Raw genomic sequence first — 54,991 nt, forward strand, 5'->3', positions numbered from 1 at the left:
GTAACCCGGCGGCGGCAACGGTGCGCGCGCTCATCGTGACCGCGGTGGCGGCGGAGGCAGACTCCGTCGCCGCCGGTCTGACCCCTCATCCGGACCCCGTCACCCCGGAGCCGCGCACCCTGCCCGGCGGCTACCGGATCTCCCGCCGCGACCTGCCCGGCCTCGCCGCCGACGTGCTCGTCGGCGGTGTCGGACCGGCCGCCGCCGCGGCCGCCACGGCCACCGCGCTCGCGCTGGCCGACTATTCCCTCGTCATCTCCGCCGGCATCGGCGGCGGGTTCGCCCCCGCCGCCCCGCCCGGCTCGCTCGTCGTCGCCGACGCCGTCGTCGCCGCCGACCTGGGGGCGGAGGGACCCGACGGGTTCCTCCCCGTCGACGCGCTCGGCTTCGGACGCAGCGTGCACCTGCCCCCCGCCGAACTCGCCGCCCGCGCCGCCGAGGCGACCGGCGGTCTGCTGGCACCCGTACTCACCGTCTCCACCGTCACCGGCACCGCCGCCCGCGCCGCCGAGCTCGCCGGCCGCCACCCGCTCGCCGGGGCCGAGGCCATGGAGGGCTTCGGGGTGGCCGAGGCCGCCGCCGCGCACGGCCTGCCCGTGCTGGAGATCCGCGCCGTGTCCAACGCCGTCGGCCCGCGCGACCGCGACGCCTGGCGGATCGGGGACGCGCTGGCCGCCCTGACCGGCGGATTCCGCGCCCTGGGACCCGTACTCGTCCACTGGGGAGGACAGCATGAGCAGCAACAGCACCACGGGTGAGCCGCTCCGCATCGCCTATTCGCCGTGCCCGAACGACACCTTCGTCTTCGACGCGTGGGCGCACGGCCGGATCCCCGGCGCGCCCGCCCTCGACGTCACCTTCGCCGACATCGACGTCACCAACGGCATGGCCGAGCGCGGCGAGCTCGACGTCCTGAAGGTGTCCTACGCCGTGCTGCCCTGGGTGTTGGAGGAGTACGCGCTGCTCCCCTGCGGCGGCGCGCTCGGCCGCGGCTGCGGACCCCTCGTGCTGACGCGCGAGCCCGGGCTCGACCTCACCGGCAAGACCGTCGCCGTGCCCAGCGAACGCTCCACCGCCTACCTGCTGTTCCGGCTCTGGGCGGCGGACGTGCTGCCCGACGGCGTCGGCAAGGTCGTCGTGCTGCCGTTCCACGAGATCATGCCGGCGGTGCGCGACGGCCGCGTCGACGCCGGACTCGTCATCCACGAGGCCCGGTTCACGTACCAGGACTACGGACTGCACTGCCTGGCCGACATGGGCGAGCACTGGGAGTCCACCACCGGCCTGCCGATCCCGCTCGGTGCGATCATCGCCAAGCGCTCGCTGGGCGCCGAGACCCTGCGCGCGCTGGCCGAGACGGCCCGTACCTCGGTCCGGATGGCCTGGGACGACCCCGAGGCTTCACGCCCGTACGTCCGCGCGCACGCGCAGGAGCTGGACCCGGCCGTCGCCGACCAGCACATCGGGCTCTACGTCAACGAGTTCACCGCCGGGCTCGGCGACGCCGGGTACGCGGCCGTCCGCGGGCTGCTGACCCGTGCCGCCGCCGAGGGGCTGGTTCCGGCCATCGCGCCGGACGCGCTGGCCTTCCCGTAGGCCCGTACGGCGCGCGTACGACGGTGCCCCGGCCCTCCGGAGAGGGACGGGGCACGGTCGTACGGGGGTGCGGGCGGCTCAGACGTCCAGCTGGTCGGCAACCGCGCGGAGCATGCCGGCGATCTTCGTGCCGTGCGCCTTGTCGGGGTAACGGCCCCGCTCCAGCTGCTGCGTGACGTTCTCCAGCAGGGTCGTGAGGTCCTGCACGATCGAGGCGAGTTCGTCCGGCTTGCGGCGCTGCGCGGCCGCGACGGAGGGCGCCGGGTCCAGGACCGTCACCGAAAGTGCCTGGTCACCGCGCTGACCGGCGACCACACCGAACTCGACGCGCTGGCCGGGCTTGAGCGCGTCCACCCCGTCGGGGAGCACCGACGAGTGGACGAAGACGTCGCCGCCGTCGTCGCGGGAGAGGAAGCCGAAGCCCTTCTCGCTGTTGAACCACTTGACCTTGCCGGTAGGCACGTCCGTCCTCTGTCCTTGTGCTCGTTGGGTCCGGTTCGCCGTCGGAACGGCTCCGGATAGCAGTACAGCGGGTCACCGACCCGCCACCTCCAGGCTAATGGTCCAGGGACGGGTGACAAGACGTTCCCCGGTCCTTCACGGTCGACCGCTTCGGCCAGGGAACTACCCTGGTGGGGTGACTGTTACTCCTCAGACCGACGAAGCACGGCACGACGAGGCGCGGCCCGGCGACGGGCTGGTCCGGGCCGGCGGCATCGTGTTCATCGTCGGCGCCGTGGCCACCCTGGTGACGATGGCCCCGCTGTTCCTCGACATCGACCCGTTCCCGTCGTACGCGTGGGCCGTGTGCATGCTCATGGGCGTCGGCTTCGCCATCTCGGCGGCGGGCGTGCTGCGCTCCGCCTCGGCGCAGCGCAGGGCGGCCAAGGCGACGCAGGGGGCGTAGCAGGGCGCGGGGGTGCCTGGAAGCGCGCGGTACCGAGCGGCGCGCGGTACCCAGCGGCGCGGGCTCTCAGCGGCGCGCGGGCTCTCGGACTTCCCGCGTGCGGACGTACTCCGCGAGCCACGCCGGCAGCTCCGTAAGGTCCGCCAGCACCACGTCCGCGCCCGCCGCCAGCAGCTCCGGCTCCGGACACGGCCCCGTCGGGACGGTCACCGACACCGCGCCGGCCGCCCGCGCCCCGCGCACGTCGCCCACGTGGTCGCCGACGTAGACCTGCGCCCCGTACTCGCGCAGCGCGCCCGCCTTGGCCTCCGCCCACAGCCAGCCGATGACGGCGTCCGGCTCGATGCCGAGGTGCTTGAGGTGCAGGCGGGCGTTGGGCTCGTGCTTGGCGGTGACCACGATCGCGCGGCCGCCGAGCGCCTGGACCGCCTCGATCGCCTCGCGGGCGCCGGGCATCGCCGGGGTCGGGTCGATGGCGTACGTCGGGTACATCTCCCGGTAGCGGTCGGCCATCGCCGGGATCTCCGCCTCCGGGAACCAGTACGCGAGCTCCTCGTCCAGCGGCGGGCCGAGCCGCGTGATCGCCTGCTCGGCGTCGATGAACGTACCGGTTTCGGCCGACAGGGCCTCGTAGGCGGCCTTGATGCCCGGGCGCGAGTCGATGAGGGTCATGTCGAGGTCGAAGCCGACCGTCAGCAACGGGGCGGCGGATCCGGTCGGCGCGACGGACTCGGCGGAGGTCTCGGGGCTCAGGCTCTGGCTCATACGTGCCATTGTGCCCAGCCGGGCCGGCGGACCGGGAACGCGGACTGAGCCCCGCCTTACCGGAGAGTGAAATCCGGTGACATGTCAGCCCACGCGCCGGCGGGGGCAGCGGTGCGTCAGCGGCGGCGGGCGCGCCAGGTCAGGTACAGGGCCGACGCCAGGCCGGCGGCGCGGGCCAGCCAGGGCCACATGCCCGGGAGGGTGTCCGAGAGGGCGTCGTCGGCCAGCGGCGTGCCCCAGCGGCCGCGCTGGCGGCCCCACAGCCAGACCACCGCGCCCGCGAACACCGCGCCCGGCAGGCCGAAGACGACCACCTTGCGCTCCGTCGGCCCCAGCACCCGCGACGCGTACGCCGCCGCGAAGCCCACCACGAGCAGCAGCCAGTACCCGCTCACCGCGCCCGCCGCCAGGATCGCCGCCGCCAGGAGGAGGAACGCGTGCGGTTTCGGGCGGGGCTCGGCGGCCGGGGCCGAGGGGTCGGCGGCCGGCTTCTTCGCGCGCAGGCGTCCCTTCGCGAAGCGGAGCAGCGCGCGGCCGCGCGGAGAGGCGGGAGGGTCCGGCTCCGGCGCGGGGGCGTCCTCCTCCTCCGGCTCCTTGAAGAGGTCCGGGATCTCGATGCCCCCGGCGAAGCCCTCCACCTGCGGCCCGCCCCGCCCGAACGGCCCCGGCGTGACGCGCCACCAGTCCGGCTCGGCCCCGTCCGACGGGCCGAGCTCGTCCAGCCCCGCCAGGTGCGGCGGCACGTTCACCGCCGCGCGGGGGGTGTCGGGACCCCGCTGGGCGGGGACCGCCGCGACCGGGGCAGCGGCCGCGGCGTCCGGCCCCGACAGCGTGCCCAGCGTGTCCAGCACCTCCTCCGGCGTGCCGATCCGCTCCAGGATCTTCCGTACCGACGCCTGGGTCTCCGGTTCGTACTTGGCGCGCCGACGGTCGATCTCGTCCCGCAGCCCCGCCACCAGGCGCATCCGGTCACCCGACGGCAGCTGCCGCCGCTGCGCCAAGTCCCCTACCCGGCTCAGATATTCGTAGACCAGCTGGTCGCTCTCGATCCCCATGCCCCGCCTCCTCCCGTACCGCCCTCCCGAAAGGTAGCGCGTGCGGACGTGGAGCTGTCCCGGGCGCAGCGGATACCGTTGACCGGATGGGGACCGGCCGACTGACCGGCCGAAGCGACCAGGAGGCGACTGTGCCTGAGCCAAGCACCGGTACCACGGCAGGCGCCGCCCCGCGCTCCCTCGCCGAGGCCCTGCGCGCCCGCGACGACGACTCGCTCGCCGCGCTGCTGCACGCGCGCCCGGACCTGCTGAACCCGGTGCCCGGCGACATCACCCAGCTCGCCACCCGCGCCGGCACCCGCGCCTCGGTCGTACGGGCCCTGGACCGGCTCGACCGGTTCGCCCTCCAGAGCGCCGAGGCCCTCGCGGTGGCCCCGGACCCCTGCCCGTACCCGGTGCTGGAGTCGCTGCTGACCGGCGAGCACGGCACCACCGGCGACGCCGACAACGGCGCCCGCGCCGCGCTCCCCCGCGCCCTCGGGACGCTGCGCGAGCAGGCCCTCGTCTGGGGCGACGACGACCGGCTGCGCCTGGTCCGCACCGCCCGCGAGCTGCTCGCGCCGTCCCCGACGCGCCCCTCCCCGACCGGGCTCGGCCCGACCGTCGCCGAGGCGACCGCCGGGATGTCGCCGACCCGCGTCCAGGAGATCGTGGCGGCCGCCGGGCTGCCCGCCACCCACGACCCGGTGTCCGCCGTGACCGCGCTGACCGGCCTGTTCACCGACCCGGAGCGGATGGCCGCGCTGCTCGACGAGGCCCCGGCGGAGGCCCACCAGGTGCTGGGCCGGCTGGTGTGGGGCCCTCCGTACGGGGAGGTCACCCCCGATCCGACGCCGCCGGTGCGCTGGCTGCGCGACCGGGGCCTGCTGCTCCCCACCACGGCGCGGACCGTCGTACTGCCCCGCGAGGTGGCCCTGCACCTGCGCGGCGGGCTCGCGCACCGCACCCCGGAGCCGGTGGCCCCGGAGGTGCCCGCGCACCGCGAGCACCGTCCACAGCTTGTGGACGCGAACGCGGCCGGGCAGGCGCTGGCCGCGCTGGCGACCGTCGAGGAGCTGGTGAAGTCCTGGGAGCACGCGGGCCCGGCGGTGCTGCGGGCCGGCGGGCTCGCCGTACGGGACCTCAAGCGGACCGCGGCCGCCCTGGACGCCACCGAGGGCGCGGCCGCGTTCTGGATCGAACTCGCCTACGCGGCGGGCCTGCTGGCCAGCGACGGCGAGGCCGACGAGCGGTACGCGCCCACCCCCGCCTTCGACGACTGGTGCGAACTCCCGCCCGCCGAGCGCTGGTCGGCCCTGGCCGCGGCCTGGCTGCCCGCCACCCGCACCGCCGGCCTGGCCGGCGAACAGGACGCCAAGGGCCGTACGTTGTCGGTGCTGGGCCCGGACCTGGACCGCTCCGCCGCCCCCGAGGTGCGCCGCCGTGTCCTCGACCTGCTCGCCGCGCTCCCCGAGGGCGGCTCCCCCGACCCGCGGGCCCTCCTCGAACGGCTCGCCTGGGAACGCCCGGTGCGCACCGCGAGCGACCTGCGCGCCCGCCTCGCGCACTGGACGCTGACCGAGGCCGAGGTCCTCGGCGTCACCGGCCGGGGAGCGCTCTCCGCGCCCGGCCGCGCCCTGTTGGAACACCGCGACCCGGCGCCGCTGCTCGCGCCGCTGCTCCCCGAACCGGTGGACCACGTACTGCTGCAGGCCGACCTGACGGCGGTGGCGCCGGGGCCGCTGCGCCGGCCGCTCGGCGACACCCTGGCGGTGCTCGCGGACGTCGAGTCGAAGGGCGGGGCGACGGTGTACCGCTTCACGCCCGGCTCGGTGCGCCGGGCCCTGGACGCCGGGCACACCGCCTCCGACCTGCACGCCTTCCTCGCCGAGCACAGCCGCACGCCGGTGCCGCAACCGCTGACGTACCTGATCGACGACGTTGCCCGGCGGCACGGGCACCTGCGGGTGGGCGCGGCCTCCTCGTACGTGCGCTGCGACGACGACGGCATGCTGAACGAGATCCTGGCCGACAAGCGGTCCGCGGGGCTCGGGCTGCGCCGCCTCGCCCCGACGGTGCTGGCCGCGCAGGCCGAACCCACCGCGCTGCTCGACGGGTTGCGGGCGATGGGGTACGCGCCGGCCGCGGAGTCCCGCACCGGCGACGTGCTGGTGTCCCGGGCGGACGCCCGCCGGACCCCGCAGCGCTCGGCGCCCGAGCCGGTGCCGGACGGTCCGCGGGTGCCGGACAGCACGCTGCTGGGGGCCGCGGTACGGGCCATCCGCGCGGGCGACCGGGCGGCGACGGCGGTGCGCAAGGAGCCGGCCGGGCAGGCGTCGTCCGCGGCGGCGGAAACGGGCTGGGGTTCGGGCTCGGGATCGGGCTCGGGCTCGGGCGAACTCCCGCGGACCAGCGCGGCGGAGACCCTGGCGACGGTGCAGGCGGCCGCGCTGACCGGGTCGGCGGTGTGGATCGGGTACGTCAACGCGGACGGGGCGGCGAGCCAGCGGGTCATCGCGCCGGTACGGGTGGAGGGCGGCTTCGTCACCGGGTACGACCACACGGCGGACGAGGTACGGACGTACGCGCTGCACCGCATCACGGGCGTGGCGGAACTGGCGGAGGACCAGGTCTAGGTCCTGTCGTCGAAGTGGCGCCGGCCTTGCCGGGGGCGCGGTAAATCCGCTGGCCGGGCCCGGCCCCGGCCCGGCACCCTGACGGCATGTCCGAAACACCGGTCCCCGTACCCCACCGCGCCGTCCGCGCCGCCCACACCGACACGACGGTCACCGTCTACCAGGCGTACGCCCCGCGCCTGGGAGTTCCGGCGGCGCGCGACGGCCGGTTCCCGCCCGCCTGGAAGCGGGAGCGGATGACGTGGATCAAGCCGTCGTTCCTGTGGATGATGTACCGCTGCGGCTGGGCCACCAAGGCCGACCAGGAGACCGTGCTGGCGATCGAGATCACCCGCGAGGGCTTCGACCACGCGCTGCGCCACGCCTGCCTGTCGCACTTCGAGCAGGGCACGCACGCCGACCGCGCCTCCTGGCAGGCCGCGCTGCGCGAGGCTCCGGCGCGGGTGCAGTGGGACCCGGAGCGCGACCTGCACCTGAACCCGCTCCCGTACCGCTCGCTCCAGCTGGGCCTGTCGGGGCCGGCCTCCCGGGCGTACGCGGACGAGTGGACGGTCTCCATCCGCGATGTCACTCCGCTGGCCCGGCAGATCCACGGCCTGCTGCGGGCCGGTGACACGGACGCGGCGCGCGGACTGCTGCCGGCCGAGACCCCGTACCCGTCGGGGCCGTTGCCCCACCTGGGCGCGTAGCCGCCCGGTCGCACCGGTCGCCGGGGAGCCCAGGGCCCGCCCGGCCCCCAGGGCCCCAGGGCACGGGGGCCCAGGGCACGAGGGCCCCAGGGCACGGGGGCACGGGGGCACGGCCCCGCGGGGACGGCCCCGGTCAGAATCACCCCACCCGCGGAGCGATACGGCAGACTGGAGGTTTGGCCGCCCGCGTCCGGGCGGTCACCCCACGCGGAAAGGGACGTGTGTGAACGGGCCCCTCATCGTCCAGAGCGACAAAACCCTCCTGCTGGAGGTCGACCACGAGCTCGCCGGAGCCGCGCGGCGCGCCATCGCGCCCTTCGCCGAGCTGGAGCGGGCGCCCGAGCACATCCACACCTACCGGATCACCCCGCTCGGCCTGTGGAACGCCCGCGCCGCCGGGCACGACGCCGAGCAGGTCGTCGACGCGCTCGTGGAGTTCTCCCGCTACCCGGTCCCGCACGCGCTGCTCGTCGACGTCGCCGAGACCATGGCCCGCTACGGCCGCCTCACCCTCTCCAAGCACCCCGTCCACGGCCTGGTCCTGACCAGCACCGACCGGCCGGTGCTGGAGGAGATCCTGCGCTCCAAGCGCATCGCCCCGCTCGTCGGCGCCCGCCTCGACCCCGACACCGTCGCCGTGCACCCCTCCGAGCGCGGGCAGATCAAGCAGACCCTGCTCAAGCTGGGCTGGCCGGCCGAGGACCTCGCCGGGTACGTGGACGGCGAGGCGCACGCCATCGACCTCGTCGAGGACGGCTGGGCGCTGCGCCCGTACCAGCAGCAGGCCGTCGAGGGCTTCTGGCACGGCGGTTCGGGCGTGGTCGTACTGCCCTGCGGCGCCGGGAAGACCCTGGTCGGCGCGGGCGCGATGGCGAAGGCCAAGGCCACGACGCTGATCCTGGTCACGAACACCGTCTCGGCCCGCCAGTGGAAGCACGAACTGGTCAAGCGGACCTCGCTGACGGAGGAGGAGATCGGCGAGTACTCCGGCACCCGCAAGGAGATCCGGCCCGTCACGATCGCCACGTACCAGGTCCTGACGACGAAGCGGAAGGGCGTCTACCCGCACCTTGAGCTCTTCGACTCCCGCGACTGGGGCCTGATCCTCTACGACGAGGTGCACCTGCTGCCGGCGCCCGTCTTCAAGTTCACCGCCGACCTCCAGGCCCGGCGCCGGCTCGGTCTGACCGCGACGCTGGTCCGCGAGGACGGCCGGGAGTCCGACGTGTTCTCCCTCATCGGCCCGAAGCGGTTCGACGCGCCGTGGAAGGAGATCGAGGCGCAGGGCTACATCGCCCCGGCCGACTGCGTCGAGGTCCGCGTGAACCTCACCGAGAGCGAGCGGCTCGCGTACGCGACCGCCGAGACCGAGGAGAAGTACCGCTTCTGCGCGACCACCGCCACCAAGCGGAAGGTCACCGAGGCACTGGTGCGCAAGCACCAGGGCGAGCAGACCCTGGTCATCGGGCAGTACATCGACCAGCTCGACGAGCTCGGCGAGCACCTCGACGCGCCCGTCATCAAGGGCGAGACGTCCAACGCGCAGCGGGAGAAGCTCTTCAACGCGTTCCGCGAGGGCGAGATCAGCGTCCTGGTCGTCTCGAAGGTCGCGAACTTCTCGATCGACCTGCCGGAGGCCACCGTCGCCATCCAGGTGTCGGGCACCTTCGGCTCCCGCCAGGAGGAGGCCCAGCGGCTGGGGCGCGTGCTGCGCCCGAAGGCGGACGGCCACGAGGCGCGGTTCTACTCGGTCGTCGCGCGCGACACCATCGACCAGGACTTCGCCGCGCACCGCCAGCGCTTCCTGGCCGAGCAGGGCTACGCCTACCGGATCATGGACGCGGACGAGCTGCTGGCGAGCGACTGATCCCGGCGGGGCGTGACGACGGCCCGGCGCCCGCCCGCGAGGGCGGGGCCGGGGCGACGGCCGGGACCGGGGCCGGGCGGCGGCGGGCCGCCCGGGTCAGGACCGCGAGCAGCGGTACGCACCAGACCCACAGGTGCGACCAGGGCCAGTCCAGCGGCAGGGCCCGGCCCGTCGCGGGCAAGTGGCGGGCCCAGAACTCGGCGGAGGCCTGCGGGAGGACGAGCAGGCCCAGCAGGGCGGTGCCGGTGAAGGCGGCGAGCGCCGTCAGCCCGGCCCGGACCCGGCCGGTGAGCAGCAGGTACGGGACGAGGAGCGCCGGGGTCAGGGTGATCCCGGCGGCGGTGCCCAGCGCGAACCCCTTGCCGAGGGCGGTGCGGGACCGGCCGAGGTCCCAGACGGCGAGGCAGGCCAGCGCCAGGTTGATCTGGCCGGTCAGCGGGGTCTGGAACAGGGGCTCCAGCCACAGTCCGGCGATGGTGGCGGCCAGGACGGGTCCGGACCGGGCCCGCAGCCCCGCGAGGCGGCAGGACAGCAGGATGAGCAGGGCGAGCAGCCCGGCGCTGCCGAGCACGATGACGGCCTTCAGGGCGGCGGCAGGCAGCCAGGCGGCCGGTGTGAACAGGATCGCCGCGAACGGCGGGTACGCGGTGGACGGGTGCCACTCGGCGGCGCAGAAACCGTGGACGAGGGCGTCAGCCACCGGAATGCGCAGGGCGACGCACAGCACGCCCAGGAGCAGCAGCGGGCCGGTGACCAGCGTGCCGGAAAGCGACCCGGAGAACAGCCCGGTGAGCGGCCCGGAAAGCGGCCCGGGAGACGCGCCGGGCAGGGCGCCGAAAGGGGGCGCCGACGAGCGCTCGGGGGCGGGGTGGCGGGTCACGCGCGTGACCCTAGTGGATCACTGGGGGCCTACCGCCCGGTTCAGGCCACGGCTGCGCACCGGCTCGCCGGGGCGGGGCGCGCACCGGAGCCGCCGTATCGGACGACGAACCCCCGGATGGCCGAACCAGCAGGTCAGCGACGTATAACGCCCGCGTCCTCGGCGTATTCGCCCAGGACGACCACGCTGACGGCGGTGGCCGCGAACACCTTCGCGGCGTGCAGCAGGCCACCGACGCGGTGGCGGGGACGGTAGTCGGGGGAACTGGCGGTGGCGCCGCTAGGGCGGCCGCCCCGGATCGGGGTGAAGGTTGCGGTGCTCATGTATCCATGGTGCGTTTCCGCCACGGATTTCACATCGCCCTCGGGGCTGAACCCGGGGCCCCGCGGCGTCCTCCTCACGGCCCATGGCGTCCCCTAGTGGCTCTGCCCAAGGTCTGACACTCCCAGGTATGACCCGTACGGAGGTCCTGGCCCTCAGGTATGCGCGCCGCGTAAATCCATTCGCGCGCCCGCGCCGCGATGACTAGAATCTCCGCTCTTGCCGCCTCCCGCCGCACCTCTGGGAGAGCCGCCCCCCGGACGGAAACCGGCGGGCATCCACCACGCAGACCAGCAGCTGGAGGCAGTCCCGTGCCCGCGCACGCCCCCGAGTCCGACACCGGCATCGACAGCGACACCGGGACCGACAGCGCCGTCGCCCCTTGCGCCGACTCCCCCGATCCCCTGGCGCGCGAGCGGTCGCACCTGAGCGCCTCCCGCGCCGCGCTGCGCGCCATGCGCGAGGACGTCGAGTCGCTCGACATCCGCGACGTCACCGCGAACTGGGTCAACGCGATCGTCCTGCAGGCCCAGATCGAGGACCGCATCAAGGCGCTGGCGGACCTGGCGCACACCCCGCTCTTCTTCGGCCGCCTGAACTACCTGCACGCCCCGGGCGCGGAGCTGGCCGAGGGCGCGGAGGGCGAGCAGTTCTACATCGGCCGCCGCCACGTCCACGACGCCGACGGCGACCCGATGGTGATCGACTGGCGCGCGCCCGTCTCCCAGCCGTTCTACCGGGCCTCCAAGAACGACCCGCAGGACATCGCGCTGCGCCGCCGCTTCGGTTACACGGGCGGCGAGCTGACCGCGTACGAGGACGAGCACCTCTCCGACCCGGCGGAGACGGCCGCCGTCAGCAAGCTGCTCCAGCAGGAGATCGAGCGCCCGCGCGTGGGTCCCATGCGGGACATCGTGGCGACGATCCAGCCCGAGCAGGACGAGATCGTCCGCTCCGGGCTGTCCGGCTCCGTCTGCGTGCAGGGCGGCCCCGGCACCGGCAAGACGGCGGTCGGCCTGCACCGGGTCGCGTACCTCCTGTACGCGCACCGCGAGCGGCTCGCCCGCACCGGCACGCTCGTCATCGGGCCGAACCGTTCCTTCCTGCACTACATCGAGCAGGTCCTGCCGGCGCTGGGCGAGCTGGAGGTCAAGCAGGCGACGGTCGACGACCTCGTCGCCCGCGACGGCCTGGAGGTACGCGGCGCCGACCAGGCCGAAACGGCCGTGGTCAAGGGCGACGCCCGGATGGCGGAGGTACTGCGGCGCGCGGTCCGCTCGCACGTCAGCCCGCCCGTCGAGCCGCTGATGGTGGTCCGCGGGTCGCGCCGGTGGCGCGTGCCGGCGTACGAGCTGGAGCAGATCGTCTCGGAACTCCAGGACCGGGACATCCGTTACGGCGCCGCGCGCGACGCGCTGCCGCAGCGGATCGCGCACGCGGTGCTGGTACGGATGGAGCAGGCGGGCGAGGCGCCGGACGACCGGGTCCAGGACGCGGTGGCGCGCAACGCGGCCGTGAAGGCGGCGGTCAAGGCGGTGTGGCCGGCGGTGGAGCCGGCGAAGCTGGTGCTGCGGCTGCTGTCGGACCCGGAGTTCCTGGCTCGGCACGCGGAGGGCGTCCTCTCGGACGACGAGCAGAAGCTCCTGCTGTGGCCCAAGCCGTTCCGCAGCGTGAAGTCGGCGAAGTGGTCGGCGGCGGACCTGGTGCTGATCGACGAGGCGGCGGACCTGGTGGAGCGCACGCACTCGCTCGGCCATGTCGTGCTCGACGAGGCGCAGGACCTGTCGCCGATGCAGTACCGGGCGGTGGGGCGGCGCTGCACGACGGGCTCGGCGACGGTGCTGGGCGACCTGGCGCAGGGGACGACCCCGTGGGCCACGCGCAGCTGGGACGAGGCCCTGACGCACCTGGGCAAGCCGGAGGCGGTGCTGGAGGAACTGACGGCCGGGTTCCGCGTGCCGCGCGAGGTGATCGCGTACGCGTCGCGCCTGCTGCCGGCGATCTCCCCGGGCCTGGCCCCGGTCTCCTCGGTCCGCGAGACCCCGGGGTCGCTGGTCATCACCCCGACGACGGACCTGACCCCCTCGGTCCTGGCCGCCTGCCGCGCCTCCCTCGGCCACGAGGGCTCGATCGGCCTGATCGCGGCGGACGCGCGGATCCCGGAGCTGGCGCAGGCCCTGCGGGCGGCGGGCCTGCCGTACCTGTCGCCGGGCGAGGAGACGACGGCCCAGTCCCGCCTGACCCTGGTCCCGGCGTCGCTGGCGAAGGGCCTGGAGTACGACTACGTCGTGCTGGACGAGCCCGCCGCCATCGTCTCGGGCGAGCCGGACGAGCGCACGGGCCTGCGCCGGCTCTACGTCTGCCTGACCCGAGCCGTCTCAGGCCTGACGGCCCTCCACACGACCCCCCTCCCGACGGCCCTGACGTAACACCGACCCCGGCCGGGGCCCCGACGGCCGCCGCTGGCCGGGTCGGCCCGATCCGACATCCCGACGCCGGCCCCGGCCGGGGTGCGGGGCCCTGCGGGGCCGTCCCCTACCCGCCCTTCCGCCGTTCCCTGGGCTCCGCCCAGACCCGCGCCTCAAACGCCGGCGGGGCTGGAGGTTCCCGGCCGGATCTTCCAGCCTCGCCGGCGTTTGAGGCGCGGAGGTACGGGGCCGACCCCCGGCGGGGTCAGGCGAGGGCGGCGCGCCAAGTGGCGACCGCGGCGGCGGACACCGGGCCGGTCCACCCGGAGGGACGGGCCGCGCCGCCGATGTGGAACGCGTCCAGCCCCGCCGCCCGCAGCGCGGCCAGGTGCGCCAGCGTCAGGCCGCCCCCGACCAGGATCCGCGGCTCGTACCCCGGCTCACCCCGCCGCGCCGCCTCCGCCACCAGGACCGGGAGGCCCGCGGAGACCCCCTCCGCCGACCCCGCCGTCAGGTACGTGTCCAGCCCCGGCAGATCGGCCAGCGCCTTGCGCAGCCCGTCCCGGTCCGCCGCCCGGTCGATCGCCCGGTGGAACGTCCAGCGGCAACCGCCCAGCTCCGCGACGACCGCCTCGACCGCCGCCAGGTCCGGCGCGCCGTCCGGGTCCAGGAACCCGAGGACGAACTCGTCCGCCCCCTCCGCCCGCAGCGCCCGCGCCTCCTCGGCCAGCGCGTCCACCGCCCCCGCCGCGAACCCGTCCGTCCTGCGGAGCATCACGCGCAGCGGGATGTCCACGGCCGCCCTGATCGCCGCGAAGGTCTCGCGCGCCGGGGTGAGCCCGTCGGCGGCCATGTCGGTGACCAGTTCAAGGCGGTCCGCCCCGCCGGCCTGGGCCGCGACCGCGTCCTCCACGTCGAGGGCGATCACCTCCAGGAGCGCACGGTTGCTCATTCGATCCCATCCTTCTTCGCACGACGCACAACAGGTCTAGTCCAATATCAGGGTACGGGGCCGCGCCCTCACACCACCAGCACAATCACGCCACCCACCACAATGTGCTCATGGACACCGACTCGCCCCGCCACGACACCGCGGGCCACCGCACCGCGGGCCACGACACCGCGCACCTCCACGCCCGCTGGCACGCGACCGCCACCGCCGCCGGCGCCCGCGCCGGCCTGGACAGCGCCCCCTACGCCGAGCGCCTCCTCGCCGCCTGGGCGGAGCCGCAGCGCCGGTACCACACCACCGCGCACCTGGCCGACGTACTCGCGCGGATAGACGTACTCGCCGACCACGCCGCCGACCCGGCCGCCGTCGAACTCGCCGCCTGGTTCCACGACGCCGTCTACCGCCCCGACCGCTCCGAGAACGAGGAGCGCAGCGCCGCCCTCGCCGAGCGCGCCCTGCCCGAGCTCGGCATCGACCCCGCCCGTACCGCCGAGGTCGCGCGGCTGGTCCGGCTCACCGTCACCCACGACCCCGCCCCCGGCGACACCAACGGCGAGGTCCTCTGCGACGCCGACCTCGCCGTCCTGGCCGGCGCCCCCGAGGCGTACGCGACCTACGCCGCCGCCGTCCGCGACGAGTACGGATTCGTGCCCGACGACGCCTTCCGCACCGGCCGCGCGGCCGTCCTGCGCCAGCTGCTCGGACTGCCCCGGCTGTTCCGCACCCCGTACGGCACCGCGCACTGGGAGGCCCCGGCCCGCCACAACCTCGCCACCGAGCTCGCGCTGCTCGGCTAGGGCCCCGCGCAACACGCCCGTCACGTTCGTCCGGGAATGCGATCACGCTCACGCCGGTTGGTGAAGAACATGCCCTCAGCCGCCGAAGACCGCCCTTCCCATGCCCCCGCCCGCGCGCGCACCCGTATGCCGGTCGCCGTCTACGTCCTCGGCCTGTCGGTCTTCGCCCTCGGCACGAGCGAGTTCATGCTCTCCGGGCTGCTGCCGCCCATCGCGGAGGACATGGACGTCACCATTCCGCAGGCGGGCCTGCTGATATCCGCCTTCGCCATCGGCATGGTCGTCGGCGCGCCGCTGCTGGCCGTGGCCACGCTGCGCCTCCCGCGCCGCACCACCCTCGTCTCCCTCATCAGCCTCTTCGGCCTCGGGCAGGTCGCGGGCGCGCTGGCGCCCACGTACGAGCTCCTCTTCGCCTCCCGCATCGTCTCCGCGCTCGCCTGCGCCGGCTTCTGGGCGGTCGGCGCGGCCGTCGCGATCGCCATGGTCCCCGTCGACGCCCGGGCCCGCGCGATGGCCGTCATGATCGGCGGACTCTCCATCGCCAACGTCCTCGGCGTCCCCGCCGGCGCCTTCCTCGGCGAGCACCTCGGCTGGCGCGCGGCCTTCTGGTCGGTCGGCGCGGCCTCGGCGATCGCCCTCGTCGGCATCCTGGCGCTGATCCCGAAGATCCCGCTGCCGGACCGGAAGCCGTCGCTGGGGCGCGAGCTGCGCATCTACCGCGACCGGCAGGTCTGGCTGGCCATCGGCATCACCGCGCTCGCCGCGGGCGGCGTCTTCTGCGCGTTCAGCTACCTCTCGCCGCTGCTCACGGACGTGGCCGGACTGGACTCCGGCTGGGTGCCGTGGATCCTCGGCCTCTTCGGGGTCGGCGCGCTCGTCGGCACCACGGTCGGCGGCCGGGTCGCGGACGCGCACCTGTTCGGCGTCATGCTGTGGGGCATCACCGCCTCGACGGTGTTCCTGGTGGGCCTGGCCGTACTGGCGTCCGCCGCGGCCGCCGCGATCGGGCTCTCGTTCCTGATCGGCTTCTCGGCGTTCTTCACGGCCCCCGCGCTCAACGCCCGCATGTTCAACGTGGCGGGCGCCGCCCCGACCCTGGCCGGCGCCACCACCACGGCCGCCTTCAACCTGGGCAACACCGGCGGCCCCTGGCTCGGCGGCACCGTCATCGACGCCGGCTACGGCTTCGCCGCCACCGCCTGGGCCGGCGCGGCCATGACGGTCACCGCGATCGCCCTCGCGGCCGTCGCCCTGCGCCTGGACCGCCGTACGCCGCCGAGCCCGGCCCGCGTGGTCGCCGCGGGCGGCGTCGCCGCGACCCCGGCGGAGGAGCCCGCCCGCGCCTGACCGCGGTCCCGGTCGCCGCCCCGGACCCGGCTTCCTACGATGGGAAGGTCCGCTCGGGGACAGGGGACCGCTCGGGGACGAGCGTCAGGAGTGATCCTGGATGGGCCGGTACCGGACGCCCACCGCGCTGGCAGCCGCCTCGCTGCTGCTGACCGCGCTGTGCGCGGGCCAGGCCCCCGCCGCCGCCCCGCCGGGCCGCGTCGACATCGACCCGGTGATCGCCGAGCAGCTAGACGACGCGATCACCGCGGCCATGCGCAAGGCCGCCATCCCCGGTGTGGGCGTCGGCCTGTGGATCGACGGCGACGACTCCTACGTGCGCGCCTTCGGCACCGCCGACAAACGCACCGGCACCCCCATCAAGACCGACATGCACACCCGCATCGGCAGCGTCACCAAGACCTTCGCCGTCACCGCCGCCCTCCAGCTCGTCGACGACGGGAAGGTACGGCTCGACGCGCCGATCTCTACGTACCTCGACGGCGTGCCCGGCGGCGAGAAGATCACCGTCCGGCAGCTCGCCGACATGCGCAGCGGCCTCTACAACTACACCGAGGACCCGCGCTGGCTGGCCACCTTCAAGGCCGACCCGCACCGCGCCTGGACCCCGCAGGAGCTGCTGGACTCCGCCTTCCGGCACCCCGCCGAATTCCCGCCGGGCGCGCGCTGGGAGTACTCCAACACCAACACCGTCCTGCTCGGCCTGCTCGTCGAGAAGGTCAGCGGTCAGCCCCTGCACACCTACCTGGAGCAGCACGTCGTCGAACCGGCCAGCCTGGACGCGACCTCGCTGCCGACCGGCGCGGAGATCGCGTCCCCGTACGTGCACGGCTACACGAACTTCACCCCGGACGGCGCGACCGTCGACGCCTCCACCTGGAACCCGTCCTGGGGCTGGGCGGCCGGCGCGATGATCTCCACCATGGACGACCTGCGCTCCTGGGTCGCGACCCTGGTCAGCGGGCGGCTGCCGGCCGGCGGCCGGCTGCTGGAGCCGGACACCCAGGCCCAGCGGCTGCGCATGCTGCCCACCGGGCACCCCGACGTGGGCTACGGACTCGGCATCGCCGAGCTCGACGGCTGGATCGGCCACAACGGCGAGCTGCCCGGCTACGAGACCATCGCCGTCCGGCTCCCGCAGGACCGCGCCACCCTGGTGATCGTGGTGAACTCCGACATCGACGGGAAGTTCGGCAGCCTGAGCGGCCTCATCGCCAACGCGGTCACCAAGACCGTGACCCCGGAGCACGTCTGGGCGCTCCCGCCGGCAGCCCAGCCCAACGCCGTCCCGGAGCCGTCGCCCCCGGCGCCGACGCCGGGCTCACGGCACTAGGCCGCCGGACGCCCCTTCGGTCGCCGCAGCCCGGCCGCCGTCAGCCGCCGGACCAGCTCCTTGCTGCCGATCTGCACCGCGCCGGCCGCCACCGCCTGCGCGTAACGGTGCTCCGGCACGTCGTAGTGGTCCCGCTCGAACGCCTTGGGCGGGCAGCCGATGCCCGCCGCGAAGGCGTGTAGCTCCTCGTACGAGACGTCGCTGACCAGGTGCGACCACATGCGGCCGTGACCCGGCCAGGTCGGCGGGTCGATGTACAGCGTCACCGGCGCCTCACCGGCCGCCACCGGCTCCGAAGACCGCCCCGAGACCGCCCACCGGGGCGACCTTGACGACGGTCTTCGCGCACACCCAGTGCGGGTCGGGTCCCAGCTCCGGCTCCACGTCCAGCGCGTGCGGGTCACCGTGCGAGCAGACCGGGCACAGCGGCCAGCGCCCGTACTTCTCCAGGAGCGCGTCCTGCACGTCCTGGGCGACGAGCCCGGCAAGGTAGTCGACCCCCTCCGGCCACTGCTCCACCCACCACCGGCGGTGCGTGACCGAGTCCTCGACGAGGGAGACGACATCGGCTTCGGCGACCTCGCCCGCGACGAGATCGGCGAGTACAAGAGCGCGGGCGGCATGCAGCGCCTGCTCCAAAGGGGTCGCGTGGTCCATGGGGCCATTGTCAACCCGCGGGGGCCCGGAGTCGAAGGCCCCCCTTCGCGGCCGCCCGGATCACGCGCGTCAGGTGGCCCCACGGCGTCTTGTCCCCCGCCCCCGCCGAAATTAGGTTTCGGGGGATGAGGGGACGCGGGCGGGCGGACGGCACGGCTCCCGGGTGGGGTGTTCGGCGCGTCCTGCGCCGTCCGGCGGGATCGCGCGCGGACACTGCTGCGCACCGGCCTCATCGTCCCGCCCCACGCCGAACCGTCAGGAGCCGCCGCCCATGACCGCGTCGTACGCCGAACTCCGCGCCCAGCTCGACACCCTGACCACCGAGGCGTTCCGCCCCGAGCTGGCCGGCATCGACCAGATGCCCACCCTCGACATCGCCCGCGTCATGAACGCCGAGGACGCCACCGTCGCGGCCGCCGTCGCGGCGCGGCTCCCGGAGATCGCCGCCGCCATCGACGCGATCGCCCTGCGGATGGCACGCGGCGGCCGGCTCGTCTACGCCGGCGCCGGCACCGCCGGGCGGCTCGGCGTGCTCGACGCCAGTGAGTGCCCACCCACCTTCAACACCGACCCCGCCCAGGTCATCGGCCTGATCGCGGGCGGCCCCGGCGCCCTGGTCAGGGCCGTCGAAGGCGCCGAGGACTCCGAGGAGCTCGCCGCCGCGGACCTCACCGCCCTGGCGCTGACCGAGGCCGACACCGTCATCGGCGTCTCCGCCTCCGGCCGCACCCCGTACGCGATCGGCGCGGTCGAGTTCGCCCGTACCCGCGGCGCCCTCACCGTCGGGCTCTCCTGCAACGCCGCCTCCGCGCTCGCCGCGGCCGCCGCGCACGGCATCGAGGTGGTCGTCGGCCCCGAGCTGCTGACCGGGTCCACCCGCCTGAAGGCCGGCACCGCGCAGAAGCTGGTGCTCAACCTGATCTCGACCATCACGATGATCCGGCTCGGCAAGACGTACGGGAACCTCATGGTCGACGTACGCGCCTCCAACGAGAAGCTGCGCGCCCGCTCCCGCCGCATCGTCGCGCTGGCGACCGGCGCGCCCGACGCCGAAATCGAGGCCGCGCTCGCCGCGACCGGCGGCGAGGTCAAGAACGCCATCCTCGTCATCCTCGGCGGCGTCGACGGCCCCACCGCGGCCGAGCTCCTGACCGCCTCGGGCGGGCACCTGCGCGACGCCCTCGCCCACCGTGCGGACAGCTGAGGATGCCGATGCCCACGGACAAGAACCGCGCCACCGCCGCCGCGATCCTCCCCCTGGTCGGCGGCCCGGACAACATCACCTCCGTCGCCCACTGCATGACCCGCCTGCGCATCGGCCTGCGCGACCGCTCGCTGGTCCAGGACGAGGCGCTCAAGGCCGTCCCGGCCGTCCTCGGCGTCGTCGACGACGAGACGTACCAGATCGTGCTCGGCCCGGGGACCGTCGCCCGCGTCACCCCGGAGTTCGAGGCCCTGGTGAAGGAGGGACAGGGCGTACAGGGGGCGGAGGGGGGACCAGGCGGAGGCGAGGGACAGGCAGGACAGCAGCGGCAGCCGGAGGCATCACCGCGACCCGTCACCGCCGCCGACCTCGCCGACCGCGGCGCGGCGCTGAAGGAGGCCCGGAAGGCCCGCAACGCCACCCCGCTCAAACTGTTCCTGCGCCGCATCGCGAACATCTTCGTCCCGCTGATCCCCGCGCTGATCGGCTGCGGCATCATCGCGGGCCTGGGCGGCGTCCTGACAAACATGGCCTGGCTGCCCGCCCTGGTCCCCGCGCTCGCCGCCATCGCCTCCGGGTTCATGTCCCTCATCGCCGTCTTCGTCGGCTACAACACCGCCAAGGAGTTCGGCGGAACGCCGATCCTCGGCGGCGCCGTCGCCGCGGTCATCGTCTTCCCCGGTGTCGCGAAGATCGACGCCTTCGGCCAGCACCTCTCCCCCGGCCAGGGCGGCGTCCTGGGCGCGCTGGCGGCCGCGTACCTCGCCGTCCGCGTCGAGCGGCTGTGCCGCAGGTGGGTCCCCGAGGCCCTGGACGCCCTGGTCACCCCGACCCTCACCGTCCTGGTCTCCGGCTTGGCCGCCCTCTTCGGGCTGATGTTCCTCGCCGGTGAGGTCTCCGCCGCCATCGGCACCTTCGCCACCTGGCTCCTCGCCCACGGGGGCGCCTTCGCGGGACTGGTCCTGGGCGGCCTCTTCCTCCCGCTCGTCATGCTGGGCCTGCACCAGGCCCTGATCCCCATCCACACCACCCTGATCGAGCAGAACGGGTACACCGTCCTGCTCCCGATCCTCGCCATGGCCGGCGCGGGCCAGGTCGGCGCCGCCATCGCCGTCTACGTCCGCCTGCCGCGCAACCGCTCGATCCGTACGACGATCAGGTCCGCGCTCCCGGCCGGCTTCCTGGGCGTCGGCGAGCCGCTGATCTATGGCGTCTCCCTTCCGCTGGGCCGCCCCTTCGTCACCGCCTGCGCGGGCGGGGCGGCCGGCGGGGCGTTCGTCGGCCTGTGCAACCAGATGGGCGTGGCCTTCGGCTCGACCGCGATCGGCCCGTCGGGGTGGGCCCTGTTCCCGCTGCTGGACGGCCGGTCGGGGATGGGCCTCAGCCTCGCGATCTACGGGGGCGGGCTGGCGGTCGGGTACCTGGTGGGGTTCGTCGCCACGTACTTCTTCGGCTTCACCGGGCAGATGCTGGCCGAACTCGACACCGACCCGGATCCGGCGTCCACGACGCCGACCGCTGCCGAGCCGACCCGCCAGCCGGCCCTGACCTGACCTGACCCGACCTGACCGCCACGCGGCCGCCGTCGCGCGGCCTGCCGCCCGGTCACGGCGAAGACCGGCCGAGGGCCGTCGCCGTGACCGGGCCGAGGGCGTCCGGGCGTCCGTCGTCCGTGAGTCCGGCGTCCGGGAGTCGATCCCGGCGCTGTCGCGCCAGTAGGCCTATCCCCGCGCGGCCTCGATGAAGGCCCGGATCAGATCCGGCGACTTCACCCCGCGCTCGCGTTCCACCCCGCTGGAGACGTCCACGCCCCACGCCCCGGTGGTCTCGACGGCCCGCCGCACGTTGTCCGGGGTCAGTCCGCCCGCCAGCAGCCAGCGGCCGCTCGGCGCGGTGAACCCGGCCGCCGCCCAGTTCCACGGCTTGCCCGAACCCGGGTCCGGGGCGTCGATCAGCAGCAGGTCCTCCCCGTACTCCCCGCACCGCTCGACGTGCCGGGCGGTGGCCCGCAGCAGCGTGCGGCCCTCGGCGCGCAGCGCCTCGTAGTACTCGGGACCCTCGTCGCCGTGCAGCTGGACCCCGCGCACGCCGCCGGCCTCGGTCAGCCGGCGCACCTCGTCCACGGACTGCCCCCGGAACACCCCGACGGTGAGCACCGAGTCCGGCACCCGCGCCGCCAGCTCGCGCGCGACGGAGGCCTCGACGGTGCGCGGACTCCCCGGCGCGAACACGAACCCGACGGCCCCGGCCCCGGCGGCCACCGCGGCATCGACGTCCGCCCCGGTCTTCAGCCCGCAGATCTTGATGAACACGTCCGCCACATCCGCCACGTCAGTCATGCCAGCAGTCAACCACCGTCCGCGCCGTCCTCAAGATCGGTCCCACACAATGGGCGCCATGGACATCACGACCGGCGGCGCGGACGCCGCACTCGACGCACGGCTGAGCAAGGAACTCGACGCCTTCAACCTGAAGGCGACCGAAGGCCACGAGCAGGCGGAGTTCACGGTCCGCGTCAACGACGCGGACGGCGAGCTGGTCGCCGGCCTCAGCGGCTGGACCTGGGGCGACTGCGCCGGCATCGAAATGGTCTGGGTCCGCGAGGACAGCCGCGGCGGCGGCTGGGGCGCCCGGCTGCTGTCCGCCGCCGAGACCGAGGCCCGTGCCCGCGGCTGCCGCACCGTCCTGGTGTCGTCCTTCACCTTCCAGGCCCCGGCCTTCTACGCCCGCCACGGCTACGCGGAAACCACCCGCGTCCCCGGCTTCCCGGCCGGCCACGAGGACGTCTACTTCCTCAAGCGGCTCTGACCGCGGGGCCCCGCGCCCTTTACGGCTCCCCCGCCGCCCGGTTACCTGGAAGGGACGGGCACGAGCCACGGGGGGGGCGGGCATGGCGCGCTGGCACGGCGGGTGGGGGCGGGGGCTCTGGCGGACCGCGGTGGCGGTGGCCGCGCCGCCGCTGGCCGCCGGTCTGGCGTTCGGCGTGGCCCGGGAGTCGGCGTACGGCTCGCTCGGCACCCTGGGGTTCCTCCTCGGCGGGCTGCTGCTGCCACTGGTCCTGCTCGGCGGGCACGCCGCCGTTGCCGGGCGGCGCGAAGCCCCGCTCATCGCCCTGTCCGCCGTCCCGGCCGGCCTCGGCGCCCTGCTCGCCCTGGCGTCCGTGGGGCACGGCGCGCTCGAAGAGCGGGGCATCGAGATCAGCTGCGTCGTGCTGGAGGTCACCGAGCACACCGAGACCGAGACCTCGATGGACAGCCAGGGCCACTGGAGCACCACGACCCGCACCTCCTACGACCACCGCCTGGACTGCCCCGCGGGCGGCCCGGCCCACCTGGACTCCCCCTCGCGGCTGGCGAAGGAGGGCGAGGCCCTGCCCGTGCTGTACGACCCGCAGGGCAAGGTCTCCGCGCGCGCCGCCGGCGACGTGCACGCCTGGGGCCTGCGCACCGCGGCCCTGGTGGCGGTCGGGACCGCCGTGCTCATGGGGCTGGCCGGCGGCGTCCGGGAGGCGTACGAGAAGCGGCACCGCACGCCGCGGCGGGCGAAGCGGCGGTGAAACGCCCGAGGGCGGCACCCCTTCGCGTGGAAGGAGTGCCGCCCTCGGTACGAGAACAGCCGATCAACCGGTGGCCGGAGCCAGAGGCGGATCAGAAGTCCATGTCACCGCCCGGCATGCCGCCGCCGGCCGGGGCGCCGGCCTTCTCGGGCTTGTCGGCGATGACGGCCTCGGTCGTCAGGAACAGCGCGGCGATCGACGCGGCGTTCTGCAGCGCGGAGCGCGTGACCTTCGCCGGGTCGATGATGCCCTCGGCGATCATGTCGACGTACTCGCCGGTCGCGGCGTTCAGGCCCCAGCCAACCGTCAGGTTGCGGACCTTCTCCACGACGACGCCACCCTCGAGACCACCGTTGACGGCGATCTGCTTGAGCGGGGCCTCCAGGGCGAGCTTCACGGCGTTGGCACCGGTCGCCTCGTCACCCGACAGGTCGAGCTTCTCGAAGACCGCGGAGGCCTGGAGCAGGGCCACGCCACCACCGGCGACGATGCCCTCCTCGACGGCCGCCTTCGCGTTGCGAACGGCGTCCTCGATGCGGTGCTTGCGCTCCTTGAGCTCCACCTCGGTCGCGGCGCCGGCCTTGATGACGGCCACGCCGCCGGCCAGCTTCGCGAGGCGCTCCTGGAGCTTCTCGCGGTCGTAGTCCGAGTCGGAGTTCTCGATCTCGGCGCGGATCTGGTTGACGCGGCCGCCGACCTGGTCGCTCTCACCGGAGCCGTCGACGATCGTGGTCTCGTCCTTGGTGATGACGACCTTGCGGGCGCGGCCGAGCAGGTCCAGGCCCGCGTTCTCGAGCTTGAGGCCGACCTCCTCGGAGATGACCGTGCCGCCCGTGAGGATGGCGATGTCGCCGAGCATGGCCTTGCGGCGGTCGCCGAAGCCCGGGGCCTTGACGGCGACCGAGCGGAAGGTGCCGCGGATCTTGTTGACGACCAGGGTCGACAGGGCCTCGCCCTCGACGTCCTCGGCGATGATCAGCAGCGGCTTGCCGGACTGCATGACCTTCTCCAGCAGCGGAAGGAGGTCCTTCACGTTGCTGACCTTGGAGTTGACGATCAGGATGTACGGGTCGTCGAGCGACGCCTCCATACGCTCCATGTCGGTGGCGAAGTACGCCGAGATGTAGCCCTTGTCGAAGCGCATGCCCTCGGTGAGCTCAAGCTCCAGACCGAAGGTCTGGGACTCCTCGACGGTGATGACGCCTTCCTTGCCGACCTTGTCCATGGCCTCGGCGATGAGCTCGCCGATCTGGGTGTCAGCGGCGGAGATGGAGGCCGTCGAAGCGATCTGCTCCTTGGTCTCGACATCCTTCGCCTGCTCCAGCAGGGCGCCGGAGACGGCCTCGACGGCCTTCTCGATGCCACGCTTGAGGGCCATCGGGTTGGCGCCGGCCGCCACGTTGCGCAGGCCCTCGCGGACGAGCGCCTGGGCGAGAACGGTGGCGGTGGTCGTACCGTCGCCGGCGACGTCGTCCGTCTTCTTGGCGACTTCCTTGACCAGCTCGGCGCCGATCTTCTCGTACGGGTCCTCGAGCTCGATCTCCTTGGCGATGGAGACACCATCGTTGGTGATCGTGGGGGCGCCCCACTTCTTCTCAAGGACGACGTTGCGACCCTTGGGGCCAAGGGTGACCTTGACGGCGTCGGCGAGCTGGTTCATCCCACGCTCGAGACCGCGCCGGGCCTCCTCGTCGAACGCAATGATCTTGGCCATCTGAAGTGGTCCTCCAGGACTGGGGTTCCCCCTACGCCGCCAGGCGTGAGGGGAGGCTGGATTGCTCCGGACCGCGCCCGCGCCCGCGACGGACGGCCTGCGTGCCCGGCGGTTCCTTCCCGCCGGACCCTGCGGGCCTCACCGGCCCGGTCCTCGTCTGGTAGCACTCTCACCAGGAGAGTGCTAACGCCAATGATTAGCACTCGACCCCTCCGAGTGCAAGCGGCTTCGGGCAATGCCCGCCCACCGGGACGGTGCCGCACCGGCACCCGCGACGGCGCCGCGACCGCGCCGGGCAGACGCCGGACAGACGTACGAGGGGCCCACCTCCCGTGTCCGGGATGTGGGCCCCTCGTATGTAAGTGCGTCGGTGGTCGATCGCTCTCGGACTAGCCGGCGGCGAGCTTGACCATGTCCGCCTGCGGACCCTTCTGGCCCTGCGAGATCTCGAACTCGACCCGCTGACCCTCTTCAAGGGTGCGGTACCCGTCCATCTGGATGGCGCTGTAGTGGACGAACACATCCGCACCACCGTCGACCGCGATGAAGCCGTAGCCCTTCTCCGCGTTGAACCACTTGACGGTGCCCTGAGCCATGCCTAACTCCCCTATTACTGGCCCTTGCGCAGGACCGCACTTCGCGGTCCCGGGTCAGAACTTGCGCCGGAACGCCTCGACCGGGGCTGAATGTATCCGCACCGCTGCTGTCTGCAACAGGTCAATCCGACGAGAATTCTGGCCAGGGAGAAAGTTTGAAATAGAGTGAAAATCTGGCATCTTCCCGGGCAACTCGGGCCCGGCATATCTCACCAATGCCCCATACCGCGCTTGCATATTGACTCAATGTCAACCCTCACGCGACCCGTTCATATGCGGCGGGCAAGAACAGCGGAGGGGACTTCCCCAACTCTACCGCGCCCAACCAAGCAGAATTGCCCCCTCCGTTTATTAACGGAGGGGGCAATTTCGTTTACGCGTGCCACCTGGAGAAGCGGCGGGGGCCTCGTGAAGGCTCAGCAGCCGCCCGCGACGGCGGGAATGATCGAGACGCCCGCACCGTCCGGCGTCACCGCGTCCAGACCGCCCTCGAAGCGCACGTCGTCGTCGTTGACGTAGACGTTCACGAAGCGGCGCAGCTTGCCCTGGTCGTCCAGGACGCGAGCGGCGATGCCCGGGTGGTTCTGCTCCAGCGACGCGATGACCTCGGCCAGGTTCGCGCCCTCGGCGGCGACCTCGGCCTGCCCGCCGGTGTAGGTGCGCAGGATGGTGGGGATGCGGACGTTGACGCTCATGGAGCTACTGCCTTTCCGGGTGCGGGAGAAGAAGATCAGGCGAGGCCGGCGGCGCGGAACGCGTCCAGGCTCGGGCGGATGGTGGCGGTCTGCCCGCTGTCCGCGGCCACCGCCTCCAGGGTCTTGAGGCCGTCACCGGTGTTGAGGACCACGGTGGTCAGCGCCGGGTCGAGCTGCCCGTTCTCGATGAGCTTCTTCGTCACGCCGACGGTCACGCCGCCCGCGGTCTCGGCGAAGATGCCCTCGGTCTGCGCGAGGATCTTGATGGCCTCGACGACCTGCTCGTCGGTGACGTCCTCCACGTAGCCGCCGGTGCGGCGGGCGATGTCCAGGACGTACGGGCCGTCCGCCGGGTTGCCGATCGCCAGCGACTTGGCGATGGTGTTCGGCTTCTGCGGGCGGACCACGTCGTGGCCGGCCTTGAAGGCGGTGGAGACCGGGGAGCAGCCCTCGGCCTGGGCGCCGAAGATCTTGTACGGCTTGTCCTCGACCAGACCGAGCTTGACCAGCTCCTGGAGCCCCTTGTCGATCTTCGTCAGCTGGGAGCCGGACGCGATCGGGATGACGATCTGGTCCGGCAGCCGCCAGCCGAGCTGCTCGCAGATCTCGTACGCGAGGGTCTTGGAGCCCTCGCCGTAGTACGGGCGCAGGTTGACGTTGACGAATCCCCAGCCCTCGCCCAGCGGGTCGCCGATGAGCTCGGAGCAGAAGCGGTTGACGTCGTCGTAGTTGCCCTCGATGCCGACGAGGTCGCCACCGTAGACACCGGCCATGACGACCTTGCCCTGCTCCAGGTCGTGCGGGATGAACACGCAGGAGCGGAAGCCGGCGCGGGCGGCCGCGGCGCCGACGGCGCCGGCCAGGTTGCCGGTGGAGGAGCAGGACAGGGTGGTGAAGCCGAAGGCGCGGGCGGCCTCGACGGCGATGGCCACGACGCGGTCCTTGAAGGAGTGCGTCGGGTTGCCGGAGTCGTCCTTGACGTAGAGCTTGCCGGTGACGCCCAGCTCCTTGGCCAGGTTCTCGGCATCCACGAGCTTGGTGAAGCCCGGGTTCAGGCTGGGCTTGGAGGCGACGTCCGCCGGGACGGGCAGCAGCGGCGCGTAGCGCCAGATGTTGTTGGGGCCGGCCTCGATCGCGGCCCGCAGGGCCGCCGGGTCGCCGGTCGGGAGCTCGTAGGCCACTTCCAGCGGCCCGAAGCACTCGACGCAGGCGAAGATGGGGCCGAGCTCGAAGCGGGTACCGCACTCGCGACACGAAAGGCCGGTGGCAGGTCCGAGGTCGACAGAGGTGGCAACAGTCTGTGCAGCCATGATGGCGAGGCCCTTTCTCCTCATCTTCCCCATGGCGCACTTCGCCATGAGACGGAATTGGCACCTTCCCTAGCCGGGGACCCCGCTGACGTCGCTGTGTGCGCGATCGCGAGAACCGACTGGAGGGTTGCCGGGGCTTCAACGGGCCGTGTCCCTCTGCCCCTCTGGATGAGCGGTATGGCACCGGCACACGCGCTCTGTGGCGCGCCGGTGCGTTTGTGCGCGGGGACCCCGGCATGCGGTGGTCCTTCGCGTTGTTCAAGACTGTAACCGAAGGTGCGGGCGGTTGAGACAGCCGTCCGAACCGCGAGATGGATCACTTTTCGGACGAAACCACGGATGAACCAGGGAGTGCAGAACGTGCTGGAAGAGGTGGAGCGCTGGCTGGCCGACCGCTCCTGGTCCGCAGCCGACCGACCGCTCGACCAGCTGCTGGAGCGGAAACGGGCGGCCGGTACGACGGTCAGCGTGGTGCTGCCCGCGCTCGACGAGGAGGCCACGGTCGGCGCGATCGTGGAGGTGATCCGGCGCGACCTGATCGACGGGCTGCCGGTCCCGCTGGTGGACGAGCTGGTGGTGGTCGACTCGGGCTCCAGTGACCGGACGGCGGAGGTCGCGGCCAAGGCCGGCGCCCGTGTGGTGCACCGGGACGAGATCCTGCCGCGCCTGCCGGCGCTGCCCGGCAAGGGCGAGGTGCTGTGGCGGTCGCTGCTGGCGACCAGCGGGGAGGTCGTCTGCTTCGTCGACGCCGACCTGCGCGACTTCTCGTCCTCCTTCGTGTCCGGGATCGTCGGCCCGCTGCTGACCGACCCGGGGGTGGAGTTCGTCAAGGCGATGTACGACCGCCCGCTCGGCCCCGAATTCGACGGGCTCGCCTCCGGCAAGGCTCCGGGGCAGGGCGGGCGGGTCACGGAGCTGGTGGCGCGCCCGCTGCTGAACCTGCACTGGCCGCAGCTGGCCGGCTTCGTGCAGCCGCTGGGCGGCGAGTACGCCGTTCGGCGGTCCCTCCTGGAGAGGCTCCCGTTCCCCGTCGGGTACGGGGTGGAGCTCGGCCTGCTGGTGGACGCGCTGCACACGGTGGGGCTGGACGCGCTGGCGCAGGTGGACGTGGGCGTCCGGCTGCACCGCCACCAGGACGGGCAGGCGCTGGGCCGGATGGCCGCCGCGATCTACCGGACGGCGCTGGTCCGGCAGTCGCGCGGGCACCTCGTACGCCCGGAGCTGACGCAGTTCGAGCGGGGTCCGGAGGGCTTCGTACCGCGCACGTACCCGGTGGACACGGAGGAGCGGCCGCCGATGGCGGACATCGAGGAGTACGCGGTGCGCCGGGTGGCATGACCGGGAACGCACGTTTGAGCCGGGGCGGGCCGGGCTAGGTTCGCGGCATGGCCTACTCGGTACTCGTCGCCGCCAACCGCGGCCCCCTCTCGTACGCCCTCGCCGCCGACGGCACCCTCACCGCCCGGCGCGGCGGGGGCGGTCTGGTCTCCGGCCTCTCCGCGGCGCTGGCGCGGCAGCCGGACGCGCTGTGGGTCTGCGCGGCGCTCTCCGAGGCGGACCGGGAGGCGGTCCGCCAAGGCGTCTCCGAACCAGGCGTCCGGATGCTGGACATCGACGAGACGGTGTACGACGACGCGTACAACGGCATCGCGAACTCGGTGCTGTGGTTCACCCACCACCACCTCTACGACGTCCCGACGGCGCCCGTCTTCGACGCGGAGTTCCGGCGGCACTGGGACTCGTACGTCGTCTACAACCGGGCGTTCGCGCGGGCGCTGGCGCAGGAGGCGGCCGAGGGCGCGGCGGTGCTGGTGCAGGACTACCACCTGGCCCTGGTCCCCGGCGAGCTGCGGGAACTGCGGCCGGACCTGCGGATCAGCCACTTCACGCACACCCCGTGGGCCTCGCGGGACTTCCTGGACATGCTGCCGGACGACGTCCGGGCGCAGCTGATGTGGGGGATGCTCGGGGCGGACGTGGTGGGGTTCCACACCTCGGCGTGGGCGCACGCGTTCATGGAGGGCGCGCGCCTGGACGACGAGCGGGGCACCGCCGCCCCGTGCTTCCCGGCGGGGACGGGCGGGGAGCGGTACGTCGAGAAGGGCCCGGCGGGCCCGGGGCGGGGGCACCGGCGGACGGACGTGGCGGTGTACGCGCTCGGCGTGGACGGCGACGAGCTGCGGGCGCTGGCGCACCGGCTGGAGGTGAACGACAAGCTGGCGGCGCTGCGGGCGGAGGTGGGGGACCGGCGGACGATCGTGCGGGTGGACCGCACCGAACTGTCGAAGAACATCGTGCGGGGCCTGCTGGCGTACCGGGAGCTGCTGACGACGCGTCCCGAGTGGCGGGGGCGGGTCGTGCACCTGGCCTCGGCCTATCCGTCCCGGCAGGACCTGGAGGTGTACCGGGCGTACACGCAGTCGGTGCGGGAGCTGGCCGCGCGGATCAACGAGGAGTTCGGCTCGCAGGACTGGCAGCCGGTGCTGCTCTCGGTCCAGGACGACTTCGCACGCTCGCTGGCGGCGTACCGGCTGGCGGACGTGGCGCTGGTGAACCCGGTGCGGGACGGGATGAACCTGGTGGCGAAGGAGATCCCGGTGGTGTCGGACGGGGGCTGCGCGCTGGTGCTGTCCACGGGGGCCGGGGCGTACGGGGAGCTGCGGGAGGACGCGCTGACGGTGAACCCGTTCGACGTGTCGGACACGGCGCGGGCGTTGCACGAGGCGCTGGGCATGCCGGCGGCGGAGCGCGCGGAACGCACCAAACGGCTGGCCGCCGCCGCGACGGCGCTGCCGCCCTCGGCCTGGTTCGAGGCCCAACTCTCCGCCCTGCGCGGCCCGTAGCCCCACCGCGGCCGCCCCGCCCGTCCACCGTTCCCCGGGCTCTGCCCGGACCCGGTCCTCAATCGCCGGACGGGCTGGAAGATCCGGCGTTTGAGGCGCGGGGGTCCGGGGGCAGGGCCCCCCGCAGCGGCACCGATCCGATCGGGGTCAGGCGCGGACGGCGGTGGCCAGGGTGGCGAGGAAGGAGCTGACCGCGGCGGGGCCCGGGAGGACCACGTCGGCCCGGGTGGCCAGTTCCGGGACTTCCGCCGAGCCGCTGCACACCAGGAGTCCCGGGAGGCCGTCGGTGCGGAGCTTCTCGACCGCCGCGTAGGCGGCCAGGTCCCCGAGGTCGTCGCCGGCGTACAGCACCGCCTCCGCGCCCGTCTCCGCCAGGTACTCGGTGAGGGCGACGCCCTTGTCCATGCCCGGCGGCCGCAGCTCCAGCACGGCGCGCCCCGGCTCGACCATCAGGCCGTGCCGCGCCGCCAGCTCCGCCAGCGGCTCCCGCAGCGCGGCGAACGCCGCGTCGGGGTCGGCGGCGCGCCGTGTGTGGACCGCCAGCGCCCGCCCCTTCTCCTCGATCCAGGTCCCGCGCCACGCGCCGATGGTGTCCAGGAACCCCGGCAGCTCCGCCCGTACGGCGGCGACGCCCGGATGCTCGGCCGGCGCGTGCACGATGCCGGTGACGGCGTCCCAGCGCTCGGCCCCGTAGTGGCCGAGGACGACCAGGTGTTCCAGCCCCGGCACGCCCGCGAACCCCCCGTACCGCACCGCGACCCCGGCAGGCCGGCCGGTGATCACCGCCACGGACGCCACCTCGGGCGCCAGCGCGGCCAGCGCCGGCACGGCGTCGGGGTGGGCCCGCGCCTGGTCCGGGTCGGGCACGATCTCGGCGAGGGTGCCGTCGAAGTCGAGGGCGATCACGGACCGGCGGGGCACCCGGAGCAGGGCTTCGAGTCCCTCGCGTCCGGCGGCGGTGACGGGCATCGGCAGGCTGTGCGGATGGCTCCCCATACGGACGACCCTAACGGCCCAGCCGGACGACGGCTACGGCGCGCACAAGACGCACCGCGCAGCGCGAGCCCCGGACCCCCGGCTACCGCCGGGCCCGCTGCGCCTCGCGGATCCGGCGCAGTCGGTTGACCGTGCCCGGGGCGTGGGCCAGCGCCCGGGGGTCGTCCATCAGCGCGTTGAGCAGCTGGTAGTAGCGGACCGGGGGCATGCCGAGCCCTTCCCGTATGGCCCGCTCCTTGGCCCCGGGCCCCGGCCAGGTGCGTCCCTCGTACGCGAGCACCGCGGCCTCGGTGGCCGTCAGCTGCCCCTCGTCCGTCATACCGCCAGATTAACGCCGACCACCGACACCCGAGGCGGACGCCCCAGCGGCCCCGGTCCCGGGCCCGGCCGGCCTCAGAGGTTGCCGTCCGCCGTCCGCGCCGAGGTCGCGATGTCCTCCAGGACCTTCTCCGGGTGCCCGCCCGGCTGCACGGCCTTGCCGATGTTGGTCTTGACGTCCTCGCTCACGCCCGCCCAGGACTTCTTGCCGACCGGGTAGAGCCGCGCGTTCGGCAGCGCCGTCAGGAACGTCCTCAGCTGGGCCGCCGAGCCGCCCGTGCTGCCCTCCATGGCCCGGTAGCCGCTGGTGGTGACCGGCAGCAGGTCGTACTTGTTCGTGAAGGTGGTCACGTTCTTCGACTCGTAGAGGTAGTCGAGGAACTTCCCGGACTCCTTGCGGTGCCCGTTCTTGAACGCCATGACCCAGTCGGCGACGCCCATCGTGGGGTGGTCGGTGCCGTCGGCGGTCGGCATTTCCACCATGCCGAACTTGACGCCCTTGGCGGCCGCCTGCTTGATCAGCGTGGGGTGCCCGTTGAGCATGCCGACCTCGCCCCGCGTGAACGCGTCGAAGGCGTCCTGCCGGTTCAGCTTGCCCGGCTCGGCCGGCCCGGTCAGCCCCTGCCCGACCAGCTTGTCGCGCAGGAACTCCAGCGCCTTGACGTTCTCGGCGGAGTCGATGGCGTACGACTCCTCGTTGTCGGTGTAGCCGCCACCGCCGGCCAGCATCCACATCATCGTCTCGGCCTGCGCCTCCTCGCGGCCCAGCGGCAGCGCGAAGGGGGTCTGGACGCCGGCGCCCTTGAGCTTCTTGGCGGCCGCCTCCAGGTCGCTCCAGCTCTTGGGCTGCCAGCCGCCCTTGGCGTCCTTGCCGAGCACGCCCGCGTCCGTCAGCAGCTTCTCGTTGTAGAAGAGCAGCCGGGTGCTGGCCACGAACGGCATGCCGTACTGGGTCCGCTTGACCTTGCCGGCGTCGGCGAGCGGCGCGAGGAAGTCGGCCTCGGTCTGCACGGAGAGCAGTTCCTCGGCCGTGTACAGCTTGCCGGCCTCCGCGTAGTCGGCGTAGGCGCCGATCTGCGCGATGTCGGGGGCCTTGCCGGCCTTGACCATGGCGGCGACCTTGGCGTCGACCTCGGACCAGGAGTAGACGCTGACCTCGACCTTGACGCCGGGGTGCGCCTTCTGGAAGCCGGCGGCGAGGTCCTGCCAGTACCCCGAAGAGGAGTTCTGCGGACTGTCCCCGTAATCGGCCGCCACGACCCGCAGGGTCACCTCGTTGTCCCCGGAGAGGCCCGGCAGGCTTCCGCAGCCGGTCAGCATCACGGCGGTCAGGCTCAGCGCGGCGCCGGTGGCGGCCGGCCTCTGGTAACGGCCCTTCACAGTTCTCGATCCACCCCTTGTTGTACGTACGATCAACGTAAGGTCTACACCACTTTGGCGACTCGGCCACATCGGGGCCCGATTTTGTATGGCAGCTCAACAATCACTCCCCAATGGACTAGACCTTTCCCCGCCGAGCACGCGAGACTGTCCTCTGTGAAACCCGTGAAACACGTCATCGCGCACGTCATCGCCCTCGATGTGGGCGGCACCGGGATGAAGGCCGCCCTCATCGCCGAGGACGGCACCCTGCTGCACCAGGCCCGCCGCGCCACGGGCCGCGAGCGGGGCGCCGAAGCCGTCGTCGAGACGATCCTGGACTTCGCCGCCGACCTCCTGGACCTGGGCCGCGCGCGCTTCGGCACGGCCGCCTCGGCCGCCGGCGTCGCCGTCCCCGGCATCGTCGACGCCGAGCACGGGATCGCCGTCTACGCGGCGAACCTCGGCTGGCGCGACGTCCCCCTGCGCGAGCTGCTCAGCGCCCGCCTCGGCGGCGTCCCCGTCTCCCTCGGCCACGACGTCCGCACGGGCGGGCTCGCCGAGGGCCGCATCGGCGCCGGCCGCGGCGCCGACCGGTTCCTGTTCGTCCCCCTGGGCACCGGCATCGCCGGCGCCATCGGCATCGCCGGCCGCATCGAGGCCGGCGCGCACGGCTACGCGGGCGAGATCGGGCACATCGTGGTACGCCCCGGCGGCCCCGCCTGCGGCTGCGGCCAGTACGGCTGCCTGGAGACCCTGGCCTCCGCCGCCGCCGTCAGCCGCGCCTGGGCCGACGCCTGCGGCAACCCCGAGGCCGACGCCGCGGACTGCGCCAAGGCCGTCGAGTCCGGCGACGACGGCGCCCGCGCCGTGTGGCACGCCGCGATCGGCGCGCTCGCCGACGGCCTGGTCACCGCCATCACCCTGCTGGACCCGCGCACGCTGATCATCGGTGGCGGGCTCGCCGAGGCCGGGGAAACCTTGTTCACACCGCTTCGGGCCGCCGTCGGGGAACGCGTCACGTTCCAGCGGCTGCCCGAGATCGTTCCGGCGGCCCTCGGGGACACCGCCGGATGCCTGGGCGCAGGGCTGCTCGCCTGGGACCTACTCGCCACGGAGGTACCTGCCTGATGTCCGGAAGCGCACACAGCACCGTTCTCTCCGGCGCCAGGGTGGTGCTGCCCACCGGAACCGTGGCGAACGGCCGGGTCATCGTCCAGGGCGACCGCATCGCCGGCAGCGCCCCCGAGGGCGCCCGCACCCTCGACCTGACGGGGCACTGGCTCGTCCCCGGCTTCGTGGACATGCACAACCACGGCGGCGGCGGCGCCTCCTTCACCTCCGGCAGCGCCGAGGACGTCCTGCGGGGCGTACGGACCCACCGCGAGCACGGCACCACCACGCTCGTCGCCTCCACCGTCACCGACGACCTGGCCGAACTGGCCCGCCGCGCCGCGCTGCTCGCCGAGCTCACCCAGCAGGGCGAGATCGCCGGCATCCACTTCGAGGGCCCCTTCATCAACGCCTGCCGCAAGGGCGCCCACAAGGCGGAGCTGCTGCGCGACCCCGACCCGGCCGAGGTGCGCAAGCTCGTCGACGCCGCGCACGGCACCGCCCGGATGTTCACCCTCGCCACCGAACTCCCCGGCGGCCTGGACTCCGTACGGCTGCTGGCCGAACACGGGGTCATCGCGGCGATCGGGCACACGGACTCCACCTACGACCAGACGCGCCAGGCCATCGACGCGGGCGCGACCGTCGCCACCCACCTGTACAACGCGATGCCGGGCCTGGAACACCGCGCGCCCGGCCCGATCGCCGCGCTGCTGGAGGACGAGCGGGTCACCGTCGAGCTGATCAACGACGGCACGCACCTGCACCCGGCCATGCTGGAGCTGGCCTTCCACCACGCGGGCGCGCACCGGGTGGCGCTGATCACCGACGCGATGGACGCGGCCGGCTTCGGCGACGGCACCTACCACCTCGGCCCGCTGGAGGTCGAGGTCAAGGACGGCGTCGCCCGCCTCGTCGAGGGCGGCTCGATCGCGGGCTCCACCCTCACCCTGGACACCGCGTTCAAGCGGTCGGTCACCGTCGACAAACTGCCCGTCGAATCGGTGGTCCAGGCGATCTCCGCCAACCCGGCCCGGCTGCTCGGCCTCTACGACCAGGTCGGCTCCCTGGAGCCCGGCAAGTACGCGGACCTCGTCGTCCTCGACGCCTCGTTCGACCTCAAGGGCGTCATGCGGCGCGGCGAATGGATCGTCAGCCCGCTGCTCTGAGCGGGTCCCAGAAGGCGGCGGCCGGCCGGCGGGACTGGGCGGACCGCCGTCTGTTTGGCATGATCCCGGCATCCCGGCAACCACCGAGACCGAGGCCTGCCATGCTCCTGACCGTGACGCTCAACACCGCACTCGACGTCACCTACCGCGTACCGCGGCTGCGTCCGCACACCTCGCACCGGGTCACCGAGGCGGCCGAACGCCCCGGCGGCAAGGGGCTGAACGTGGCCCGCGTGCTGGCCGCGCTCGGCCACGAGGTCACCGCGACGGGCTTCGCGGGCGGCCCGGTGGGCTCAGTCGTACGGGAGTTGCTCGCCGGCTCGCCCGGCGTGGTCGACGCCCTGGTGCCCTGCGCGGGCAGCACCCGGCGCACGGTGGCCGTCGCCGACGCGGCCTCGGGCGACACCACCCAGTTCAACGAGCCCGGCCCGCTGATCAGTTCCGCGGAATGGGCGCGGTTCCTGGAGCGCTACGAGAACCTGCTCGCCGGTGCCCGGGCCGTCGCCCTGTGCGGCAGCCTCCCGCCCGGTGTCCCCGTCGGCGCGTACGCCACGCTCGTACGGGCGGCCCGCGCGGCCGGCGTCCCCGTACTGCTCGACACCAGCGGCGAGGCGCTGCGCCGCGGGATCGCCGCCCGCCCCGAGATGATCAAGCCGAACGCGGCCGAGCTGGCGGAGCTGACCGGGGCCCGCGACCCGCTGCCCGCGATCCGAGACGCCCGCCGCCGGGGCGCCCACGCGGTGATCGCCTCCCTCGGCCCGGACGGGCTGCTCGCCGCCACCCCGCAGGGCACCTGGCAGGCGGCCCCGCCGCGCCCGCTGTCCGGCAACCCCACCGGAGCCGGCGACTCCGCCGTCGCCGGGCTGCTCTCCGCGCTCGCGGAGGGCCTGGACTGGCCGGAGCGCCTGGCCCGCGCGGTCGCCCTCTCGGCGGCCACGGTGCACGCCCCGGGCGCGGGCGAGTTCGACGCCCGCACCTACGAGGAGCTCACCCGGAGCGTGACGGTCACCGCCGTCGGCTCCTGAGCCGTCGGCGCCTGAGCCGTCAGCGGATGAGCCGTCAGCGGATGAGCCGTCAGCGCCTGTGCCCCGCGCCCAGGTCCAGCTGGTCGAAGATCACGTCGCACTGGTCGCCGGCCTCACACGAGATCTTCATCGTGTTGGACCCCTTCTTGAGGTTGATCCACGCGAACGTGCGCGTCCAGCCCTTGTCCCAGGCCCCCGCCTCCGCCTTGGAGAAGTTGGCCAGGTTCAGGGACTGCGTCGGGTTCTGCCCGTTGACCGTGAGGGTGGCCTTCGCGTCCTTGCCGGGCACCGCGTAGTTCACGAACAGCGTGTACTTCCCGTCGGCCGGGATGTCCGCGGTCCAGGTCAGGGCCGCGCCCTGCTGGTTGAAGTTGCCGACGTACTGGCCGCCCGCGCTCTTCGCGCCCTGCACCGCGTTCTGCAGCACCGCGTTGCCGGTCAGCGTCATGCCCGAGCCCGACGCGTCGGCCTTGGGGAGCGGGGCCTGCGAAGCGGCCGGCGAGCTGCTCGGCTTCGTGTCGTCGGACTTCTTCGGCGAGGCCGACTGCTGCTGGCCGTTCGCCTGGTCCTTGCCGCCCTTGGCCTTGTCGCCGTCCTTGTCGCCGAACGCCACGGCCGCGCCGATGCCGATCGCGACGGCGGCGACCACCGCGACCGCCGCGATGAGCATGCCGCGGCGGCTGGAGCCGCCACCGCCGCGCCCGCCGCGCGGCGCGGGCGCCTGGGGCGGGGGAGCCTGCTGCTGCGGCGGAACGCCGTAGCCGCCCGCCTGAAGGGCCTCGGGGGCCTGGTACTGGGCCTGGTAGCCGGGCTGCTGCGGCTGCGGGCCCTGCTGGTGGGGGACGGGGCCGCGCTGGCCGCCGTACGTCCGCTCACCAACCGTGCGCACCTGGTTGTACGAGGTACGGGGGACACCGGGCTGCGCACCGGGCTGCCCGCCGACCGTCTGGCCGGGGTAGCCGTATCCGCCTGACGTGGGCGGGGTGGCACCGGCGGCCTGGCCGTCCGCGTAGAGGTAGCCGAACGGGTCGTCGTCCTCGGGCTTGTTCGCCCCACCGTGCGGGCCGTTGTTCGCGGGCGTCGTCATCGCAGGTCACTCCTTTCGACCCCCGGGAGCCTACCCCGAACAGGTGCGCCCACGGGCGATCGATCGCCTCAGCCCGCCCTGCGGTGGGCCTTGGAACGCGACCTCTTCTCGATGTACATCCGCTGGTCGGCGGAGCGCAGCACCTCGTCCGCGGACATCCCGCAGCTCGCCCAGCCGATGCCGAAACTGGCTCCCACCCGCACCGCGCGGCCGTCCACCCGGATCGGCGGGATGATCGCGTTGCGCAGCCGGACCGCGAGATCGGCCGCGTCCGCCGCGCCCAGCCCGTCCGCGAGGACGACGAATTCGTCACCACCCAGCCGAGCGACGGTGTCACCGTCCCTGACGCCCGTCGTGAGCCGCCGGGCGACCTCGATCAGGACCGCGTCACCCGTGTGGTGCCCGAACCTGTCGTTGATCGACTTGAACCCGTCGAGGTCGCAGAAGAGCACCGCGAGCCCCTTCGTCCCGTCGTCGACGTCCGTCGCCGGCGCCACCGCGTGCACGTGGTGGTCGTACGGGCCCGCCTCGCCGGGAGCGCCCGCCGGCGGGCCGGACCCGGCGGGGCCCCCGGGGAAGTCGAAAGGGTCGTGCCCCGCGAAGGGGTGCGGGCCGTCGGGCTGAAAGCCGTGCTCGCCGGCACCACCCGCCTCGTGCCCGCCGCGCCCCTCGTAGGCGGCGTCGAGCGCCTCGATCGCCGTCGCCCGCGCGGACTGCGGCCGCCTGCACAGCCGCGCGCCGAGCCGGGAGCGCAGCTCGGCGCTGTTGGGCAGGCCGGTCAGCGAGTCGTGGCTGGCCCGGTGCGCGAGCTGCAGCTCGTGCCGCTTGCGCTCCTCGATGTCCTCGACGTGCGTGAGCAGGAAGCGCGGCCCGTCGGCGGCGTCCGCGACCACGGAGTTGCGCAGCGAGACCCACACGTAGCTGCCGTCGCGCCGCCCGAGCCGCAGCTCGGCGCGGCCGCCCTCGGCGGAGGTCCGCAGCAGCGTGCCGATGTCCTCGGGGTGGACCAGGTCGGAGAAGGAGTACCGGCGCAGCACCGACGCGGGCCGCCCCAGCAGCCGGCACAGCGCGTCGTTGGTCCGCAGCAGCCGCCCGTGCTGGTCGCCGCCCATCTCGGCGATCGCCATCCCGCTCGGCGCGTATTCGAACGCCTGCCGGAAGGACTCCTCGCTCGCGCGCAGCGCCTGCTGCTCTCGCTCCAGCCGCACCAGGGCCCGCTGCATGTTCGCGCGCAGCCTCGCGTTGCTGATCGCAATCGCCGCCTGGAAGGCGTACATCTGGAGCGCCTCGCGCCCCCAGGCGCCGGGGCGGCGTCCGTTGCGGGGTCTGTCCACCGAAATGACACCCAGAAGTTCCCCGCCGGTCGCGTACATGGGCGCGTAGAGCCGGTCCTCGGGGTGCCATTCGTCCTCGAACCGCGGATCGGGGCCGTCGGTGTGCCACTGCGGTACGTCGTCCTCCAGCAGCACCCAGCCCTCGCTGTGCGGGATGAAGCGGAGCCCGTCCCAGTTCTCACCCATCGTCAGACGGCGGTCCCAGGAGGCGCGGGAGCCGACCCGGCCGGTGATCAGGGCCTCGGCCGCGGGGTCGCCGGCGAAGGCGGCGACGACGAGATCACCGTCGGGGCGTACGAGGTTGACACAGGCGAGTTCGTAGCCGAGCCCCACGACGATGCCGTCCACGACGGTCTGCAGAGTGTCCGCCAGGCTCCTGGCCGTGTTGAGCTCGGCCACCACCCGGTGCAGCTGCCGCAGGGTCGCAAGACGGACGTACGGCTCCGACTCGGTCTCCATTGCTCGCTCTCCCCGAGACCTCGACAGCAACTCCAGGATTGTCATCGGCGTTTCGTTGCGGTGTCCCGCCCACTGAATCACAGTGAGCTGTGCGGCAGGTACACAGGGTCAACAAATCTTGCTGTCTGTGACTTAAGTCACATGAGATGGATAATGGCGCGCACCAGGGAAGTCCTCACTGGGAGCGCTCCCCCTCGTTCTCGGGAGCAAACGCTACGCCCGGGCCTAGGCCGAGGGGCGGGGACACGGCTCGTACCAGGGCCCGATGTGCGGCGCGAGGGGGCGAGACTAGCGTTCCGAGGGTGCCGAACACGACCCTTGTACCCAACCCCGTACCGACCCCCCATCCTGAGGGGGTGAGCAACGACGAGTTCCGGGCGGCGATGTCCCGGCTGGCCGCGGGTGTCTGCCTGATCACCGCGCACGAGCCCGCGCTGACGGCCGACGGCCCGTCCGGCGAGGACGTGGGCATGACGGCGACCGCGTTCCTGTCGGTGTCCCTGGACCCGCCGCTGGTCCTGGCCAGCATCCGCGAGGGCTCGCGGATGGACGACCTGCTGGAGGAACAGCCGCTGTGGGCGGTCTCCGTCCTGGCGGACAGCCAGCTCCAGGTCGCGGGCCGGTTCGCCATGAAGGGCCGGATCAGCGACCGCCTGCTCTTCCAGGACCTCCCCCACACCCGCGGCGAGGTCTCGGGCGCCCTGCTCCTGACGGGCGCCCTCGCCACCCTGGAATGCCGCACGGAATCCCGCGTCCCGGCGGGCGACCACACCCTGGTCGTCGCCCGCGTCCTGACGTCGACCCTCCCGAACCCGGACGCACCCCCGCTGACGTACTTCCGAGGCCGCTACCGGCACTTGGCGTAGCCCTGCCCGGCCCCGTCGGCGTGTGGGGCGCGGGGGTACCTCCGGACGGAGTCCCGGGGAGGGCCCGGGGCGGAGCCCCGGCAACGGCGCCGCAGGAGGAGCCGGCTACCAGTCCCGCCCCGTACGGCCCCGCTTCGTCTCGCCCCGGGCCTTCTTCTCCCGGAGCCGGCGCTCATTGATCCCGCGGGGGATCTTCGTCGCGCGACGCGGCCTCGGCGGCGGCGCCGTGGCCTCGGCCAGCACGGCCGCCAGCCGGACCAGCGCCATCTCCCGGTTGCGGAACTGCGACCGGTGCTCGGACGCCCGGACCGTCAGCACCCCGTCCACCAGGCGGGACGCCAATCGCTCCAGCGCCCGTTCCTTCCACACCTCCGGCAGCGCCTTCGTGGCACCGACGTCGAACAGGAGCTCCACCCGCGAGTCCGAGGTGTTCACGTGCTGCCCACCCGGCCCGGAGGATCGCGAGAACCGCCAGGCGAGCTCCCCCTCGGGGAGCACGACCGAACCGCGGATGACATAGGGACCAGGCATGCCCCCTATGATCGGCCCCCGCCCCGCTCCCCGTCACGCGCATTTACGGACCGCGAGGAACCTCGCGCCCCCCTCCCCGCGTTATAGGGACAGCGGTAACTTGGCCACATCTCGCGGTCATGCGACTCAGAAGGGACACCAGTCAAAATGGCAGTAAGCCTGTCCAAGGGCGGCAACGTCTCGCTTTCCAAGGAGGCCCCCGGCCTCAGCGCCGTCACGGTCGGCCTCGGCTGGGACACCCGCACGACCACCGGCGTCGACTTCGACCTCGACGCGTCCGCCATCGCGGTCAACGCGACCGGCAAGGTCGTCTCCGACGGCCACTTCGTGTTCTTCAACAACAAGACCACCCCGGACGGCACCATCGTCCACACCGGTGACAACCGCACCGGCGAGGGCGCCGGCGACGACGAGGCCATCAACGTCAACCTCGCCGGTCTCCCGGCCGACGTCGACAAGATCGTCTTCCCGGTCTCCATCTACGACGCCGAGTCCCGCAGCCAGAACTTCGGCCAGGTCCGCAACGCGTACATCCGCGTCGTGAACCAGGCCGGCGGCTCCGAGATCGCCCGCTACGACCTCTCCGAGGACGCGGCGACCGAGACCGCCATGGTCTTCGGCGAGCTCTACCGCAACGGTGCGGAGTGGAAGTTCCGCGCCGTCGGCCAGGGCTACGCCTCGGGCCTCACCGGCATCGCCCAGGACTTCGGCGTCAACGTCTGAGTCGGCCGAACCCGCTGAACGGCTCGCGAAGCCCCCTCCCCCGTCCGGGAGGGGGCTTCGCTACCGTTCGGCAGGTGATCCTCCAGCCGCTCGTCCCCGTCGACGGCGCCCTCCCGTGGATCGGCCTCCTCCTCGTCGACGCGGCCGCGCACCGCGAGGGGCACGGCCGCACCGTCGCCGCCGCGGTCGAGGACCGCTTCCGCGCGGCGGGACGAACCGGCGTACGACTGGCCGTACTCGACAACAACCCGCGGGCCCTCGCGTTCTGGCGGGCGCAGGGGTACGGCGTGCTGCGCCACGGCGAGGACCGCGAGCTGAAACGCCCCTGCACGGTCCTGCGCAAGGCGCTGTGAACCGGGTGGGCGCCGGGGCGTCTGCCGGGGGCGTTGAGCACGGTTGCGCTTGGCGCGGGGGCGTTCAGCGCGAGGGCGCCTGGCGCGGGCGGTCTTCCCCGTACAGCCAGACGTCCCAGACCTTCTTCAGGTCGTGGCCCGTCTTCTTCTCCGCGTAGGCGGTGAAGTCGGCCGTACTCGCGTTCCCGTACTTGTGGTCGGCGGCCCAGCCGCGCAGCAGGGCGAAGAACTTCTCGTCGCCGACCTCCTGACGGATCCGGTGCAGGACCATCGCGCCCCGGTGGTAGACCGGGCTCTCGGAGAGGTGCTCGGGCCCGGGCGGCGCGGCGGGCGGGAACGCGGCCCAGTCCGAGCCTGCCTCCCCGTCGACCGCCGTGTCACCGGCGAGGAACGCGTCGAAGTGCTGCTGCGCGCTCGGCCCGCCGTGGTCCTCGGTCCACAGCCACTCGGCGTAGGTCGCGAAGCCCTCGTTGAGCCACATGTCCTGCCACGACTTCGGCGACACCGAATTGCCGAACCACTGGTGGGCCAACTCGTGCACCACCAGCTCGTCCTCGGGCGCACCGGAGTAGACGGGCTTGGTCTGCGTCTCCAGCGCGTACGCCAGGGTCTCGCCCGGCACCACGATCGCACCGGCGGTCGAGAACGGGTACGGGCCGAACCGCCCGCCGCCCCACTCCACGATCTCCGGCACCCGCGCCAGCCCGGGCGCGCTGCGCGCCTCCTCGCCCGGCGACACCGCGTCGTACACGGCGACCCCCGAGGGCGTCTTCCCGGTGGTCACCTTGAACTTCCCGATCGCGGCGGTCGCCAGGTAGCTCGCCATCGGCTCGCGGCTGTGCCACGCGAACTCCGTCTGCCCGTCGGCGGTGTCCTCGCGGGAGGTCAACTCGCCGTTCGACACCGCCTCGTAGCCCTTGGGCACCGTCAGCGTGATGTCGTAGGTGGCCTTGTCGCTCGGGTGGTGGTTGCCGGGGAACCAGGTCATCGACCCGACCGGCTCACCGACCGCGACCGCCCCCTCGGCCCCCCGCGCCCCTTCGGACGTGCGGATCCAGCCCTCCTGGGAGCCGTCCGGGTCCGTGAGCGCCTTCGGCTTGCCGACGTAGTCGACCTCCGTACGGAAGACCTCGCCCTTCTTCAGGTCCTCGGCCGGGCGCACCGTCAGCTCGTTGCCGGTCCGGTTGAACCGGGCCCCGGCCCCCTGCACGCTCACGCCCTCCACCCGCAGCCCGCTCAGGTCCAGGTTGAAGGAGCTGAGCCCCTGCGTGGCGCGGGCGGTGATGACGGCCGTACCGTTCAGCTGCCCGTCGGCCGGGTCGTAGTCGAGGTCGAGGTCGTAGTGCTCGACCTGGTAGCCGCCGTTGCCGGCCTTGGGGAAGTACGGATCCCGCAGCCCCGACGCGCCCGGCCGCCCCTGCACCGTCGCCCCCGTACACCCCGTGGTGAGGGCGAGCAGGGCGGCGACGGCAGGGGCGGCGAGGCGGGGAAGAGAGCGGTGTTCCACGCTCTCGATCCTATGCGCGGCGGGTGGTGCGGGCCGGTCGCGCGCCGGTGACGGCGGCCGGATCCGGCCTAGTTGGCGAGGGCGTCAACGCCGGCCTTCGCGAACTTCTCGTCCAGGTCACCGCTCGGGGCGCCGGCCACGCCGACGCCCGCGACGGGGGCGCCGTTCGCCTGCACCGGGGTGCCGCCACCCAGGAAGAGGGTGCCCGGGATGTCCTTCAGGTTCGGGGTCTGCGCGAGGCGGCCCACCAGCACCGAGGTCGGGGCGTTCCACGACACGGCCGTGAACGCCTTGCGCTGCGCCGACTCGTAGGACTGCGGGCCGGCGCCGTCGCCGCGCAGGGTGACGATGGTGTTGCCGTTGCGGTCGACGACCGCGACCGTCACCTTCTGGCCCTCCTTCTCGGCGGCGTCCAGCGCGGCCTGCGCGGCGCGGGAGGCGGCGTCGATGGTCAGGTGCGTCGTCGTGGTGAAGTTCTTGTCCTTCACCACGCCGTCCTTCTTCGCCGAGGCGGCCGGCGCGGACTCGGCCTGCGCGACGGGCGAGGCGCTCGCGCTGGCGCTGACGGCACCGAAGGTCCCGGCGCCGAGGGCGAGGGCGAGGGCGGTACCGGTGAGAACGCGGGTGCGGGTGTTCATGTCTGCTCCTGAGAACGTCGGCGCGGCTGCGTCTGGGGGTGTCCGTGCTGCGGGCTGCCTGCTGTTTCTGCCTGCTGTTTCTGCCTGCTCCAAGCCTGTGGCCGCCGACCGCCCCGGCCCGTCCCCGTACCGGCTCGCGACGGCCACCGCACCGGCTGACCCCCGGGTCAACCGATCGGTCGATGCGGACCGGGTGCCCGTACGGATTGGCTGGTCAGCGCCGTCGCCCCCGTCCAGGCAGGATGGAAGGCGCAAGCACCACCACCCCGGGAGCCCGCCGTGCCAGCAGTGCCCGCCGCGAAATCCGACACCCGCGCGCTGGCCACCGTCATGCACACGGCGTTCTTCCTGTTGCTGGGCGCCTCCGTGGCCCGCTTCCTGCTGCGCCACCCGGGCGAGCCCCGCACCCCGTGGATCATCGCGCTCAGCATCACCCTGGCGCTCCTGTACGTCCTCGGACCCGCCCTCGGCGCCGCCCCCACCCTGCGACGGCTGCTCTGGCTCGGCCTGGTCGTCGCCACCTGGGTGGTCCTCGTCCTGCTCGCCCCCAGCTTCGCCTGGTGCGCCGTACCGCTCTTCTACACCGCCCTGCGCACCCTGCCACCCCGCGCCGCCATCGTCCTCGTCGCCCTCCTGACCGTCTTCGTCGTCACCGCCCAGCTCCAGCTCGCCACCGCCTTCGACCCGAACCTGCTGCTGGCCCCGCCGGCCGTCGCCGCGCTCGCGACCGCCGTCTTCGTCCACATGGAGCGCCAGGCGCAGGCCCAGCGCGACCTCATCGACGACCTGATCCGCACCCGCCGCGAACTCGCCGCCACCGAACGCCGCGAAGGCACCCTCGCCGAACGCCAGCGGCTGTCCATGGAGATCCACGACACCCTCGCCCAGCACCTGTCCAGCCAGCAGATGCTGCTCCAGGCCGCCGACCGCACCTGGGACAGCGACCCGACCACCGCCCGCGCGCATGTCCGCACCGCCAACGACATCGCCGGGCGCGGCCTCGCCGAAGCCCGCCGCCTCGTCCACGACCTGGCCCCGCCGGAACTTGAGGGCGGCGCCGGCCTCGCGGACGCCCTGCGCACCCTCGACGCCGGCCCGCACACCGAGGTCCGCTTCCACCTCGAAGGCACCCCCGCCCCGCTGCCCGACCGCGTCCAGTCCGCGCTGCTGCGCATCGCGCAGGGCGCCCTCGCCAACGTCCGCGAACACTCCGGCGCCCGCACCGCCGCCCTCACCCTGAGCTTCCTGGGCGACCAGGTCGTCCTGGACGTCGCCGACGACGGCCACGGCTTCACCGAAGCCGGCCGCGGCCCGGGCGGCGACCGCGGCCACGGCCTGCCCGCGATGCGGGCCCGCGTCAGCCAGCTCGGGGGCACCCTGACCATCGAATCCACCCCGGGCGAAGGCACCGTCCTGTCCGCCGCGATCCCCCTGGAGCCCACCGGATGACGACGATCCTGCTCTGCGACGACCACGTGGTCGTCCGCGCCGGCCTGCTGGCCCTGCTGGGCAGCGAGCCCGACATAGAGGTCCTTGGCGAGGCCGGCAGCGGCGAGGAGGCCGTCGCACTGGCCGCGAAGCTCCACCCCGACGTCGTGCTGATGGACCTCCAGCTGGGCGAGGGCATCGACGGCGTGGAGGCCACCCGCCGCATCACCGCCCTCCCCGACCCGCCGCACGTCCTGGTCCTGACCACCTACGACACCGACGCCGACATCACCCGGGCCATCGGCGCGGGCGCGACCGGATACCTCCTCAAGGCGGAACGCCCCGAGGAACTCTTCGCCGCGATCCACTCGGCCGCCGCCGGCCGCACCACGCTCTCCCCACCCGTCGCCAGCCGCGTCATGGCCCACATGCGCGGCACCCGCCCCACCCTCACCGACCGCGAACTCGACATCCTCGGCCAACTGGCGCGAGGCCTCGGCAACCGCGAAATCGCCCGGGCCCTCTTCATCAGCGAGGCCACGGTCAAAACCCACCTGGGCCGCATCTACGACAAGCTGGACGTGGACACCCGCGCGGGCGCGGTCTCGGTGGCCAAGGAACAACGCCTCCTCCCCTAGCCGGGGGTCAGTGGGGTCAAGCCGGCCACCGGGGGCCGGGTCCGAGTCCCGCAGGGCGGGCCGAGTCCCCCTGGGTCACGCCGGGCCACCGCGAGTCAGGTCCGAGTCCCGGGGATCAGACCGGGCCGCCAGGGGCAGGCCGGTCCACAGGGGTCAGACCGAACCACCGGAGGCCAGGTTCGAGTCCGGGGGTGAGCTTCGTGTCCCCGACGGTCAAGCCGGGCCGCCGGGGGGCAGGTCCGAGCCCCGGGAGGCCGGGCCGGGTCGCCCGGGGCCTGGTTCGGCCCCGAGGTGAAGCCCCAAGGGCCCGGGGCGGGCGGCAGGTTCGGGGCGATGCCCTCAGGGGCATGCCGGGCGGCAGGTTCGGTCCCTGGAAGCCGGGCCGGGTCCCGGGGCCTGGTTCAGCTCCGGGGCGTGCCTCCGAAGGCCCGGGGGCGGGCGGCAGCTCCTGGGCGTGCCTCCGAAGGCCCGGGGGCGGGCGGCAGCTCCGGGGCGATGCCCCGGGGCATGCCTGCGCCCGGATGCGAGCCCACGGGAGGCGCCCCCGCATTCCGCCCGGCACGCGCCCGCAGCGAGTGGCCGGGCGGAGTGCGGGGCGGAGCCCCGGTCCCCCGGCTACCCGGCCGACCCCCTGGCAGGTCCAGCCCCCGGCGGTTGAGGCGCGAGGACGGGGCGACGGCGCCGGGCACCGGTGCGGCGTGACACCATCGGGACGTGCTCGACATCGGCTACTCCCTCTCCCGGCGCTTCCCCGACCCCCCGCAGACCGACTACCGCTCGGCGGACGTCCGCACCCTGCGCCACGACCTGTTCTGCGGGGACGTCTACCTCGCCGACACCAACGCGGACCGGGAAGTGTCCACAGCCTGGGGATGGGTCCCCGTACTCGACTTCGCCTGGGCGCTCTGCGACATCGTCGAGCAGCTCGACCAGGACCCCCGCGGCAGCCGCTCCTCCAACCGCCAGTACGCCGAACTCGACTTCACCGAGTCCACCGACCGCATGCTCTTCGAGCGCCGCTTCGGCTGGGTCGACATCGAGGCCGACTGGATGCCGCCGGAGGAGGACCCGCTCACCTTCAGCCACCGCCTCCTGCGCCGCGAGGCCCGCGACTTCCTGCACGACCTCATCGCCGACCTCGTCGACATGCACGACGGCCTCGCCGACAACCCGGCCATCTGGACCCTCCAGTCCCGCTTCCCCCGCGTCCCCGCCTGACGGCTCCCCCGGCCCCGCCGGCATCTGAGGCGCGGGGTCCAGGGCGGAGCCCCGGGCTCCCGGCAGGTCCCGCTCTCCTCAGGCCACCCGCCCCCGGCCCAGCCCAGCCGGCGCAGCCCAGCCGACGCGGCCCAGCCAGCCCAGCCGGCCCAGCCCAGCCAGCCCGGCCCAGCCAGCCCAGCCCAGCCCAGCCAGCCCAGCCGGCGCAGCCCAGCCGGCGCGGCTACGGCAGGACTCGGAGGCCCAGCTGCGCGGCCAGCGCAGGGGCCAGGTCGAACAGCTGCCCCGGGCTGATCACGGCCCCAGCCAGCGCCTCCACACCCCGCGCGACGTCCAGCTCCGCGGCCCCCCGCAGGTCCACGTCCGCCATCCGCGCCCCCGTGAAATCCGCCCCCCGCACCGCGCAGCCCCGGAACTCCACCCGCTCCAGCACCGCACCCCCGAAGTCCGGCTCCACCAGCACGCACCCGTCGAAGACCACGTCCTTGAGCCGCGCCATCCGCAGGTTCAGGTAGTCGATCTTGCCCCCGCGCACCACCACCCGCTCCCACACCGCCCCGTGCGACTGCACCCCGCCCAGGCGCGCCTCCACCAGCTCCACGTCCCGCAACGACGCCCCCGACAGGTCCGTCCCCACACCCCGGACCCCCTCCAGCACCGAGTCCAGGAACCGCGCCTTCGCCAGACCCGCCTCGTCCAGCGCGCACCGCCGCACCGCGCAGTCCATGAACCGGGCCCCGACCCCCTCCTGCCCCGCCAGGTCCAGGTCCGCGAACTCCAGCCCGTCGTAATCCCCGTCCGGCTCCAGCTCACCGCCCGCCCACGCCACCAGCTCCGGCAACCGCACCTCCGCCCGCCGCGCCGCCTTCACCGTCTGCCCCGTCTGCCCGGCCTGCCCCGCCTGCCCTTTGCGCACCATCCCCCCATCGTGGCCCACCCCGCCGACAACACCGACGACGCGCGGGGCACGCCTTGACCTCAAGTCCGCTTGAGGTCACACCCTGACCCCATGACGACGCCCACCATGAACGCCATCCGCCTCCACGCCTTCGGCCCCGCCGAAAACCTCACCTACGAACGCACCCCCGTCCCCCACCCCGCCGCCGGCCAGGTCCGCATCGCCGTCGCCGCCGCCGGAGTCCACCTCCTCGACACCACCCTCCGCCAAGGCGTCCAAGGCCCGCCCGCCCCACTCCCCGAGCTCCCCACCATCCCCGGCCGCGAAGTCGCCGGCACCGTCGACGCCCTCGGCCCCGGAACCGACCCCACCTGGCTCGGCCGCCCCGTCGTCGCCCACCTCGGCTTCGCCCTCGGAACACCTCCCGGGCGAAGCGCCGGGGGAGGCTACGCCGAGTACGCCGTCACCGACGCCGAACGCCTCCACCCCATCCCGCCCGGCCTCGACCCCGCCCAGGCCGTCGCCATGATCGGCACCGGCCGCACCACCCTCGGCATCCTCCAGTTCGCCGATCTCGGCCCCGGAGCCACCGCCCTCGTCCCCGCCGCCGCCGGCGGCATCGGCACCCTGCTCGTCCAGTACGCCAAGAACGCCGGGGCCACCGTCATCGCCCTCGCCGGCGGCCCCGCCAAAACCGCCCTCGCCGCCGCCAACGGCGCCGACCTCGCCGTCGACTACACCGCCCCCCACTGGGCCGACACCGTCCGCGCCCACCACCCCGACGGCGCCACCGTCCTCTTCGACTCCGTCGGCGGCCCCACCGCCCGCGCCGCCCTCGGCCTCCTCGCCCCCGGCGCCCGCCACCTCGTCTTCGGCTGGTCCGCCGGCCCGCTCACCCTCACCGACACCGAACGCGCCGACCTCACCGCCCGCCGCATCACCACCCGGAACGTCCTCGGCCCCGCCATGCTCGAACGCGCCGGCGGCGACAACCCCCTGCGCCGCCTCGAAACCCGCGCCCTCGCCGAAGCCGCCGCCGGCCGCCTGCGCCCCGCCCTCCAGCGCTACCCGCTCGCCGAAGCCGCCGCCGCCCACCACGCCCTGGAGACCCGCCGCACCACCGGCAAGGTCGTCCTCACGACCTAAGGGCGACGCCCCAGCTCCCCAAGTGCCTCGTCCGTCAGCCGGTACACCGACCACTCGTCCTGAGCCCGCGCACCCAGCCCCTCGTAGAAGGCGATCGACGGCGCGTTCCAGTTGAGGACCGCCCACTCCAGCCGCTCGTACCCGCGCTCCACGCAGATCCGCGCCAACTTCGTCAGCAGCGCCTTCCCGTACCCGCCCCCACGCGCACCCGGACGCACGTACAAGTCCTCCAGGTAGATCCCCTGCACCCCCCGCCACGTCGAAAAGTTCAAGAACCACACCGAGAATCCGACGACCTCACCCGACTCCGACTCCGCGATGTGAGCGAACGCCGCCGGCCGCTCCCCGAACAACGCCTCCCGCAACTGCTCGGGCGTGGCACGCGCCTCGTGCGGCACCTTCTCGTACTCCGCGAGCTCACGAACCATCGCGTGGATCACGGGAACATCGGAAACCTCAGCCATACGGATCATGCCCCGCACCCTAGGCCCTGCCGCCGGCGCGGCGCCGCACCACCCCTCGCCGCTCCCCCAGTGCCCCTCAGTACCCCAACAAGGCCTCCGCCACCGCCAGTTGTACGGCCGACAGCCGCACCTCCCCGTCCTCCACTCCCACAGGCAGTTCTGCAACACCCGCCCCAACGCCCCCGGTACGTCCGCCAGCATCCCCGCCGCGATCCCCCGAGCCCCCGCACCCCGGCCGGCGCCGCCACCGCCGTCAACCGCGCCAGCAACTCCCCCGCCCCACGCGCGCAGCGCGAGCGGCTCCCCCACCCTAAGAACCGCCCCGCCCCCGCCGCATCAGCCAACAAGCCTCAGAACCCACCCCGAAACCCGGCACACCGCACCTGGACACCCTTCCCGGACGCCCTGTACCAACTCCCCCATGACGATCAACGGCGGCATCTCCTTCTGGTACGCGACCGACCCCACCGCCACCCAGCCACCCCGCCCGCCCCTCACCGGCGACACCACCGCCGACGTCGTCATCGTCGGCGGCGGCTACACCGGCCTCTGGACCGCCTACTACCTCAAACAAGCCGCCCCCGACCTCCGCGTCACCCTCCTGGAACAGAAGTTCTGCGGCTACGGCGCCTCCGGCCGCAACGGCGGCTGGCTCTACAACGGCATCGCCGGACGCGACCGCTACGCCGCGCTCCACGGCCACCAGGCCGCACTCCGCCTCCAGCGCGCCATGAACGACACCGTCACCGAAGTCATCGACACCGCCGCCAAAGAGAACATCAACGCCGACATCCACCGCGGCGGCGTCCTCGAAGTCGCCCGCACCCCCGCCCAGCTCACCCGCCTCAAGGCCTTCCACGCCGCCGAACTCGGCTACGGCGAGACCGACCGCCGGCTCCTCGACGCCACCGAAACCCACGAGCGCATCAGCGTCACCGACGCCGTCGGCTCCAGCTGGACCCCCCACGGCGCCCGCATCCACCCCCTCAAACTCCTCAAGGGCCTCGCCGCCGCCTGCGAACGCCTCGGCGTCGTCATCCACGAGAACACCCCCGTCACCGAGATCGCGCCCCGCCGCGCCATCACCCCCTACGGCACCGCCCGCGCCCCGTACGTCCTGCGCTGCACCGAGGGCTTCACCGCGGCCCTCAAGGGCCACAAGCGCGCCTGGCTCCCGATGAACTCCTCGATGATCGTGACCGCCCCGATCCCCGCGTCCACCTGGGACGCCCTCAACTGGTCCGACGCCGCCACCCTCGGCGACATGGCCCACGCCTACATGTACGCCCAGCGCACCGCCGACGACCGCATCGCCATCGGCGGCCGCGGCGTCCCCTACCGCTTCGGCTCCCGCACCGACCACGACGGCACCACCCAGGAACGCACCGTCGCCTCCCTCACGGCGCTCCTGACCTCCTTCTTCCCGGTCCTCGCCGGTACGGAGATCACCCACGCCTGGTCGGGCGTCCTCGGCGTCCCCCGCGACTGGTGCGCCACCGTCACCCTGGACGCCACCACGGGCCTCGGCTGGGCCGGCGGCTACGTCGGCTCGGGCGTCGCCACCTCGAACCTCGCCGCCCGCACCCTCCGCGACCTGGTCCTGGGCGAGCGGACCGACCTGACCACCCTCCCGTGGGTCAACCACCGCGTCCGCCGTTGGGAGCCGGAACCTTTCCGCTGGCTCGGCGTCCAGGCCCTCTACGCCGCCTACCGCGAGGCGGACCGCCGCGAGACGGCGACCCACACCCCGACCACAACCGCCCTGGCCCGCCTGGCGGACCGCATCTCGGGGCGCCACTGACACAGCAAACGCCGAAGGCCCCGGGCAACGCCCGGGGCCTTCCGCTTCGTCCGAACCCCTGTGGCCGACAAGCCTCTGACCTGGGATGGAGCCGCCTGTCGGAATCGAACCGACGACCTTTGTATTACAAGTACAGTGCTCTACCAACTGAGCTAAGGCGGCGCAGGTGACCCCGTGCGGCGCACAGAATCGCCTTCACTTTACACAGCCCCGCGACCGCGCCGCGAAGAACTTTCCGGCCCGCGCGACCTCCCCCGGTCACACCCCCGGATACCCCGCCCGCACCAGCCTCGGGACCACCACCTCCAGGGGGAGGCCCGGGTTGAGGGCGGTGACGGCCTCCCGGGTCAGGGGGCGGAGGTCCCAGAGGTGTTGGACCGCTTCCAGGGGGAGCGTGGTCTCGTAGTAGTCCTCGGCGAACGCGCGGTAGGCCTGCGGAGTGCCCGCCGCCAGGACACCGAAGAGGTGGCGCGTGCCGTCCGCGTCGGTGCGGCCCGCCGGGAACTCCACGTCGCCGGCCCGCCAGGCCGTGTCGCCCGTCTCGCGCCAGAAGACGACGGTCGCCTGGAGCACGCCCTCCTCCACGCAGAAGGAGGGCTCGGTCACCAGCGGCCGGAAGGCTTCCGGTACGCCCTCGACGAGGCCGGGCCACAGCTCGACGTCATCGACACCCCAGGGGCTCATCGGGGACTCGTGGTCGAAGCCGCGCCCGAAGACGCCGTCCGCGGTGAAGACGATCGCGTACTCGTCACCCGAACCGTTGTCCATGAAGGCCGCCTCCTCCCCCGGACCCCAGGCCGGGTCGTACGAGAAGAATCCGCCCTCCGTGTTGCCGCTGATCACCAGTTCCAGTGCGGCCATCGCCCGGCAGCGGTCCCGGAGGGTCGCGATGTCGGGGAGGGCGCCGATCAGGTCGTGGACGTTCGCGCAGGCGTTCTCGTAGGCGTTCATGGGCGGATCCAATCAGCCGCATCCGACAGTCGCGGAAGTCACCCCGGTCCGGGTGCTGACAGGAGGCGGATCGGCGGGTAGCGTCGGGCGGAAGTCCGATTACTGGACTAGACCTTCCACTCGGATCGTCCGGCACGTTCCTGCCGGTAGAAGGGATTCATCACCATGGCTTCTGTCACTTTCGACAAGGCGACCCGGCTGTACCCCGGCGGCGACAAGCCCGCCGTCGACCAGCTGGAGCTGGAGATCGAGGACGGCGAGTTCCTCGTCCTCGTCGGCCCCTCCGGCTGCGGGAAGTCCACCTCGCTGCGCATGCTGGCCGGCCTGGAGGACGTGAACGGCGGCGCCATCCGCATCGGTGACCGCGACGTCACGCACCTGCCGCCCAAGGACCGGGACATCGCGATGGTGTTCCAGAACTACGCGCTCTACCCGCACATGTCCGTCGCGGACAACATGGGCTTCGCGCTCAAGATCGCCGGCGAGGACAAGGCGACCATCCGCAAGAAGGTCGAGGACGCGGCGAAGATGCTCGACCTGACCCAGTACCTCGACCGCAAGCCGAAGGCGCTCTCCGGCGGTCAGCGCCAGCGCGTGGCGATGGGCCGCGCGATCGTGCGCAAGCCGCAGGTGTTCCTGATGGACGAGCCGCTGTCGAACCTGGACGCGAAGCTGCGCGTGTCGACGCGTACGCAGATCGCGGCGCTCCAGCGGGACCTCGGCATCACCACGGTGTACGTGACGCACGACCAGGTCGAGGCCATGACGATGGGTGACCGCGTTGCGGTCCTCAAGGACGGTCTGCTGCAGCAGGTCGACACCCCGCGGAACATGTACGACCGCCCGGCGAACCTGTTCGTCGCCGGGTTCATCGGCTCGCCCGCGATGAACCTGGTCGAGGTCCCGATCACCGACGGCGGCGTGAAGTTCGGTGACAGCGTGGTGCCGGTGTCGCGTGAGGCGCTGTCGGCGGCGGCCGACGCCGGCGACCGCACGGTGACGGTGGGCGTGCGCCCCGAGCACTTCGACATCGGCGACTCCGGCGGTCTGACGATCACCGTGAACGTCGTCGAGGAGCTCGGCGCGGACGGGTACGTCTACGGCGTCACCCCGGTGGAGAAGGGTTCGCAGGACATCGTCGTGCGGGTGGGCGGCCGTCAGGTGCCCGAGAAGGGCTCGTCGCTGCACGTGGTTCCGCGCGCGGGCGAGATCCACGTGTTCTCGACGTCCTCGGGTGCGCGCCTTTCCGGCTGACCGACCGACCGGCTTTCCGACTGACCGGGTTCCGGCATGACATGAGAGGGCGCTCCGCCAAGGGGCGCCCCTTCGTGGTGAGTTACGGTGCAGACCGGGCCATTCGGCCCCACCCGTCAACCCTTGAATCGAAAAGCCACGTCGAACCATCCCCCGACCGGGTGACTAAATGTCGCCAAATCTTCACCGAGCGCTACTCTCGCCCTCGTGACCCACACTGCCCGCCGTATCGGCCGTTCCCTCGCCCTGGTCCTGCCCGTCGTCCTGGTCCTGTCCGGGACCCTCGCGGTCACCATGGTCCCGTGGGCGGACAACGCGCCCTCCCAGATCCTGACCGCGTCCGCCGAGGACGTCTCCGTGCCCGCGAAGCCGCGTGCCGCGCAGGACGTGCTGCGCGACAAGCTGCTGTCCGAGCTGCAGCAGGGGGAGGCGCCCGGCGTCGTCCTGACGCACCTCCAGCAGGAGGTGGACCGTCGGCCGTCGCTCGCCGACCACTGCGTGGGGATCGCGCGGGCGTTGGGCCGGGCCGCCGTGGAGGCGTACGGTCCGACGAAGGCGCAGTCGTTCGCCCGGCCCGTGTGTGACACGGCGTACGCGTCGGGTGTCGCCTCGATGGGCTGACGTCGTCCGTCCCTGGTTGACGTACGTCGCGTCGAGCGCCGCCGGGGTGCGGATCTCCCTACTCTGGCCGCCATGACCGACGTTCCCCCCGCATCGCCCGTACCACCTCCCCCGTCCTCCGATTCCGCGGCCGCGTTCCCGGCTTACCCGACCCAGGCTGTCGTCCTGGCGGGAGGCCAGGGTTCGCGGCTGCGGCCGTATACGGACGACCGGCCGAAGCCGATGGTGGAGATCCCCGGTACGGGGACGCCGATCATCGGGCACCAGTTGGCGTGGCTGGCGGCGGAGGGGGTCACGGACGCCGTGGTGTCGTGCGGACACCTGGCCGGGGTGCTCCAGGACTGGCTGGCGCAGGCGCGGTTGCCGTTGCGGGTGACGACGGTGGTGGAGGAGGAGCCGCTCGGGCGCGGGGGCGGTCTCAAGTACGCGGCGAAGCACCTCCCGTACGGCGACCGGCCCTGGTACGCGACGAACGGCGATGTCTGGACGCGGTTTTCGCTGCGCGAGATGGCGGCGTTCCATGCGGAGCGGGGCGCGGTGGCGACGCTGGCGCTGGCGCGGCCGCGGATTCCGTGGGGGGTGGTGGAGACGAACGAGTTCGGGCAGATCCTGGATTTCATCGAGGCCCCGCCGTCGCCTTATCTGATCAATGCCGGGGTGTACGTCTTCAGCGCCGAATTCACCGCGCTGCTGCCGGATTTGGGCGATCACGAGCGGACGACGTTCCCGCGGCTGGCACGTGAGCGGCGGCTGGCGGGTTTCCCGCTGCCTCAGGGGGCCTACTGGCGGGCGATCGACACGGCGAAGGACCTGACCGAGGCGGCGCGGGAGTTGGCGGCGCAGAACGCCCCCTGAGGCCCCGTACGAGCCCCTGGCGAAGGACCACACGCCAAACCACGCCGAAACCGCACGGCGAACCGCACGGCAAGGGGCCCGGCACGCTTCTCGCGCGCCGGGCCCTTCCTGTTCGTCTACGGGGGATCAGCC

The 54,991-nt window shown here is 73.3% G+C and carries 55 protein-coding genes, 1 tRNA gene, 1 pseudogene and 1 riboswitch (2 of these 58 only partly in view); of the genes and pseudogenes, 31 read left to right on the forward strand and 26 right to left on the reverse strand.

Annotation, left to right across the window (positions count from 1 at the left end; all coding sequences use genetic code 11):
• The 3 genes in view from OG982_RS12570 to OG982_RS12580 are tightly spaced (at most 16 nt apart) and all read left to right on the forward strand, a layout consistent with a single transcriptional unit that may run on beyond the window.
• Positions 1-4: the final stretch of a DUF2771 domain-containing protein gene (locus OG982_RS12570; RefSeq protein ID WP_266787333.1), read on the forward strand. 485 nt of this gene lie to the left of the window's left edge; only the last 4 of its 489 coding nucleotides appear in the window; the start codon falls outside the window, past its left edge; it ends in the stop codon at positions 2-4.
• Between the two features lie 16 nt (positions 5-20).
• Positions 21-758, forward strand: coding sequence for a futalosine hydrolase (locus tag OG982_RS12575; protein ID WP_266787331.1), 738 nt, complete (start codon positions 21-23; stop codon positions 756-758).
• Positions 733-1,596 (forward strand): 1,4-dihydroxy-6-naphthoate synthase, encoded by an 864-nt coding sequence (locus OG982_RS12580; protein WP_266787329.1) that lies wholly within the window; start codon positions 733-735, stop codon positions 1,594-1,596. The genes OG982_RS12575 and OG982_RS12580 overlap by 26 nt, the downstream gene beginning before the upstream one ends.
• 78 nt (positions 1,597-1,674) lie before the next feature.
• Here OG982_RS12580 and OG982_RS30980 read toward each other — a convergent pair whose 3' ends face one another.
• The gene (locus OG982_RS30980) at positions 1,675-2,058 is read right to left on the reverse strand and encodes a cold-shock protein (protein WP_323139252.1); all 384 of its coding nucleotides are present in this window, start codon (positions 2,056-2,058) and stop codon (positions 1,675-1,677) included.
• Positions 2,059-2,233: 175 nt separating this feature from the next.
• Here OG982_RS30980 and OG982_RS12590 point away from each other — a divergent pair, with 175 nt between their 5' ends.
• Positions 2,234-2,503, forward strand: a complete 270-nt coding sequence (locus tag OG982_RS12590) for a hypothetical protein (protein WP_266787327.1) — start codon at positions 2,234-2,236, stop codon at positions 2,501-2,503.
• A 66-nt stretch (positions 2,504-2,569) separates the two neighbouring features.
• On the opposite strand, the gene OG982_RS12595 is transcribed toward OG982_RS12590, so the two are convergent.
• The gene (locus OG982_RS12595) at positions 2,570-3,268 is read right to left on the reverse strand and encodes an HAD family hydrolase (protein WP_266787325.1); all 699 of its coding nucleotides are present in this window, start codon (positions 3,266-3,268) and stop codon (positions 2,570-2,572) included.
• 116 nt (positions 3,269-3,384) lie between these two features.
• Positions 3,385-4,323 carry a hypothetical protein gene (locus OG982_RS12600; RefSeq protein WP_266948542.1) on the reverse strand — a complete coding sequence of 313 codons (939 nt, stop codon included), beginning with the start codon at positions 4,321-4,323 and terminating at the stop codon, positions 3,385-3,387.
• Positions 4,324-4,409: 86 nt separating this feature from the next.
• Between OG982_RS12600 and OG982_RS12605 the strand changes: the two genes are divergently transcribed.
• The 3 genes from OG982_RS12605 to OG982_RS12615 all read left to right on the forward strand — a co-directional run bounded on the left by OG982_RS12605 (position 4,410) and on the right by OG982_RS12615 (position 9,494).
• The gene (locus OG982_RS12605) at positions 4,410-6,938 is read left to right on the forward strand and encodes a helicase C-terminal domain-containing protein (RefSeq protein ID WP_266787321.1); all 2,529 of its coding nucleotides are present in this window, start codon (positions 4,410-4,412) and stop codon (positions 6,936-6,938) included.
• Between the two features lie 86 nt (positions 6,939-7,024).
• On the forward strand, positions 7,025-7,627 hold the full coding sequence (locus OG982_RS12610; protein ID WP_266787319.1) for a DUF4291 domain-containing protein: 603 nt from the start codon (positions 7,025-7,027) through the stop codon (positions 7,625-7,627).
• Positions 7,628-7,850: 223 nt separating this feature from the next.
• Complete coding sequence (locus OG982_RS12615; protein WP_266787317.1) at positions 7,851-9,494, forward strand: DNA repair helicase XPB; 1,644 nt, start codon at positions 7,851-7,853, stop codon at positions 9,492-9,494.
• Here OG982_RS12615 and OG982_RS12620 read toward each other — a convergent pair.
• Together OG982_RS12620 and OG982_RS12625 are read right to left on the reverse strand one after the other, a co-directional pair.
• A complete protein-coding gene (locus OG982_RS12620) occupies positions 9,460-10,374 on the reverse strand; it encodes a glycosyltransferase family 87 protein (protein ID WP_323139253.1) in 915 nt (304 codons plus the stop codon). The genes OG982_RS12615 and OG982_RS12620 overlap by 35 nt on opposite strands.
• 134 nt (positions 10,375-10,508) lie before the next feature.
• The gene (locus OG982_RS12625; RefSeq protein ID WP_266787315.1) at positions 10,509-10,697 is read right to left on the reverse strand and encodes a hypothetical protein; all 189 of its coding nucleotides are present in this window, start codon (positions 10,695-10,697) and stop codon (positions 10,509-10,511) included.
• A 453-nt stretch (positions 10,698-11,150) separates the two neighbouring features.
• Between OG982_RS12625 and OG982_RS12630 the strand changes: the two genes are divergently transcribed.
• On the forward strand, positions 11,151-13,124 hold the full coding sequence (locus tag OG982_RS12630) for an AAA family ATPase (protein ID WP_266791992.1): 1,974 nt from the start codon (positions 11,151-11,153) through the stop codon (positions 13,122-13,124).
• Positions 13,125-13,368: 244 nt separating this feature from the next.
• On the opposite strand, the gene OG982_RS12635 is transcribed toward OG982_RS12630, so the two are convergent.
• Positions 13,369-14,055, reverse strand: a complete 687-nt coding sequence (locus tag OG982_RS12635; RefSeq protein WP_266787313.1) for a copper homeostasis protein CutC — start codon at positions 14,053-14,055, stop codon at positions 13,369-13,371.
• 110 nt (positions 14,056-14,165) lie between these two features.
• Between OG982_RS12635 and OG982_RS12640 the strand changes: the two genes are divergently transcribed.
• The 3 genes from OG982_RS12640 to OG982_RS12650 all read left to right on the forward strand — a co-directional run bounded on the left by OG982_RS12640 (position 14,166) and on the right by OG982_RS12650 (position 17,532).
• The gene (locus tag OG982_RS12640; protein ID WP_266787311.1) at positions 14,166-14,852 is read left to right on the forward strand and encodes a hypothetical protein; all 687 of its coding nucleotides are present in this window, start codon (positions 14,166-14,168) and stop codon (positions 14,850-14,852) included.
• A 126-nt stretch (positions 14,853-14,978) separates the two neighbouring features.
• Positions 14,979-16,199, forward strand: coding sequence for a Cmx/CmrA family chloramphenicol efflux MFS transporter (locus OG982_RS12645; RefSeq protein ID WP_266949899.1), 1,221 nt, complete (start codon positions 14,979-14,981; stop codon positions 16,197-16,199).
• A gap of 100 nt (positions 16,200-16,299) precedes the next feature.
• A complete protein-coding gene (locus OG982_RS12650; protein WP_266948544.1) occupies positions 16,300-17,532 on the forward strand; it encodes a serine hydrolase in 1,233 nt (410 codons plus the stop codon).
• Here the strand turns inward: OG982_RS12650 and OG982_RS12655 are convergent.
• Both OG982_RS12655 and OG982_RS12660 read right to left on the reverse strand, forming a co-directional pair.
• Positions 17,529-17,798, reverse strand: coding sequence for a DUF4031 domain-containing protein (locus tag OG982_RS12655; protein ID WP_266787307.1), 270 nt, complete (start codon positions 17,796-17,798; stop codon positions 17,529-17,531). The two genes, OG982_RS12650 and OG982_RS12655, sit on opposite strands and share 4 nt — an antisense overlap.
• A gap of 7 nt (positions 17,799-17,805) precedes the next feature.
• Positions 17,806-18,189 (reverse strand): hypothetical protein, encoded by a 384-nt coding sequence (locus tag OG982_RS12660; protein WP_073775131.1) that lies wholly within the window; start codon positions 18,187-18,189, stop codon positions 17,806-17,808.
• 271 nt (positions 18,190-18,460) lie between these two features.
• On the opposite strand from OG982_RS12660, the gene murQ reads away from it, so the two are divergent.
• Both murQ and OG982_RS12670 read left to right on the forward strand, forming a co-directional pair.
• Complete coding sequence (murQ, locus tag OG982_RS12665; RefSeq protein ID WP_266948546.1) at positions 18,461-19,393, forward strand: N-acetylmuramic acid 6-phosphate etherase; 933 nt, start codon at positions 18,461-18,463, stop codon at positions 19,391-19,393.
• An 8-nt stretch (positions 19,394-19,401) separates the two neighbouring features.
• Complete coding sequence (locus OG982_RS12670) at positions 19,402-20,946, forward strand: PTS transporter subunit EIIC (RefSeq protein ID WP_266948547.1); 1,545 nt, start codon at positions 19,402-19,404, stop codon at positions 20,944-20,946.
• A gap of 168 nt (positions 20,947-21,114) precedes the next feature.
• On the opposite strand, the gene OG982_RS12675 is transcribed toward OG982_RS12670, so the two are convergent.
• Positions 21,115-21,732, reverse strand: coding sequence for a phosphoribosylanthranilate isomerase (locus tag OG982_RS12675; RefSeq protein WP_266948548.1), 618 nt, complete (start codon positions 21,730-21,732; stop codon positions 21,115-21,117).
• A 58-nt stretch (positions 21,733-21,790) separates the two neighbouring features.
• Here OG982_RS12675 and OG982_RS12680 point away from each other — a divergent pair, with 58 nt between their 5' ends.
• On the forward strand, positions 21,791-22,201 hold the full coding sequence (locus OG982_RS12680) for a GNAT family N-acetyltransferase (protein ID WP_266787298.1): 411 nt from the start codon (positions 21,791-21,793) through the stop codon (positions 22,199-22,201).
• Positions 22,202-22,283: 82 nt separating this feature from the next.
• Entirely contained in the window at positions 22,284-22,949 is a 666-nt protein-coding gene (locus tag OG982_RS12685; protein ID WP_266787296.1) for a hypothetical protein, read from the forward strand.
• A gap of 91 nt (positions 22,950-23,040) precedes the next feature.
• Here OG982_RS12685 and groL read toward each other — a convergent pair whose 3' ends face one another.
• From groL to thrC, 4 genes are all read right to left on the reverse strand, one after another.
• Positions 23,041-24,663: a chaperonin GroEL gene (gene groL / locus OG982_RS12690; RefSeq protein ID WP_266787294.1), complete on the reverse strand. Its 1,623-nt coding sequence runs from the start codon at positions 24,661-24,663 to the stop codon at positions 23,041-23,043.
• Between the two features lie 389 nt (positions 24,664-25,052).
• Positions 25,053-25,259, reverse strand: coding sequence for a cold-shock protein (locus OG982_RS12695; RefSeq protein ID WP_008743607.1), 207 nt, complete (start codon positions 25,257-25,259; stop codon positions 25,053-25,055).
• Between the two features lie 416 nt (positions 25,260-25,675).
• Complete coding sequence (locus OG982_RS12700; RefSeq protein ID WP_266787292.1) at positions 25,676-25,954, reverse strand: MoaD/ThiS family protein; 279 nt, start codon at positions 25,952-25,954, stop codon at positions 25,676-25,678.
• A gap of 35 nt (positions 25,955-25,989) precedes the next feature.
• Positions 25,990-27,288, reverse strand: a complete 1,299-nt coding sequence (gene thrC / locus OG982_RS12705) for a threonine synthase (protein ID WP_266948549.1) — start codon at positions 27,286-27,288, stop codon at positions 25,990-25,992.
• A riboswitch (SAM riboswitch) is annotated at positions 27,282-27,439 on the reverse strand. (Overlaps the previous gene by 7 nt.)
• A 185-nt stretch (positions 27,440-27,624) precedes the next feature.
• Between thrC and OG982_RS12710 the strand changes: the two genes are divergently transcribed.
• Both OG982_RS12710 and OG982_RS12715 read left to right on the forward strand, forming a co-directional pair.
• Positions 27,625-28,602 (forward strand): glucosyl-3-phosphoglycerate synthase, encoded by a 978-nt coding sequence (locus OG982_RS12710; protein WP_266791988.1) that lies wholly within the window; start codon positions 27,625-27,627, stop codon positions 28,600-28,602.
• A gap of 47 nt (positions 28,603-28,649) precedes the next feature.
• Positions 28,650-30,107, forward strand: coding sequence for a trehalose-6-phosphate synthase (locus OG982_RS12715; RefSeq protein WP_266948551.1), 1,458 nt, complete (start codon positions 28,650-28,652; stop codon positions 30,105-30,107).
• Positions 30,108-30,254: 147 nt separating this feature from the next.
• Here the strand turns inward: OG982_RS12715 and otsB are convergent, their stop codons facing one another.
• The 3 genes from otsB to OG982_RS12730 all read right to left on the reverse strand — a co-directional run bounded on the left by otsB (position 30,255) and on the right by OG982_RS12730 (position 32,741).
• The gene (otsB, locus tag OG982_RS12720; RefSeq protein WP_266787286.1) at positions 30,255-31,103 is read right to left on the reverse strand and encodes a trehalose-phosphatase; all 849 of its coding nucleotides are present in this window, start codon (positions 31,101-31,103) and stop codon (positions 30,255-30,257) included.
• Between the two features lie 82 nt (positions 31,104-31,185).
• The gene (locus tag OG982_RS12725; RefSeq protein WP_266787284.1) at positions 31,186-31,422 is read right to left on the reverse strand and encodes a DUF3263 domain-containing protein; all 237 of its coding nucleotides are present in this window, start codon (positions 31,420-31,422) and stop codon (positions 31,186-31,188) included.
• Positions 31,423-31,496: 74 nt separating this feature from the next.
• A complete protein-coding gene (locus OG982_RS12730; RefSeq protein WP_266791986.1) occupies positions 31,497-32,741 on the reverse strand; it encodes an extracellular solute-binding protein in 1,245 nt (414 codons plus the stop codon).
• A 237-nt stretch (positions 32,742-32,978) separates the two neighbouring features.
• Between OG982_RS12730 and OG982_RS12735 the strand changes: the two genes are divergently transcribed.
• From OG982_RS12735 to OG982_RS12745, 3 genes are all read left to right on the forward strand, one after another.
• Positions 32,979-33,911 (forward strand): ROK family protein, encoded by a 933-nt coding sequence (locus tag OG982_RS12735; protein ID WP_266791985.1) that lies wholly within the window; start codon positions 32,979-32,981, stop codon positions 33,909-33,911.
• Positions 33,911-35,062 carry an N-acetylglucosamine-6-phosphate deacetylase gene (gene nagA / locus OG982_RS12740; protein WP_266948553.1) on the forward strand — a complete coding sequence of 384 codons (1,152 nt, stop codon included), beginning with the start codon at positions 33,911-33,913 and terminating at the stop codon, positions 35,060-35,062. The genes OG982_RS12735 and nagA overlap by 1 nt, the downstream gene beginning before the upstream one ends.
• 101 nt (positions 35,063-35,163) lie before the next feature.
• Entirely contained in the window at positions 35,164-36,087 is a 924-nt protein-coding gene (locus tag OG982_RS12745; protein WP_266787280.1) for a 1-phosphofructokinase family hexose kinase, read from the forward strand.
• Positions 36,088-36,136: 49 nt separating this feature from the next.
• Here OG982_RS12745 and OG982_RS12750 read toward each other — a convergent pair whose 3' ends face one another.
• On the reverse strand, positions 36,137-37,174 hold the full coding sequence (locus OG982_RS12750) for a CBM35 domain-containing protein (protein WP_266948554.1): 1,038 nt from the start codon (positions 37,172-37,174) through the stop codon (positions 36,137-36,139).
• 68 nt (positions 37,175-37,242) lie between these two features.
• A complete protein-coding gene (gene cdgB / locus OG982_RS12755) occupies positions 37,243-38,967 on the reverse strand; it encodes a diguanylate cyclase CdgB (RefSeq protein ID WP_266787276.1) in 1,725 nt (574 codons plus the stop codon).
• A 302-nt stretch (positions 38,968-39,269) separates the two neighbouring features.
• On the opposite strand from cdgB, the gene OG982_RS12760 reads away from it, so the two are divergent.
• Positions 39,270-39,833 (forward strand): flavin reductase family protein, encoded by a 564-nt coding sequence (locus OG982_RS12760; RefSeq protein WP_266787274.1) that lies wholly within the window; start codon positions 39,270-39,272, stop codon positions 39,831-39,833.
• 105 nt (positions 39,834-39,938) lie between these two features.
• Here the strand turns inward: OG982_RS12760 and arfB are convergent, their stop codons facing one another.
• The gene (gene arfB / locus OG982_RS12765; RefSeq protein ID WP_266787272.1) at positions 39,939-40,364 is read right to left on the reverse strand and encodes an alternative ribosome rescue aminoacyl-tRNA hydrolase ArfB; all 426 of its coding nucleotides are present in this window, start codon (positions 40,362-40,364) and stop codon (positions 39,939-39,941) included.
• Positions 40,365-40,511: 147 nt separating this feature from the next.
• Between arfB and OG982_RS12770 the strand changes: the two genes are divergently transcribed.
• Both OG982_RS12770 and OG982_RS12775 read left to right on the forward strand, forming a co-directional pair.
• Entirely contained in the window at positions 40,512-41,087 is a 576-nt protein-coding gene (locus tag OG982_RS12770) for a TerD family protein (RefSeq protein WP_266787270.1), read from the forward strand.
• A 113-nt stretch (positions 41,088-41,200) separates the two neighbouring features.
• Positions 41,201-41,440: pseudogene (locus OG982_RS12775) on the forward strand (GNAT family N-acetyltransferase); the annotation flags it as partial.
• Positions 41,441-41,504: 64 nt separating this feature from the next.
• On the opposite strand, the gene OG982_RS12780 reads toward OG982_RS12775, so the two are convergent.
• The gene (locus OG982_RS12780) at positions 41,505-42,947 is read right to left on the reverse strand and encodes a M1 family metallopeptidase (RefSeq protein WP_266787268.1); all 1,443 of its coding nucleotides are present in this window, start codon (positions 42,945-42,947) and stop codon (positions 41,505-41,507) included.
• Positions 42,948-43,015: 68 nt separating this feature from the next.
• Positions 43,016-43,585, reverse strand: a complete 570-nt coding sequence (locus tag OG982_RS12785) for a heme-binding protein (protein WP_266787267.1) — start codon at positions 43,583-43,585, stop codon at positions 43,016-43,018.
• A gap of 330 nt (positions 43,586-43,915) precedes the next feature.
• On the opposite strand from OG982_RS12785, the gene OG982_RS12790 reads away from it, so the two are divergent.
• The 3 genes from OG982_RS12790 (at position 43,916) to OG982_RS12805 (ending at position 46,869) form a co-directional block, all read left to right on the forward strand.
• Positions 43,916-45,034: a sensor histidine kinase gene (locus OG982_RS12790; protein ID WP_266791983.1), complete on the forward strand. Its 1,119-nt coding sequence runs from the start codon at positions 43,916-43,918 to the stop codon at positions 45,032-45,034.
• Complete coding sequence (locus OG982_RS12795; RefSeq protein WP_266948556.1) at positions 45,031-45,651, forward strand: response regulator transcription factor; 621 nt, start codon at positions 45,031-45,033, stop codon at positions 45,649-45,651. Before OG982_RS12790 ends, OG982_RS12795 begins: the two co-directional genes overlap by 4 nt.
• Before the next feature lie 714 nt (positions 45,652-46,365).
• Entirely contained in the window at positions 46,366-46,869 is a 504-nt protein-coding gene (locus OG982_RS12805) for a hypothetical protein (protein ID WP_266787263.1), read from the forward strand.
• A 223-nt stretch (positions 46,870-47,092) separates the two neighbouring features.
• Here the strand turns inward: OG982_RS12805 and OG982_RS12810 are convergent, their stop codons facing one another.
• Entirely contained in the window at positions 47,093-47,788 is a 696-nt protein-coding gene (locus OG982_RS12810; RefSeq protein ID WP_266787261.1) for a pentapeptide repeat-containing protein, read from the reverse strand.
• 105 nt (positions 47,789-47,893) lie between these two features.
• Between OG982_RS12810 and OG982_RS12815 the strand changes: the two genes are divergently transcribed.
• Positions 47,894-48,913 carry a zinc-binding dehydrogenase gene (locus OG982_RS12815; RefSeq protein WP_266949901.1) on the forward strand — a complete coding sequence of 340 codons (1,020 nt, stop codon included), beginning with the start codon at positions 47,894-47,896 and terminating at the stop codon, positions 48,911-48,913.
• Here OG982_RS12815 and OG982_RS12820 read toward each other — a convergent pair.
• On the reverse strand, positions 48,910-49,386 hold the full coding sequence (locus tag OG982_RS12820) for a GNAT family N-acetyltransferase (protein WP_266948557.1): 477 nt from the start codon (positions 49,384-49,386) through the stop codon (positions 48,910-48,912). The genes OG982_RS12815 and OG982_RS12820 overlap by 4 nt on opposite strands.
• Positions 49,387-49,798: 412 nt before the next feature.
• Between OG982_RS12820 and OG982_RS12825 the strand changes: the two genes are divergently transcribed.
• On the forward strand, positions 49,799-51,178 hold the full coding sequence (locus OG982_RS12825; RefSeq protein WP_266787257.1) for an FAD-binding oxidoreductase: 1,380 nt from the start codon (positions 49,799-49,801) through the stop codon (positions 51,176-51,178).
• An 86-nt stretch (positions 51,179-51,264) separates the two neighbouring features.
• Here OG982_RS12825 and OG982_RS12830 read toward each other — a convergent pair.
• Together OG982_RS12830 and OG982_RS12835 are read right to left on the reverse strand one after the other, a co-directional pair.
• Positions 51,265-51,340: transfer RNA gene (locus OG982_RS12830), tRNA-Thr, on the reverse strand.
• Between the two features lie 96 nt (positions 51,341-51,436).
• The gene (locus OG982_RS12835; RefSeq protein ID WP_266787255.1) at positions 51,437-52,129 is read right to left on the reverse strand and encodes a hypothetical protein; all 693 of its coding nucleotides are present in this window, start codon (positions 52,127-52,129) and stop codon (positions 51,437-51,439) included.
• A 165-nt stretch (positions 52,130-52,294) separates the two neighbouring features.
• Between OG982_RS12835 and OG982_RS12840 the strand changes: the two genes are divergently transcribed.
• From OG982_RS12840 to OG982_RS12850, 3 genes are all read left to right on the forward strand, one after another.
• Positions 52,295-53,383, forward strand: a complete 1,089-nt coding sequence (locus tag OG982_RS12840) for an ABC transporter ATP-binding protein (protein ID WP_266787253.1) — start codon at positions 52,295-52,297, stop codon at positions 53,381-53,383.
• 207 nt (positions 53,384-53,590) lie between these two features.
• A complete protein-coding gene (locus OG982_RS12845) occupies positions 53,591-54,004 on the forward strand; it encodes a hypothetical protein (protein WP_266787252.1) in 414 nt (137 codons plus the stop codon).
• Between the two features lie 72 nt (positions 54,005-54,076).
• Positions 54,077-54,859 (forward strand): nucleotidyltransferase family protein, encoded by a 783-nt coding sequence (locus OG982_RS12850; protein ID WP_266787250.1) that lies wholly within the window; start codon positions 54,077-54,079, stop codon positions 54,857-54,859.
• Positions 54,860-54,985: 126 nt separating this feature from the next.
• On the opposite strand, the gene OG982_RS12855 is transcribed toward OG982_RS12850, so the two are convergent.
• A protein-coding gene (locus OG982_RS12855) for a DoxX family protein (RefSeq protein ID WP_266948558.1) crosses the window boundary here: on the reverse strand, positions 54,986-54,991 show its final stretch. 1,554 nt of this gene lie beyond the right edge of the window; 6 of the gene's 1,560 nt are visible here — the last part of the coding sequence; its start codon lies off the right edge, out of view; its stop codon occupies positions 54,986-54,988.

The organism is Streptomyces sp. NBC_01551, assembly GCF_026339935.1.
In the GTDB taxonomy this organism is placed as follows: domain Bacteria; phylum Actinomycetota; class Actinomycetes; order Streptomycetales; family Streptomycetaceae; genus Streptomyces.

Excerpts from the sequence above, each read along its gene's own strand:
- OG982_RS12580 (WP_266787329.1), top strand. The coding sequence starts at position 733 with ATGAGCAGCAACAGCACCACGGGTGAGCCGCTCCGCATCGCCTATTCG.
- OG982_RS12660 (WP_073775131.1), bottom strand. The coding sequence starts at position 18,189 with ATGGACCACGCGACCCCTTTGGAGCAGGCGCTGCATGCCGCCCGCGCT.
- OG982_RS12785 (WP_266787267.1), bottom strand. The coding sequence starts at position 43,585 with ATGAACACCCGCACCCGCGTTCTCACCGGTACCGCCCTCGCCCTCGCC.
- OG982_RS12750 (WP_266948554.1), bottom strand. The coding sequence starts at position 37,174 with ATGACGACGCCCGCGAACAACGGCCCGCACGGTGGGGCGAACAAGCCC.
- OG982_RS12635 (WP_266787313.1), bottom strand. The coding sequence starts at position 14,055 with ATGAGCAACCGTGCGCTCCTGGAGGTGATCGCCCTCGACGTGGAGGAC.
- arfB (WP_266787272.1), bottom strand. The coding sequence starts at position 40,364 with ATGCCTGGTCCCTATGTCATCCGCGGTTCGGTCGTGCTCCCCGAGGGG.
- OG982_RS12745 (WP_266787280.1), top strand. The coding sequence starts at position 35,164 with ATGCTCCTGACCGTGACGCTCAACACCGCACTCGACGTCACCTACCGC.
- OG982_RS12640 (WP_266787311.1), top strand. The coding sequence starts at position 14,166 with ATGGACACCGACTCGCCCCGCCACGACACCGCGGGCCACCGCACCGCG.
- murQ (WP_266948546.1), top strand. The coding sequence starts at position 18,461 with ATGACCGCGTCGTACGCCGAACTCCGCGCCCAGCTCGACACCCTGACC.
- OG982_RS12625 (WP_266787315.1), bottom strand. The coding sequence starts at position 10,697 with ATGAGCACCGCAACCTTCACCCCGATCCGGGGCGGCCGCCCTAGCGGC.
- OG982_RS12820 (WP_266948557.1), bottom strand. The coding sequence starts at position 49,386 with ATGATCCGTATGGCTGAGGTTTCCGATGTTCCCGTGATCCACGCGATG.
- OG982_RS12835 (WP_266787255.1), bottom strand. The coding sequence starts at position 52,129 with ATGAACGCCTACGAGAACGCCTGCGCGAACGTCCACGACCTGATCGGC.
- OG982_RS12825 (WP_266787257.1), top strand. The coding sequence starts at position 49,799 with ATGACGATCAACGGCGGCATCTCCTTCTGGTACGCGACCGACCCCACC.
- OG982_RS12675 (WP_266948548.1), bottom strand. The coding sequence starts at position 21,732 with ATGACTGACGTGGCGGATGTGGCGGACGTGTTCATCAAGATCTGCGGG.
- OG982_RS12715 (WP_266948551.1), top strand. The coding sequence starts at position 28,650 with ATGGCCTACTCGGTACTCGTCGCCGCCAACCGCGGCCCCCTCTCGTAC.
- OG982_RS12645 (WP_266949899.1), top strand. The coding sequence starts at position 14,979 with ATGCCGGTCGCCGTCTACGTCCTCGGCCTGTCGGTCTTCGCCCTCGGC.
- OG982_RS12840 (WP_266787253.1), top strand. The coding sequence starts at position 52,295 with ATGGCTTCTGTCACTTTCGACAAGGCGACCCGGCTGTACCCCGGCGGC.
- OG982_RS12680 (WP_266787298.1), top strand. The coding sequence starts at position 21,791 with ATGGACATCACGACCGGCGGCGCGGACGCCGCACTCGACGCACGGCTG.
- OG982_RS12850 (WP_266787250.1), top strand. The coding sequence starts at position 54,077 with ATGACCGACGTTCCCCCCGCATCGCCCGTACCACCTCCCCCGTCCTCC.
- OG982_RS12730 (WP_266791986.1), bottom strand. The coding sequence starts at position 32,741 with ATGCTGACCGGCTGCGGAAGCCTGCCGGGCCTCTCCGGGGACAACGAG.
- OG982_RS12725 (WP_266787284.1), bottom strand. The coding sequence starts at position 31,422 with ATGACGGACGAGGGGCAGCTGACGGCCACCGAGGCCGCGGTGCTCGCG.
- OG982_RS12815 (WP_266949901.1), top strand. The coding sequence starts at position 47,894 with ATGAACGCCATCCGCCTCCACGCCTTCGGCCCCGCCGAAAACCTCACC.
- OG982_RS12670 (WP_266948547.1), top strand. The coding sequence starts at position 19,402 with ATGCCCACGGACAAGAACCGCGCCACCGCCGCCGCGATCCTCCCCCTG.
- OG982_RS12795 (WP_266948556.1), top strand. The coding sequence starts at position 45,031 with ATGACGACGATCCTGCTCTGCGACGACCACGTGGTCGTCCGCGCCGGC.
- OG982_RS12595 (WP_266787325.1), bottom strand. The coding sequence starts at position 3,268 with ATGAGCCAGAGCCTGAGCCCCGAGACCTCCGCCGAGTCCGTCGCGCCG.
- OG982_RS12600 (WP_266948542.1), bottom strand. The coding sequence starts at position 4,323 with ATGGGGATCGAGAGCGACCAGCTGGTCTACGAATATCTGAGCCGGGTA.
- OG982_RS12700 (WP_266787292.1), bottom strand. The coding sequence starts at position 25,954 with ATGAGCGTCAACGTCCGCATCCCCACCATCCTGCGCACCTACACCGGC.
- OG982_RS12650 (WP_266948544.1), top strand. The coding sequence starts at position 16,300 with ATGGGCCGGTACCGGACGCCCACCGCGCTGGCAGCCGCCTCGCTGCTG.
- OG982_RS12610 (WP_266787319.1), top strand. The coding sequence starts at position 7,025 with ATGTCCGAAACACCGGTCCCCGTACCCCACCGCGCCGTCCGCGCCGCC.
- OG982_RS12630 (WP_266791992.1), top strand. The coding sequence starts at position 11,151 with ATGCGCGAGGACGTCGAGTCGCTCGACATCCGCGACGTCACCGCGAAC.
- OG982_RS12770 (WP_266787270.1), top strand. The coding sequence starts at position 40,512 with ATGGCAGTAAGCCTGTCCAAGGGCGGCAACGTCTCGCTTTCCAAGGAG.
- cdgB (WP_266787276.1), bottom strand. The coding sequence starts at position 38,967 with ATGGAGACCGAGTCGGAGCCGTACGTCCGTCTTGCGACCCTGCGGCAG.
- thrC (WP_266948549.1), bottom strand. The coding sequence starts at position 27,288 with ATGAGGAGAAAGGGCCTCGCCATCATGGCTGCACAGACTGTTGCCACC.
- OG982_RS12685 (WP_266787296.1), top strand. The coding sequence starts at position 22,284 with ATGGCGCGCTGGCACGGCGGGTGGGGGCGGGGGCTCTGGCGGACCGCG.
- OG982_RS12790 (WP_266791983.1), top strand. The coding sequence starts at position 43,916 with ATGCACACGGCGTTCTTCCTGTTGCTGGGCGCCTCCGTGGCCCGCTTC.
- OG982_RS12695 (WP_008743607.1), bottom strand. The coding sequence starts at position 25,259 with ATGGCTCAGGGCACCGTCAAGTGGTTCAACGCGGAGAAGGGCTACGGC.
- otsB (WP_266787286.1), bottom strand. The coding sequence starts at position 31,103 with ATGGGGAGCCATCCGCACAGCCTGCCGATGCCCGTCACCGCCGCCGGA.
- OG982_RS12810 (WP_266787261.1), bottom strand. The coding sequence starts at position 47,788 with ATGGTGCGCAAAGGGCAGGCGGGGCAGGCCGGGCAGACGGGGCAGACG.
- groL (WP_266787294.1), bottom strand. The coding sequence starts at position 24,663 with ATGGCCAAGATCATTGCGTTCGACGAGGAGGCCCGGCGCGGTCTCGAG.
- nagA (WP_266948553.1), top strand. The coding sequence starts at position 33,911 with ATGTCCGGAAGCGCACACAGCACCGTTCTCTCCGGCGCCAGGGTGGTG.
- OG982_RS12605 (WP_266787321.1), top strand. The coding sequence starts at position 4,410 with ATGGGGACCGGCCGACTGACCGGCCGAAGCGACCAGGAGGCGACTGTG.